General features: G+C 42.4%; 57 protein-coding genes, 1 tRNA gene and 1 other RNA gene (1 of these 59 running past the window's edge). 40 read left to right on the top strand and 19 right to left on the bottom strand.

Annotated features, from left to right (window positions below):
• Positions 1-954: the 5' portion of a glutamyl aminopeptidase gene (pepA, locus tag GMC92_RS10420; RefSeq protein WP_014712788.1), read on the bottom strand. 111 nt of this gene lie to the left of the window's left edge; 954 of the gene's 1065 nt are visible here — the first part of the coding sequence; its start codon is at positions 952-954; its stop codon lies off the left edge, out of view.
• Between the two features lie 142 nt (positions 955-1096).
• Here pepA and GMC92_RS10415 point away from each other — a divergent pair, with 142 nt between their 5' ends.
• The 19 genes from GMC92_RS10415 to GMC92_RS10315 all read left to right on the top strand — a co-directional run bounded on the left by GMC92_RS10415 (position 1097) and on the right by GMC92_RS10315 (position 17331).
• Positions 1097-1387, top strand: coding sequence for a DUF4651 domain-containing protein (locus GMC92_RS10415; protein WP_003004245.1), 291 nt, complete (start codon positions 1097-1099; stop codon positions 1385-1387).
• Positions 1384-1701, top strand: coding sequence for a thioredoxin family protein (locus tag GMC92_RS10410; protein WP_021154296.1), 318 nt, complete (start codon positions 1384-1386; stop codon positions 1699-1701). Before GMC92_RS10415 ends, GMC92_RS10410 begins: the two co-directional genes overlap by 4 nt.
• Positions 1702-1710: 9 nt before the next feature.
• Complete coding sequence (ytpR, locus tag GMC92_RS10405; protein ID WP_070664753.1) at positions 1711-2337, top strand: YtpR family tRNA-binding protein; 627 nt, start codon at positions 1711-1713, stop codon at positions 2335-2337.
• A gap of 101 nt (positions 2338-2438) precedes the next feature.
• Entirely contained in the window at positions 2439-2834 is a 396-nt protein-coding gene (locus GMC92_RS10400) for a single-stranded DNA-binding protein (protein ID WP_003004675.1), read from the top strand.
• 184 nt (positions 2835-3018) lie between these two features.
• Positions 3019-4002 (top strand): substrate-binding domain-containing protein, encoded by a 984-nt coding sequence (locus GMC92_RS10395; protein ID WP_070664755.1) that lies wholly within the window; start codon positions 3019-3021, stop codon positions 4000-4002.
• On the top strand, positions 4002-5318 hold the full coding sequence (locus GMC92_RS10390) for a sensor histidine kinase (RefSeq protein WP_024054945.1): 1317 nt from the start codon (positions 4002-4004) through the stop codon (positions 5316-5318). Before GMC92_RS10395 ends, GMC92_RS10390 begins: the two co-directional genes overlap by 1 nt.
• A 5-nt stretch (positions 5319-5323) precedes the next feature.
• Positions 5324-6007 carry a response regulator transcription factor gene (locus GMC92_RS10385; RefSeq protein ID WP_070664840.1) on the top strand — a complete coding sequence of 228 codons (684 nt, stop codon included), beginning with the start codon at positions 5324-5326 and terminating at the stop codon, positions 6005-6007.
• Entirely contained in the window at positions 6004-7302 is a 1299-nt protein-coding gene (locus tag GMC92_RS10380) for an ABC transporter substrate-binding protein (protein ID WP_155200312.1), read from the top strand. Before GMC92_RS10385 ends, GMC92_RS10380 begins: the two co-directional genes overlap by 4 nt.
• Positions 7303-7442: 140 nt before the next feature.
• Positions 7443-7880, top strand: coding sequence for a PTS sugar transporter subunit IIA (locus GMC92_RS10375; protein WP_024054947.1), 438 nt, complete (start codon positions 7443-7445; stop codon positions 7878-7880).
• Positions 7881-7894: 14 nt separating this feature from the next.
• A complete protein-coding gene (locus tag GMC92_RS10370) occupies positions 7895-8389 on the top strand; it encodes a PTS sugar transporter subunit IIB (protein WP_000261775.1) in 495 nt (164 codons plus the stop codon).
• Positions 8390-8445: 56 nt separating this feature from the next.
• Positions 8446-9288 (top strand): PTS mannose/fructose/sorbose/N-acetylgalactosamine transporter subunit IIC, encoded by an 843-nt coding sequence (locus GMC92_RS10365; protein WP_003004789.1) that lies wholly within the window; start codon positions 8446-8448, stop codon positions 9286-9288.
• Positions 9272-10126 carry a PTS system mannose/fructose/sorbose family transporter subunit IID gene (locus tag GMC92_RS10360; protein ID WP_037585172.1) on the top strand — a complete coding sequence of 285 codons (855 nt, stop codon included), beginning with the start codon at positions 9272-9274 and terminating at the stop codon, positions 10124-10126. Before GMC92_RS10365 ends, GMC92_RS10360 begins: the two co-directional genes overlap by 17 nt.
• Positions 10127-10227: 101 nt before the next feature.
• On the top strand, positions 10228-10521 hold the full coding sequence (locus GMC92_RS10355) for a hypothetical protein (protein WP_003004348.1): 294 nt from the start codon (positions 10228-10230) through the stop codon (positions 10519-10521).
• Between the two features lie 129 nt (positions 10522-10650).
• Positions 10651-10932, top strand: a complete 282-nt coding sequence (gene groES / locus GMC92_RS10350; RefSeq protein ID WP_024055367.1) for a co-chaperone GroES — start codon at positions 10651-10653, stop codon at positions 10930-10932.
• Positions 10933-10953: 21 nt separating this feature from the next.
• Entirely contained in the window at positions 10954-12579 is a 1626-nt protein-coding gene (gene groL / locus GMC92_RS10345; protein ID WP_070590330.1) for a chaperonin GroEL, read from the top strand.
• A 1026-nt stretch (positions 12580-13605) separates the two neighbouring features.
• Positions 13606-14340, top strand: a complete 735-nt coding sequence (locus GMC92_RS10335; RefSeq protein ID WP_155200311.1) for a response regulator transcription factor — start codon at positions 13606-13608, stop codon at positions 14338-14340.
• Between the two features lie 30 nt (positions 14341-14370).
• The gene (locus tag GMC92_RS10330) at positions 14371-15657 is read left to right on the top strand and encodes a sensor histidine kinase (protein ID WP_241672902.1); all 1287 of its coding nucleotides are present in this window, start codon (positions 14371-14373) and stop codon (positions 15655-15657) included.
• A 289-nt stretch (positions 15658-15946) separates the two neighbouring features.
• The gene (locus GMC92_RS10320; RefSeq protein ID WP_155200309.1) at positions 15947-16627 is read left to right on the top strand and encodes an ABC transporter ATP-binding protein; all 681 of its coding nucleotides are present in this window, start codon (positions 15947-15949) and stop codon (positions 16625-16627) included.
• Positions 16624-17331, top strand: coding sequence for a hypothetical protein (locus GMC92_RS10315; protein ID WP_003010655.1), 708 nt, complete (start codon positions 16624-16626; stop codon positions 17329-17331). Before GMC92_RS10320 ends, GMC92_RS10315 begins: the two co-directional genes overlap by 4 nt.
• 197 nt (positions 17332-17528) lie before the next feature.
• On the opposite strand, the gene GMC92_RS10305 is transcribed toward GMC92_RS10315, so the two are convergent.
• The 12 genes from GMC92_RS10305 to GMC92_RS10250 all read right to left on the bottom strand — a co-directional run bounded on the left by GMC92_RS10305 (position 17529) and on the right by GMC92_RS10250 (position 28433).
• Positions 17529-18059, bottom strand: a complete 531-nt coding sequence (locus tag GMC92_RS10305) for a hypothetical protein (RefSeq protein ID WP_155200308.1) — start codon at positions 18057-18059, stop codon at positions 17529-17531.
• Between the two features lie 430 nt (positions 18060-18489).
• Positions 18490-19182: an ABC transporter permease gene (locus GMC92_RS10300; protein ID WP_003009836.1), complete on the bottom strand. Its 693-nt coding sequence runs from the start codon at positions 19180-19182 to the stop codon at positions 18490-18492.
• Between the two features lies 1 nt (position 19183).
• On the bottom strand, positions 19184-20011 hold the full coding sequence (locus GMC92_RS10295) for an ABC transporter ATP-binding protein (protein WP_003009839.1): 828 nt from the start codon (positions 20009-20011) through the stop codon (positions 19184-19186).
• 646 nt (positions 20012-20657) lie between these two features.
• On the bottom strand, positions 20658-21803 hold the full coding sequence (locus tag GMC92_RS10290) for a low temperature requirement protein A (protein ID WP_049526125.1): 1146 nt from the start codon (positions 21801-21803) through the stop codon (positions 20658-20660).
• A gap of 163 nt (positions 21804-21966) precedes the next feature.
• Positions 21967-22809, bottom strand: coding sequence for an aldo/keto reductase (locus GMC92_RS10285; RefSeq protein ID WP_070465251.1), 843 nt, complete (start codon positions 22807-22809; stop codon positions 21967-21969).
• 503 nt (positions 22810-23312) lie between these two features.
• Complete coding sequence (locus GMC92_RS10280) at positions 23313-23828, bottom strand: DUF308 domain-containing protein (protein ID WP_070464525.1); 516 nt, start codon at positions 23826-23828, stop codon at positions 23313-23315.
• A gap of 218 nt (positions 23829-24046) precedes the next feature.
• Positions 24047-24463, bottom strand: a complete 417-nt coding sequence (locus GMC92_RS10275) for a helix-turn-helix domain-containing protein (RefSeq protein ID WP_225305933.1) — start codon at positions 24461-24463, stop codon at positions 24047-24049.
• A gap of 518 nt (positions 24464-24981) precedes the next feature.
• Entirely contained in the window at positions 24982-25992 is a 1011-nt protein-coding gene (locus GMC92_RS10270; protein ID WP_031576934.1) for a YeiH family protein, read from the bottom strand.
• A 322-nt stretch (positions 25993-26314) separates the two neighbouring features.
• Positions 26315-26728, bottom strand: coding sequence for a helix-turn-helix domain-containing protein (locus GMC92_RS10265; protein WP_081103087.1), 414 nt, complete (start codon positions 26726-26728; stop codon positions 26315-26317).
• A 96-nt stretch (positions 26729-26824) separates the two neighbouring features.
• Positions 26825-26897: transfer RNA gene (locus GMC92_RS10260), tRNA-Lys, on the bottom strand.
• 5 nt (positions 26898-26902) lie between these two features.
• A non-coding RNA gene (gene ssrS / locus GMC92_RS10255) (6S RNA) lies at positions 26903-27095 on the bottom strand.
• A 66-nt stretch (positions 27096-27161) separates the two neighbouring features.
• Entirely contained in the window at positions 27162-28433 is a 1272-nt protein-coding gene (locus tag GMC92_RS10250; protein ID WP_155200307.1) for a replication-associated recombination protein A, read from the bottom strand.
• 114 nt (positions 28434-28547) lie between these two features.
• Here GMC92_RS10250 and GMC92_RS10245 point away from each other — a divergent pair, with 114 nt between their 5' ends.
• The 8 genes from GMC92_RS10245 to dtd all read left to right on the top strand — a co-directional run bounded on the left by GMC92_RS10245 (position 28548) and on the right by dtd (position 35576).
• The gene (locus tag GMC92_RS10245) at positions 28548-29018 is read left to right on the top strand and encodes a DUF3013 family protein (protein ID WP_003009881.1); all 471 of its coding nucleotides are present in this window, start codon (positions 28548-28550) and stop codon (positions 29016-29018) included.
• A 53-nt stretch (positions 29019-29071) separates the two neighbouring features.
• The gene (locus GMC92_RS10240; protein ID WP_155200306.1) at positions 29072-29614 is read left to right on the top strand and encodes a hypothetical protein; all 543 of its coding nucleotides are present in this window, start codon (positions 29072-29074) and stop codon (positions 29612-29614) included.
• A gap of 49 nt (positions 29615-29663) precedes the next feature.
• Complete coding sequence (locus GMC92_RS10235) at positions 29664-30098, top strand: NUDIX hydrolase (protein ID WP_155200305.1); 435 nt, start codon at positions 29664-29666, stop codon at positions 30096-30098.
• Positions 30099-30139: 41 nt separating this feature from the next.
• On the top strand, positions 30140-30568 hold the full coding sequence (locus GMC92_RS10230) for a GNAT family N-acetyltransferase (protein WP_338324061.1): 429 nt from the start codon (positions 30140-30142) through the stop codon (positions 30566-30568).
• Between the two features lie 137 nt (positions 30569-30705).
• Complete coding sequence (prmA, locus tag GMC92_RS10225; RefSeq protein WP_125826758.1) at positions 30706-31656, top strand: 50S ribosomal protein L11 methyltransferase; 951 nt, start codon at positions 30706-30708, stop codon at positions 31654-31656.
• A 1-nt stretch (position 31657) separates the two neighbouring features.
• Positions 31658-32401, top strand: a complete 744-nt coding sequence (locus tag GMC92_RS10220) for a 16S rRNA (uracil(1498)-N(3))-methyltransferase (protein WP_070845857.1) — start codon at positions 31658-31660, stop codon at positions 32399-32401.
• A 162-nt stretch (positions 32402-32563) separates the two neighbouring features.
• Positions 32564-34783: a RelA/SpoT family protein gene (locus GMC92_RS10215; RefSeq protein WP_070465231.1), complete on the top strand. Its 2220-nt coding sequence runs from the start codon at positions 32564-32566 to the stop codon at positions 34781-34783.
• 349 nt (positions 34784-35132) lie between these two features.
• Positions 35133-35576, top strand: coding sequence for a D-aminoacyl-tRNA deacylase (dtd, locus tag GMC92_RS10210; RefSeq protein ID WP_003004672.1), 444 nt, complete (start codon positions 35133-35135; stop codon positions 35574-35576).
• Positions 35577-35597: 21 nt separating this feature from the next.
• Here dtd and GMC92_RS10205 read toward each other — a convergent pair whose 3' ends face one another.
• Positions 35598-36251 (bottom strand): metal-dependent transcriptional regulator, encoded by a 654-nt coding sequence (locus tag GMC92_RS10205; protein ID WP_155168078.1) that lies wholly within the window; start codon positions 36249-36251, stop codon positions 35598-35600.
• A 124-nt stretch (positions 36252-36375) separates the two neighbouring features.
• Between GMC92_RS10205 and GMC92_RS10200 the strand changes: the two genes are divergently transcribed.
• Positions 36376-37401, top strand: coding sequence for a DUF3114 domain-containing protein (locus GMC92_RS10200; protein WP_061455732.1), 1026 nt, complete (start codon positions 36376-36378; stop codon positions 37399-37401).
• Positions 37402-37435: 34 nt separating this feature from the next.
• On the opposite strand, the gene tpx is transcribed toward GMC92_RS10200, so the two are convergent.
• From tpx to GMC92_RS10180, 4 genes are all read right to left on the bottom strand, one after another.
• A complete protein-coding gene (gene tpx / locus GMC92_RS10195) occupies positions 37436-37930 on the bottom strand; it encodes a thiol peroxidase (RefSeq protein WP_061455731.1) in 495 nt (164 codons plus the stop codon).
• A gap of 87 nt (positions 37931-38017) precedes the next feature.
• On the bottom strand, positions 38018-38947 hold the full coding sequence (fimA, locus tag GMC92_RS10190; protein ID WP_061455730.1) for a metal ABC transporter substrate-binding lipoprotein/fibrin-binding adhesin FimA: 930 nt from the start codon (positions 38945-38947) through the stop codon (positions 38018-38020).
• Positions 38948-38958: 11 nt separating this feature from the next.
• Positions 38959-39801 (bottom strand): metal ABC transporter permease, encoded by an 843-nt coding sequence (locus GMC92_RS10185; protein WP_003004302.1) that lies wholly within the window; start codon positions 39799-39801, stop codon positions 38959-38961.
• Entirely contained in the window at positions 39798-40520 is a 723-nt protein-coding gene (locus GMC92_RS10180) for a metal ABC transporter ATP-binding protein (protein ID WP_049473923.1), read from the bottom strand. Before GMC92_RS10180 ends, GMC92_RS10185 begins: the two co-directional genes overlap by 4 nt.
• Before the next feature lie 192 nt (positions 40521-40712).
• Here GMC92_RS10180 and GMC92_RS10175 point away from each other — a divergent pair, with 192 nt between their 5' ends.
• The gene (locus tag GMC92_RS10175) at positions 40713-42608 is read left to right on the top strand and encodes a M13 family metallopeptidase (RefSeq protein WP_155200304.1); all 1896 of its coding nucleotides are present in this window, start codon (positions 40713-40715) and stop codon (positions 42606-42608) included.
• Positions 42609-43129: 521 nt separating this feature from the next.
• Positions 43130-44221: a glycerol dehydrogenase gene (locus GMC92_RS10170; RefSeq protein ID WP_061591484.1), complete on the top strand. Its 1092-nt coding sequence runs from the start codon at positions 43130-43132 to the stop codon at positions 44219-44221.
• Between the two features lie 58 nt (positions 44222-44279).
• Here GMC92_RS10170 and GMC92_RS10165 read toward each other — a convergent pair whose 3' ends face one another.
• Positions 44280-45602 carry a DUF1958 domain-containing protein gene (locus GMC92_RS10165; RefSeq protein ID WP_061455726.1) on the bottom strand — a complete coding sequence of 441 codons (1323 nt, stop codon included), beginning with the start codon at positions 45600-45602 and terminating at the stop codon, positions 44280-44282.
• Positions 45603-45746: 144 nt separating this feature from the next.
• Here GMC92_RS10165 and GMC92_RS10160 point away from each other — a divergent pair, with 144 nt between their 5' ends.
• The 10 genes from GMC92_RS10160 to GMC92_RS10110 all read left to right on the top strand — a co-directional run bounded on the left by GMC92_RS10160 (position 45747) and on the right by GMC92_RS10110 (position 57570).
• Entirely contained in the window at positions 45747-47726 is a 1980-nt protein-coding gene (locus tag GMC92_RS10160) for a peptide ABC transporter substrate-binding protein (protein WP_061455725.1), read from the top strand.
• Positions 47727-47849: 123 nt separating this feature from the next.
• Positions 47850-50351 (top strand): leucine--tRNA ligase, encoded by a 2502-nt coding sequence (gene leuS / locus GMC92_RS10155; RefSeq protein WP_155200303.1) that lies wholly within the window; start codon positions 47850-47852, stop codon positions 50349-50351.
• 182 nt (positions 50352-50533) lie between these two features.
• Positions 50534-50989, top strand: a complete 456-nt coding sequence (locus GMC92_RS10150; RefSeq protein ID WP_061591274.1) for a MarR family transcriptional regulator — start codon at positions 50534-50536, stop codon at positions 50987-50989.
• Between the two features lie 57 nt (positions 50990-51046).
• Positions 51047-52279 (top strand): acyl-CoA thioesterase/BAAT N-terminal domain-containing protein, encoded by a 1233-nt coding sequence (locus tag GMC92_RS10765; protein ID WP_061591275.1) that lies wholly within the window; start codon positions 51047-51049, stop codon positions 52277-52279.
• A 141-nt stretch (positions 52280-52420) separates the two neighbouring features.
• Complete coding sequence (locus GMC92_RS10135; protein WP_061591276.1) at positions 52421-52834, top strand: YjdF family protein; 414 nt, start codon at positions 52421-52423, stop codon at positions 52832-52834.
• A 306-nt stretch (positions 52835-53140) separates the two neighbouring features.
• Entirely contained in the window at positions 53141-53590 is a 450-nt protein-coding gene (locus GMC92_RS10130) for a MarR family winged helix-turn-helix transcriptional regulator (RefSeq protein ID WP_070674725.1), read from the top strand.
• An 18-nt stretch (positions 53591-53608) separates the two neighbouring features.
• Positions 53609-54463, top strand: a complete 855-nt coding sequence (locus tag GMC92_RS10125) for an SDR family oxidoreductase (protein WP_155200302.1) — start codon at positions 53609-53611, stop codon at positions 54461-54463.
• On the top strand, positions 54456-55184 hold the full coding sequence (locus GMC92_RS10120) for an ABC transporter ATP-binding protein (protein ID WP_049491030.1): 729 nt from the start codon (positions 54456-54458) through the stop codon (positions 55182-55184). Before GMC92_RS10125 ends, GMC92_RS10120 begins: the two co-directional genes overlap by 8 nt.
• Positions 55177-56697, top strand: coding sequence for an ABC transporter permease/substrate-binding protein (locus tag GMC92_RS10115; protein ID WP_155200301.1), 1521 nt, complete (start codon positions 55177-55179; stop codon positions 56695-56697). The genes GMC92_RS10120 and GMC92_RS10115 overlap by 8 nt, the downstream gene beginning before the upstream one ends.
• A 177-nt stretch (positions 56698-56874) precedes the next feature.
• Positions 56875-57570 (top strand): gamma-glutamyl-gamma-aminobutyrate hydrolase family protein, encoded by a 696-nt coding sequence (locus GMC92_RS10110; RefSeq protein ID WP_155200300.1) that lies wholly within the window; start codon positions 56875-56877, stop codon positions 57568-57570.
• The last annotated feature ends 101 nt before the right edge of the window (positions 57571-57671 follow it).

Here is a 57671-nt window from a genome sequence, read left to right as displayed (position 1 = left end):
GTGGATGTAACGTGCACAGACACCAATAGTGGTTGATGGGACTCCGCCGTTCTTCAAGTGTGCTGCACCTGCATCGGTACCACCTTTGGCACAATAGTATTGGAATTTGATGCCCGCTTCTTCAGCCGTAGTGAGCAAGAAATCCTTCATATTTGGTAGCATGATGTGACCTGGATCATAGAAGCGAAGCAGTGTTCCTTCCCCAATCGCTCCTTGGTCTCCAAAGACATCGGCTGCTGGCGAACAGTCTACAGCAAGGAAGATTTCAGGATCAAATTTAGTGGTTGAAGTGTGGGCTCCACGAAGTCCCACTTCTTCTTGAACGTTGGCCCCTACATAGAGTTCATTGTTTAAGGCTTGTCCGGAAAGGCTCTTGGCCAATTCGCTGACCATCAAGACGCCGTAGCGGTTATCCCATGCTTTAGAGATGACGTTTTTACCATTAGCAGTAAGAATCGCAGAGCTATCTGGGACCAAGGTATCTCCAGGACGGACTCCATAGCTTTCAGCTTCGGCTTTAGAGCTAAAGCCTGCATCAAAGACGATGTCGCTAATGGCAGGTACGGTTGGTCCACCTGTTCCACGTGTCAAATGAGGAGGAACAGATCCTGAAATAGCAGGGTATTCACGTCCGTCACGTGTAAAGAGTTTGAAGCGTTGGCTGCTGACGACCATCGGGTTCCAACCTCCGATTGGGACAACACGGAAAGTTCCGTCAGCTTTGATCTCGCTGATCATAAAACCAACTTCGTCCATGTGGGCAGCCACTAAGATACGAGGAGCATCGGCTGCCGTTGAGTGTTTGACCCCAAAGATCCCACCGAGACCATCTGTCACGATTTCGTCCACATGAGGGGTCAATTGTTGGCGCAAATAATCCCGTACAGGAGCTTCATGACCTGAGATAGCAGGGATTTCAGTTACTTCTTTGATTTTAGAAAATAAATCAGTCATAGGTTACCTTCTTTCTGATGCTATTTTATCACTTTTTCTACAAGGATGGTAGCGTTATTATGGAAATCAGACTCTAAAATCGGAGGGAGAGATCCAGCTTAGACCGTTGTCCCTCTGCTTATTTTGTGTTACAATAGGCACTATGAAAGCTAAAAAAATTATTTTGTCTAGTCTGGCTGTAGCAAGTGCAGGAGCTCTTGCGGCCGGTGTCTATAAAATTGCCAAAGATCAAAAGCGTCTCCGTACCCAAGAAGAGTTGGTAGCAGAAGTACGGGAGCAAATGGAAGCCATGGGGACGATTGCGACTCTGTATGTGGAACTCTACGAGTCTAGTGAAGAGCGCTTAGTAGGTGGTGTCATTTTTGAAGATGAGCGTCATTACCGCTTTGTCTATGAGGACGGTCTCTTGCATTATGAAGAGGAAAAACTATGATTACACCAAATTCTCTAGAAGAAATTGCTTCTTATGTAGAGCAAGATGGCAAGAAGGTGTTTGTCTTTTCAGCAGATTGGTGTGGGGATTGCCGTTACCTCAAACCTTTTTTGCCGGAGATTGAAGCTGAAAATCCCGAATTTACCTTTATCTTGATTGACCGAGATGCCTATATGGATCTGGCGAAAGTCTGGGATGTTTATGGAATCCCTAGTTTGGTGGTTCTGGAAAAGGATAAGGAAATCGGTCGGTTTGTCAATCGGGATCGGAAAACCAAAGCGCAGATTACAGCATTCTTAGCAGGATTAAAATAGGAGAAAATCATGATTGTAACATACAACAAAGAACAAGTCGGCGATGTCTTGATGTTGACCCTGAAAAATAGTGGGGAAGCAAAGCTAGCGGTGGAGAGAAAAGGAAAGGTGGCTCGCGTTTACCGTGAGGACAAGCAAGAAACCGTTGCCTGGAATATTTTTGACGCCTCATCTTTCTTCGCCATCGAAGGCAAGGGCCAAGTCTTTTTGACAGATGAGCAAGTGGATCGTTTGAACCAAGAATTGGAAAGAGAAGGTTTTTCAGAACGCTTGGTCAATGATCGGGAACCAAAATTTGTGGTGGGAGAAATCCTTGAAATGGTGGCCCATCCAGATAGTGACCACTTGAATATCTGCCAAGTAGCAGTTGGGGCAGATAAGACGGTTCAGATCGTAGCAGGGGCTCCAAATGCGCGTGTAGGCCTCAAGACCATTGTTGCTCTTCCAGGTGCCATGATGCCGGATGGCAGCTTGATTTTCCCAGGAGCTCTTCGTGGAGAAAAAAGCTATGGCATGATGTGCAGTCCTCGCGAATTGCACTTGCCAAATGCTCCTCAAAAACGAGGCATTATTGAATTGGATGACGCAGAAGTAGCAGGAACACCATTTGATCCTGCTCGTCACTGGCACGAATAAAGAGAAGAATCTAGGATGTTTTGGATCCTAGATTTTTTTGATTTTGGTTTGTCACCTCCATTTTTTGAAATTTTTTCGAATAAATAGATAGGAGGTAAATGATGTATAATAAAGTTATTTTAATCGGTCGCCTAGTAGCGGCCCCAGAATTGCATAAAACCAGCACAGACAAATCCGTTGCCCGAGTGACCGTTGCGGTCAATCGTCGCTACAAGGACCAAAACGGGGAGCGCGAGACTGATTTTGTCAATGTCGTTGTCTGGGGGAAATTGGCTGAAACCATGGCTAGTTATGCCAGTAAAGGGAGCCTGATCTCTTTGGATGGAGAGATTCGGACGCGCCGCTACGAGAAAAATGGGGTCATGCAGTATGTGACAGAGGTCCTCTGCCAAAGTTTTCAGTTGCTAGAGAGCCGCGCTCAGCGAGCGATGCGTGAAAATGGTGGAACGGGAGATTTAGCCGATATCATCTTAGAAGAGGAAGATCTTCCCTTTTAGGATCAAAAAAGCTGGTTCGTTTATAGACCAGCTTTTTTGATATTTGCTAGGGATTTCATTCGGGAACGACTCATTTAAAAATAAATCCAAAATATGCATCTGTACAATAAAAGCCAGCACTTTTCTTGAAAAAGTAGTAAAATAAAGTAATATATATTCAAAATTTTCAGAAAAGGAACGGAGTTTGAAAGGAAAAGAAGATAGAAATGAACGGTTGAAATGGTTGATAAAACGGGTTTTACTGGTGATTCCGGTGGCCTGCATCCTCTTGTGGATCTATGCCGTTTGTCAAACCAGTAGCATCAAGGATCAGACCAAGATCGGTGTCACCTATATGACCATGAACAATGAGTTCTATAAAAGTATTCATTCGGAAATTAGTCGAATTGCTGATGAGAGAGGGGCTCTTGTATCTGTTCGAGATCCGGAATTGGATGAAAAAAGGCAGAGCCAGCAGATCGATGATTTTTGCGCCCAAAAAGTAAATGTGATTGTGATTAATCCGGTCAAAGGGGATAGTCAGCCCATTTTAAGGGCTCTTAAAAAAGCTAGAAAACAAGGAATTAAGATCATTGCAGTTGATACCCAGCTCAAGCATTTTAAGCCGGATGCCAGCATTGTCTCCGACAACTACCAAGCAGGAGTCTTGATTGCGAAAGAGCTGATGAAACGCTCTTCAAATGCTCGGATCCTTCTCTTGGAGCACAAGGGGACTGTTTCGGCAGATACGCGGATTCAGGGATTTAAGGATACTATCAAAGGACATGGGTCATATGAGATTATCTCGGAACTAGAAACCAAGGGTCAGACGGAGATCGCTATGCCCGCTGTCCGTAAGTTCTTGCAGTCAGGGGGGAATGTCGATACTCTAGTCTCCTTGAATGACCGTTCAGCTATAGGAGCTTTAGCAGCGATCAAGGAGCAAGGGATCACCCATCCCATTGCGATCTATGGGATTGATGGCTCACCAGATATGAAAGCCTTGCTACACTCGACAGATGATGTCGTAGGAACCGTTGCCCAGTCTCCTTTGAAGATGGGAGACCGCGTGATGGAGGTCATCCAAGATATGGCTGATGGGAAGAGCTACAAAAAAGAAATAACCATTCCGGTTCAGATGATGACAAAGGAAAACATCGATCACTTTGATGTGAATGGGTGGCAGTAATGAGAAAATTTAGAGGTGTGAGATACAGTTTGGCCATTCTGATGGTCGTGAATTTTATCGCTGTGATGCTCAACAGTATCATCTATCTTCAAGCAACCAATTATATCATTGCTCAACGACAAGCTTCCCTATTAGTAGAACGCTTAGAGCGCATTCCTTTTGCGCCCTCTACAACTTTTTGGTTGTCTGCACTCTTATTTGCTGGGATTGCCTTGATTTCCATGAGTCGTTATCGGTCTCAAACGAGTCGATGGTCCATTTTTGATAAGTGGAATATTCTGGAGATCCTCCTGATGTTGCTCTTGATGTGGGTCCAAAATGTAGCTTATAACGGGCTTATTCTCTTGGTTTTTGCGGATATCTTCTATGGTTCCAAAGAGTTGAATACCAAGCGAGACCGCAAGTATTGGTTTGCGTTTATCCTAGTGAGTTTTTTGATGCTTCTTGTGACCAATTCAGACGTCTTTTCGCTTTTCTTTCCGATACCTTCTCTGGATGTCTATATTCATTTTTATCCTGCCTCCATTCGGATTCTGGCCTTTTTCTTGAAGAATTCCCTCTATGCTTTGAATATGGTGCTCTTCATTATTTCGCTTTTGTTCTATATTATGAATGTTCTTGCGGAAAACCACGAAGTGGAAGAAGAGCTGGCCATGGTTTCGAAGGTCAATACGGAATTGAACAACTATATGGCCTTGTCTGAGAAGATTGCAGAAGATCGGGAGCGTAAACGGATTGCTCGGGAGATTCACGATACCTTGGGACACGCGCTAACAGGGATCTCGGCAGGTTTAGATGCTGTTGGGGTCTTGATTGATATCGATCCCAATCGGGCAAAAGAGCAGGTAAAAAGTGTATCAGAAGTTGTCCGGGAAGGGATCCAGGATGTGAGGGGCTCTCTCAACCGCCTCCGTCCAGGTGCCCTTGAGGGACGAACCCTCAAAGATGCATTAGAAAAGATGATCCGCGAGTACCAGACGCTTTCCAACTTGCAGGTTGATTTACACTATGAATGGGTCGATGTTGATATGGACGTCATGATTGAAGATACGATCTTTCGTGTGATCCAAGAGTCTATGACCAATGCGGTTCGCCACGGTCATGCCAGTCGATTGAGCCTTCATTTTTTTGAGGATGAAGAAGATTACCTGATCGAGTTGCAGGACAATGGGGTTGGGTTTGAAACCTTGACCTATGGCTATGGGCTCAAGCAGATGATGGAGCGCATTTCCATCCTAGGAGGACAGCTTCAATTTGAAAGTCGCGATGGATTTTTCACGCGCGTCAGTTTACCGAAATATAAAGAAGGGAGATAGAGATGGTGATAAAAGTAATGGTGGCAGATGACCAGGCCTTGATTCGAGAATCTCTGAAAATTATTTTGTCAGCCCACCCCGATATCGAAGTGGTGGCCACAGTGGAAGATGGGAATCATGTCTTGTCGAGCATTCCACAGACACATCCTGACCTGATCTTAATGGATATTCGGATGCCAGGCATGGATGGGGTTTTGGCGACAAAAGAAGTCAAAGAGCACTATCCGGATATCAAAATTATTATTTTAACGACCTTTGATGATGATGAATTTATCTATAGTGCGCTCAAGTATGGTGCTTCAGGTTATCTTTTAAAGGGAGCCTCGACAGAGGAACTCTATGAAGCGATTAAGGTGGTGCATCAAGGCGGAGCCATGATCAACCCGAATATCGCTAGTAAAGTCTTTCAAATTTTCTCACAAATGGCCAAAACCAACTTCTCTATTGCTGTAGATGAGGACAATGTCAAGGATTTGAGCACGACGGAATGGCGCATTATTCAAGAAGTCGGCTATGGGGAGTCCAATAAAGAAATTGCGGCCAAACTTTTCTTGTCAGAAGGAACCGTGCGCAATTACTTATCAACGATTTTGGCGAAATTAAACCTACGAGATCGAACGCAATTAGCGATCTGGTCAGTCCAAACAGGAGTGACGAGACGTGATTTTTCTAAAGGAAATACAGAATGAAATTGAAGCGAAAGCATCTTTGTTGGGGGATCGGCCTCCTTGTTGTGCTCTGTGTGAGCGCGGGTTTTTATTGGTGGAAACAGCAACCGACCGTACTCCATATCGGCGTTTATGCAGGTTCTAGCTGGGATGTGCCGACCAGTCAACGTTCCCATGCCTTGGATCGTGCGATTCAAAAATTTGAAAAATCCCATCCCCACGTTCGTGTAGAGTATGAAAATGGGATTCCGCAGTCGGATTATTCTGACTGGCTCTCCGAAAAGATTGTCTCAGGAAAGACGCCAGATGTGTTTATGGTCTCTGAGCAAGATCTTTCCTTATTAGCAGCGCGGGGCGTATTAGAAAAGTTAAACGGCTATATGGATCGAAAAGATCAAGCTGCCTTTTATCCCGTTGCCTTTGAATCGGGTGTCTATCAGGGGCAAACCTATGCCTTACCTTATGAAAGCAATCCGATTTTGATGTGTGTCAATAAAGATCTCTTGGATAAAGAAGGTATCGCGGTTCCCAAAGAAGGCTGGACCCTTGAAGAGTTCTATACGATTTGCAAGAAACTAACCAAAGATACCAATGGGGATGGGCAATTGGATCAATTTGGGAGCACAGAATACACCTGGAAAGAAGCCTTGGCGGCAAATGGAGGTCATCTCTTCCAAGGTGGCATGCTCAAGCTGACAGCTCCAGAAGTGAAAGAGTCTTTGACTTTTCTGCAAAAATTGAAAGATCTAAATAAAAATTACAAGGTGAGCTCTAAAGATTTTGACCAGGGGAAAGTCGCCTTTTATCCCATGACCTTGGCCCAATATCGGACCTATAAACCGTATCCCTACCACGTTTCTAAATATTCAAACTTCACCTGGACCTGTATCCCGATGCCGGCTAAGTCAAAAACGACTAAGGCAACCTTGGTCACGACGACTTCTTTTGCTATGTCAGCCCGAAGTTCTCATTCCAAGTTGGCTTGGGAATTAATGCAACTCTTAACAGAGGATCCCGAAATTCAACAAACCCTCTTTGCCCAATCCCAGGGGATCTCTGTCATGCCACAGGTAGTCAAGAGTCGCTCTAGTAAAGACCTCTTGCAGGTAGATGATTTTGGGACGGATTCCTTGACCAATCAGACCTTGAACCGCATCATGGAACAAGCTGTTGAAAGTAGTCCTAAAAATGTCTCAAAAGAGGTGTTAGAAAAGTTAGATTACTTGATTGGCAATGCCTTGCGCGATCAAGATGTTGAGAACCGCTTGCCTCAAATTCAGAGGGAGATTGAAAGTAGTCTACAGGTAGGAGTTTAGAGTAAAATAAGATGGCATTTTGTCAAGTGACAGATGTCATTTTTTTATTGCTAAATGTCATATTAGGAATGTGACATTTGACAATGTAAAAACGCTTTCAAATAATCTACAATAGAGTCAAATAAAGGAGGCGTAGAAAAATGAAATACCTCGTTTTGGTCAGTCATGGCGGACTGGCAGAAGGTCTAAAAACATCACTAGCCATGTTTGCTGGTGACAAGTTGGATCAGGTCATCGCAGTTGGACTCAAAGAAGGAAAATCGGTCGATGACTTCGCAGTTGATTTCAGAGAGAGCATTTCAGGATTGACAGCTGATGATTCTGTTTTGGTCTTGGCAGATATCGTAGGTGGTAGTCCATTAACCACTGCAGCCACGGTTCTAGAAGAAGCTGGAAAGCTCGATGGAGCCTTGATCCTTGGTGGGATGAACCTCACCATGGCCTTGACGGCAGTTGTGATGAAGGATGTGTTGGAGGGAGACGATTTGTCAGCCACCATCTTATCAGAAGCACGATCTGCACTACAGCCTTTTGAAATTTCAGCCGCTGGTGCTGAAGAAGATGATGACGATATTTAATAGGGAGGTACCTTATGGTAGTAACATTTGTACGGATTGATGACCGCATGATTCACGGTCAAACAGTCACACGCTGGGCAAAGGAAAAACCATGTGATGGTTTGATTGCCGTAAATGATGCAGCAGCATCAAACAAGGTTTTGATCCAAGCTTACAAAGGCGCATCAGACAAGAAAACCTTTGTATGGACAAAGGAAGCTTTTAAAGAAAAATCAGCAAAAGTAACAGAATCAGATAGTCGTTACTTCTTGATTACCAAAAATCCAATCGATATGAAGGAAATTTTGGTCGACCAAGGGTTTGTCCCAGGTGATGTTAAAGAAATCATTGTTGGCCCTGCAAATGATCGTCCTGGAGCTGTAAAATTGGGAAATAACCAATCCATCACTCAGGAAGAAGCAGAAGCCTTCCAAGCCATTCAAGCAGCAGGCTACAAGGTGAAATTCCAATTGTTGCCAGATGTTTCCATCGGGTATTGGGATGATTTCAAATCAAAATTTGGTTTTTAAAACTAACAGTCTGATCTGTTAGGTAAATAAATTTACAAACAAAAGGAGCGTTTGTTATGACAATTTCATGGATTCAAGCAATCTTGCTTGGTATTTTCGCCAGCTTGTCTTCAATGCCTGGTATGGGAGGTTCCAGTATCGGGAACTATACACTCGGTCGTCCTTTGATCGGTGGGTTGATTTCAGGTTTAATTCTTGGAGATGTGACAACCGGTATTATGGTCGGGGTTGCCCTTCAAGTCGTTTATATCGCCTTGGTAACACCTGGTGGTACCGTATCTGCCGATGTGCGTGCCATCTCTTACATCGGTGTTCCTCTTGCTATCTTGTTTGTGCATGCTAATAACATCACAGATGAAGCAGGAATCGCCGCAGCTGCAGCTCCAATCGGTGCAGCCGTTGGGACAATTGGTACAGTTCTTTTCTACGGTACCGCTACTATGAACTTGGTTTGGCAACACATTGGTTGGAAAGCCGTTGAAGAAGGAAACTTCAAAAAACTCTACGCAGTTGACTGGGTTTACCCTTGGATCTCTCACTTCCTCTTCTCTTTCCTTCCAACAATGATTATCACCAAATACGGTGAAAACATGGTTGATTTGATGAAACAATACCTTCCTATGGATGGTTACTGGATGAAAGCCCTCTTTACAGTCGGTGCTCTTCTCCCATGTGTCGGTATTGCCATCTTGTTGAAACAAATTGTTACAGAAGCAACTGACTTCATTCCATTCTTTGTTGGATTTACCTTGGCAAAATCTCTCGGATTGAACTTGGTATCCAGTGCCGTTGTTTCATTAATCTTTGCAGTAATCTACTATGAACTTGAAGTGATCAAATCGATGAAAGCTGCTCCAGCCGGAGTGGTGGACCAAGACGATGATGAGGAGGATATTTAAAATGGCTGATAGAAAGAAAATTTCAAAGAAAACATTAGCAAAAGCATTCCATCATTGGTATTATGGTCATTTGACTTGTTTCTCTCAAGAACATATGCAAACCTTCGGGTACTTGACTTCTATGCTTCCAATCGTAGAAGAAATGTATGACACAAAAGAAGAACAAAAGGATGCTATGCAAACCTATACGGCCTTCTTCAACACTGAACCACAACTTGGATCTCTTGTTGTAGGGATCACAGCTGGTTTGGAAGAAGCGCGTGCAAACGGAGATGCAGTAGATGGCGAAACCATCAACGGTATGCGTGCCGGTTTGATGGGACCAATCGCTGGTATTGGTGACTCATTGGTCGTTGGTACCTTGATTCCAGTTCTCTTAGGGATTGCCCTTGGTCTTTCTAAAGGTGGTAACGTCGCTGGTGCTCTCTTCTACATCGTCGTATGGAACCTCTTAGTCTACTTTGGTATGCGCTTTGCCTTCTTCAAAGGTTACCAATTAGGGGATAAAGCCGTTGAATTCCTTGTAGGACCAAAAGGACAAGCTCTTCGTAAAGCGATCAGCGTTGTCGGTGGTATGGTTATCGGTGCCGTAGCAGCTACTTGGGTATCTGTTACAACAGCCCTTCAATTCAAGAATTCTGAAGGAAAAGTCTTCTTGAACATCCAAGAAAAGATCGATGGTGTTTATCCAGGTCTCTTGACAGCAGCCTTCATCACTCTTTGCTGGTGGTTGATGTCTAAGAAAAAAATTTCACCAAACAAAGTCATGTTACTTCTCGTTGTAGTGGCTTTGATCGGTGTTGCCCTTGGTATCTTTGACCCACATCTTAAATACTAAGGTCAAGAAAAAACGAATTTGCTAGTAGGAGTTTTTGAGAATGAAGTGAATGGACCTCCTTTATTTGCACTTCATTCTCAATTTTTATCAGGAGGAATCCCATGGTTACAAAACAAGAACTTGTCAATGGATATGAAACAGAAATCAAGTACCAACGCCACATGCTTGAAAACCTTGGTCGTTGGTTCAGCTTACTCTTTATCATTGCCAGTATTGGTGTGGTATTGATCTATCTCTTTCACAAAAGTTTCCTCCCACTCTTGATCCTCGGGATTTTACTAGCCTTGGTTGGAATTTTAGGCATGATTGTTTTTGGATATGGCATCTACCGCGGTCGGATCAATCTTCAAAAAGTGATCGATGATTTCAATCAAAAATTGACAATTTTAAATTGATATTTTAGAAACATCTCATTTATTTTTGAGGTGTTTTTTTCTTGACTATTTCTGACCAAGTGATACAATAGAAACATAAGTTAGCACTTGTGTATAGAGAGTGCTAAAAACACGTATGGAGGAATGAACATGTTAAAACCATTAGGAGACCGTGTGGTCTTAAAAGTAGAAGAAAAAGAACAGACTGTTGGAGGTTTTGTCCTCGCAGGTGCGAGCAAGGCCGATACAAAAACAGCTGAAGTGGTTGCCGTTGGTGAAGGTGTGCGTACCCTAAGTGGTGAACTCATCGCTCCAGCTGTAAAAGCAGGAGACCACGTTTTGGTTGAAAGCCATGCAGGAATTGAAGTGAAAGATGGGGAAGAAACCTACACCATCGTTGGAACAGCAAACATTCTTGCAATTGTAGAGTAAGAGAAGAAAGAGGTAAGAGAAATGGCAAAAGATATTAAATTTTCATCTGATGCACGTTCTGCAATGGTCCGTGGTGTCGATGTCTTAGCAGATACAGTGAAAGTTACGTTGGGCCCTAAAGGGCGCAATGTGGTTCTTGAAAAATCATTTGGTTCACCCTTGATCACAAATGATGGGGTGACCATCGCAAAAGAAATTGAATTGGAAGACCATTTTGAAAATATGGGTGCTAAATTGGTGTCAGAAGTGGCTTCTAAGACCAATGATATCGCAGGTGACGGTACAACGACCGCAACGGTCTTGACTCAAGCTATCGTCCGTGAAGGGATCAAAAACGTCACTGCAGGTGCTAACCCAATTGGCATCCGCCGTGGGATCGAGACCGCTGTTGCAACAGCAGTAGAAGCTTTGAAAAACAATGCGATTCCAGTATCGAGCAAGGAAGCGATTGCTCAAGTAGCTGCTGTGTCTTCTCGTTCTGAAAAAGTCGGTGAGTACATCTCTGAAGCCATGGAAAAAGTTGGCAAAGATGGGGTCATCACCATTGAAGAGTCTCGTGGAATGGAAACCGAGCTTGAAGTGGTTGAAGGCATGCAGTTTGACCGTGGTTACCTCTCACAATACATGGTCACTGATAATGAAAAAATGGTGGCAGATCTTGAAAATCCATACATTTTGATCACTGACAAAAAGATCTCAAACATCCAAGAAATCTTGCCATTGTTGGAAAGCATTCTTCAAAGCAACCGTCCACTCTTGATCATCGCAGATGATGTAGATGGCGAAGCTCTTCCAACACTTGTCTTGAACAAGATCCGCGGTACCTTTAATGTCGTAGCTGTTAAGGCACCAGGATTTGGTGATCGCCGCAAAGCCATGCTAGAAGATATCGCTATCTTGACAGGTGGAACTGTTATCACAGAAGATCTCGGTCTTGAATTGAAAGATGCAACCATTGAAGCCCTTGGTCAAGCAGCTAAAGTTTCAGTCGATAAAGACAGTACTGTCATTGTCGAAGGTTCTGGTAACCCAGAAGCGATCGCTAACCGTGTTGCGGTCATCAAGTCACAAATCGAAACCACAACCTCTGAATTTGACCGTGAAAAATTACAAGAACGTTTGGCTAAATTGTCTGGTGGCGTTGCCGTAATCAAGGTTGGTGCTGCAACAGAAACAGAATTGAAAGAAATGAAACTCCGTATCGAAGATGCCCTTAATGCGACTCGCGCAGCCGTTGAAGAAGGGATCGTTGCCGGAGGTGGTACAGCTCTTGTCAATGTCATCTCTGCAGTCGCAGCCCTTGAATTAGAAGGGGATGAAGCAACAGGACGCAATATCGTTCTTCGTGCTTTGGAAGAACCCGTGCGCCAAATTGCCCACAATGCCGGTTACGAAGGATCTATTGTGATTGATCGCTTGAAAAATGCCGAAGTCGGAACAGGTTTCAATGCTGCAACAGGTGAATGGGTGAATATGATTGATGCAGGAATCATCGACCCAGTGAAGGTGAGCCGTTCAGCCCTTCAAAACGCCGCTTCCGTAGCGAGTCTGATCTTGACGACCGAAGCAGTCGTAGCCAACAAACCAGAACCAGCAGCCCCAGCAGGACCAGGAATGGATCCAAGCATGATGGGGGGGATGATGTAACCTGATACCAATGATTGGTGCTAAAGCACCGAATCATTGGACGGTAGCCGCTATGTTGCGGCCTACCTAATCATCTTACTAGCTCAAAGGGAGGAAAATATCGTTCCTCCCTTTTCACGTCGTAACCCCTTGGTTAATTTATCAGGTGCATTTATTGTTATGGCAAGCACCATGGTGCCTTGCCGAAGTGTCTTACTAGCTCAAAGGGAGGAAAGTATCGTTCCTCCCTTTTTCGCGTCGTAACCGCTACAAATGATTGAGGCTATACCTCTCATCGTTGGATAGTAGCCACTATGTTGCGGTCTGGCTAATCGTCTTACTAGCTCAAAGAGAGTGGGACAGAAATCGGTAATTCGTTAGAATTCGATTTCGTTGTCCCACCTCCGCACAGTTGAGTAGGGCTGTAAAAGCTGATGAAATCAGCGTAGTAGAGCCCACTCAACCACTGCGTCTTGCTCGACAATCCAAAAATAATTGAGAGGCTAGGACTTTTGTCCCAGCCTCTTTTTATCGTGCTTTGGGATTTTCATTTGTTATGGAATAATATTTTTATTTTAAATTTTGTAACAGAAATGATAAATACTAATTAAAGAGGACTTGCGTAGATGCTTGGGAATCAAGCATTTGCGGTGTTTTCAGGCAGAGGGATATTTGCCAACAAATTGCAATACAAATTAACTGATTTTGTAATAATTCTAGTGTATACTAGTAAGAGTAGATCACAGGTCTACATTGTTGCAAGGGGAGAACTTCCCACATACATGTCTATTGACAATAAAACTTGATCGTAATATCGCTGTTAGTAAAATGAGAGTTTGAACATAGCATAGATTTTATCGACCTTTTTCATATTAAAAAATATTTTTCAAATTCCCCTTGCGCAAGCTCTTCCGGATTCCTCCGGGAGAGTTTTTTTGTTAAGGAGAAAAGGTAGAAGGGCTATTAAGTCTCTTTTGAAAGAGTGGCTCAGCAGGCATCATTTATGGTAAAATAGAACATATTCGTAGAGGGGAAGGAGTGAGGACTTTGTTGAAGATTTTTGTGTTAGAAGATGAATGGATCCAACAATCGCGTATCGAAGCGGTCTTGCAGGATCTCATCCGTCAAAAATCCTTGCAATGCAAAGCGCCAGAAGTGTTTGGGAAGTCAAGCCAGTTGCTGGATGCTATCACAGAGAGAGGCGCCCATCACCTATTCTTTTTAGATATCGAGATTAAAGGTGAGGAGAAAAAAGGTCTGGAGATCGCAAAAGAGATTCGTAAGAAAGACCCCCATGCGACCATTGTCTTTGTCACCACTCACTCTGAATTCATGCCCATTACCTTTCAGTACAAAGTAGCTGCCTTGGATTTTATCGATAAAACGCTGAGTGAGGAAGAGTTCAAAGAGAGAATCAGCTCAGCCATCGACTATACCTTGGAGCAAGCTGGGACCACGATTGCGCAAGATGCCTTTACGTTTGAGAGTGCGATGGCGCGTGTACAAGTTCCTTTTAATAAGATTTTGTATGTTGAAACGTCTCCAGCCATTCACAAGGTCATTTTACACACCCAGGAAGAGCGCTTGGAATTTTACGCTAGTATTGCCGATATCGAAAAAGCAGATCCCCGCTTGTATCGGTGCCACCGCTCCTTTGTGGTGAATCCGCAAAATATTACGAAGATTGATAAAGAAGCCAAGAAAGCTTTTTTTGAAAATGGAGACAATTGCTTGATCTCACGGACCAAGTATAGAGGCTTACTGGAAGCTTTGAAAAAATAGAGGGAGAAAGAATTGCTGTTAGATATTCTAATGTCTTACCTAAAGTTCTTCGTCAGCATGCTGATCTATCGTCATATCAGTAGACAAGAGTTCACCTTGCGCTGGCTCTTTTTGTGCCCCTTCTTCTTTGCAATTATCTTTACCCTTGTGCCACCGGTAGGCTTTTTTGGCTATTTCTTAGTATTTATTGCCTATAGTTTCTATCGAAATCGTAACATACGACACCTTTTGAATATTTTTTACGGGCTCTACCCGGTTGTCATGGAGAGTCTCATTGGGCGCCTCCTAGCCTTTTATGTCTTTCCGATGCTCGGGATTGTACTTGTTCATGAGGCATCTGTCAGCTGGTATGATGCTCTACTTGAATTGTTGGTCTTTCCTGTTTATATAGGAATCACTAAATTGTTAAAACTAGATTTTACAGATTTGAAAGTAGGGTTTCAACGGCAGTATTTTAATCGTTTCTTACTCCCAATGAATCTTTCCATGTTTGTGTATTTGCTCAGTGTTGTAGGTCTGGTGGTTTTTGAGGATGCTATTCCTCATGCAGATGCTTTACGGGAACAGTTAAATAGTATTTATCTGATTTTGTTTTTTGTGATGCTCTTGTATTTCAATGCAGTGTCCAAAGAACGATTGAAACAAGAGATTCTAGAGCAAAAAGATAGGCAACTGCAGGAGTTAGCCACCTATAGCCAACACGTCGAAATGCTCTATGGGGAGATTCGTGCCTTTCGTCATGATTACCTGAATATTTTAACCAGTCTCAAGTTAAGTATTGAGCATGAAGATCTCAATGCGATCAGGGAAGTCTATGAGAATGTTCTTCGAGAGAGTGGCCAACAATTTTACGATAGCAAGTTTGATATTGCCAAACTCAGTCACATTGAAAATCCAGCTGTAAAAAGTGTTCTGTCCGCAAAATTATTGGAGGCTCAAAACAAAGGGATTGGGATCTCTGTCGAGATCGATGAACCTGTTCGAGATTTATTCATCGAGGTTTTAGATTTCATCACCTTCTTATCCATCCTTTGTGACAATGCTATCGAAGCGAGTCTTGAATCAGAGGACCCCCAGCTGACTCTTGCCATGCTCCAGGAGACGAACTCCCTTATTTTAATAGTTGAAAATAGTACAAAAGCTGAAAAAATAGATCTGGCGAGAATTTTTGAAAAAGACTACTCGAGTAAAGGAGAGGGCCGCGGTCTTGGATTGTACAAGATCCAACAATTACTGGAAAAGTATCCCAAAACGACAGTGTCTACCAAGAGTTCAAACTACCGATTTACCCAAAGCCTGACCTTTTGGAAGGAATAATGGAAGAGAGAGTGGGACAGAAATCGGTCATTCGTTAGAATTCGATTTCGTCGTCCCACCTCCGCACAGTTGAGTAGGGCTGTAAAAGCTGATGAAATCAGCGTAGTAGAGCCCACTCAACCACTGCGTCTTGCTCGACAATCCAAAAATAATTGAGAGGCTAGGACTTTTGTCCCAGCCTCTTTTTTGACCATTCACGACGATTTTCTGACCGATTCTGACAGAGAGCCACAAAGCCTGCCTCTTTGAAGTATACTGTACACAAGATCAATAAGAAAAGAGGGATCGTATGTTTCAGGTCGCATCTATTACAAAATCATTTAAGGAGAAGACAGTATTAAAAGGGGTGTCTTTTTCGATAGAAGAAGGAGACAAAATTGCCTTGCTAGGAAATAATGGGGCAGGTAAAAGCACCCTGTTCAATATTATCGCTGGACAGCTCCAGGCCGATTCGGGGACGATAAAGACTTCGCTTGATTTTCAAAGAGAAATTGGGATGATGCCTCAGGGGGATCTGCTCATCGAGGATCTAACCCTTGCTGAATTCGTCGAATTAAAAAGCCGGATGAATCAGCTGAAGCAGGCTGATATCAATGGACTCTTAGAGATGGTCGAATTGAGAGAATCAAGAGAGCAGATGGTGGGCAGTCTTTCCGGTGGTCAAAAGAGACGCTTGTCCTTGTTGGTAACTATTTTGAATCATCCAAAGTTGATTTTTTTAGATGAGCCAACGACTGGCATGGACTTGGAAGCAGTGGATAATTTTTGGAAATTACTGGAGCAGCAAGAGTTTACATCTGTTGTGGTGACCCATGATTTTAACCAAATCGATGCCTTTTTTACAAAAGTCCTGATTTTAAAAGATGGTCGAATTGCTGCCACAAAGTCTGTCGAGGACATTCACCAGGATGGTCAAACCATTGAGCAGTATTTCCGAGAAGAGATGAATAAAGGAGGGGAACAAGCATGAAAAAGATTCAATTAAAACAAGTTTTACGAAATAAGCGCTTTGTATTATTCACCATTATTTTACCCATAGGCTGGTATATCTTCTTTGATCAGCTTCAAAAAGGGGTTTCGCCAAGTATTTTATTAGGCATTGCCGTATTTATCGGGGTCATTGGCAATAGCCTTGCAACCTTTAGTAAGCGGATCGCCTCAGATATCGGGTTTTATTCTTTTGAATCCCATTTTACAAGCTATAGTGTCAAGAACTATTTATGGGATCAATCGATCGTACAACTGATTTTGAACAGCTTGATCTTTTTAGCAGTACTAGTAGTTGCTGTTCTAGGTTTTCGCTTTCCAGTGACGACTAGCCTGTTGGTACAATTTTTCCTCTTATCCTTGATGGGGATCTACTTTAGCGTGATTGGCTTTGTCCTTGGGGTAAGAGTAGATGCCAAGACGATTGATACCATTGGCTTTCCTATCATTATTTTGGCCGCTATGACCATTATTCCCTTTGATACGCTTGGTGCAAGTGGAGGATTTATGGACTTAGTTGGCAAGCTACAACGGGCTTTCCCAGGTTATTATTATACAAAGCTGATCCAAGATTTGACCGAGAAACAAACGGTCGATGCCACTCAATTAGCGCTCTTTGTTGCCGTATTTGGATTGAATTTGCTATTTTTCTATCTGCTCGTACCCAAAGGAAAAATGGGGAACTAAGAGCAGTTAAAAAGAGGTTGGGACAAAAGTCCTAGCCTCTCAATTGTTTTTGGATTGTCGAGCAAGACGCAGTGGTTGAGTGGGCTCTACTACGCTGATTTCATCAGCTTTTACAGCCCTACTCAACTGTGCGGAGGTGGGACGACGAAATCGAATTCTAACGAATTACCGATTTCTGTCCCACTCTCTTTTCTTTGCTATAAAACGGTTATTCGGTATTCGTCCGTCAAGTACTTGGAAAGATCTTGCCAATCTTCTTCCTTAAATTTACAAAGATTGACGAAGAGTTTTACGGTATGGTGCTCTGTGTTAATGATGACATTCGATTTTGAGAGATTTTCTAGTGCTGTATTGTCCCTCAGTTGAAATTCGATGAAATAACTCTTACTATTTTGGTGATCGGGGTCACTAACATCGACCTCTTTATAAGCTACACTTACCAAATCTTCCTTGGGAATAAAGATATCTTTTGTCAGAATCACTCCCTGATAAGCATGGATCCCATCAGAAGTCAGTTCAAAGGCGATCTGACGATTAGTCAGCCTTTTGATCCCAGCAATGGTTGCATAGACCGCAATTAACAATAAAAGGATCTGAATGAGAGTGATAAAAGTGATTTTTGGAAAACCCTCAAAACCTAGGACCGATAAAAAAGCTAAGTGGACAAAGATCGCACAGGCAAAAGCCAAAAAGCCATATCCGACATATTTTGAATAATAGATTTTCATTTTGGACTCCTTACATTTAAGATGTAACGAAAACTTGGAATTTCAAGTACCCTTATCATAGCGGATTCAGGCAAGAACTGTCAAATGTTTGCTAGGGTTCAAAGGTGCTTTTTTATTTTAAATGGAATAACAATGATGCAGGATGTTCTAACTTCGTACGCTACATTATAGTGTATAAAAATATGAGCCAAATACTTTTGAGACAAGCAAAAAAGCCTTGTAAACCAAGGCTTTTACTGTTGAAGTTTGATGTCCCCTGCATGGATTTGGAAAGAATTTTCATACTGATAGTAATTAAAAATATTGAAATATAAGTGATTTTAGGGAAATACTTTTAGGTATTTTCAATGTCATGATTTAAAAATGGGGCAAAAGTGTGGCAAAAATTATTTTATCAGTAACCTAGGCCCGATAAATTGCTTACATCATCTCAATGTTTCTTATTCCAGACGAATCCCGTATATACAAGTGCGGACATTAACATGATCCAAAGTAACAATGTTAAAATTTGTATATTATAAAGATTGAAGGCAGAGATATCATTAAAATATTGATTATGCGCTCCTAATAGAGAAAAATCTGTTAATAATTTAGCAAATTTATTTATGCTCGAAAACATAGGGAGAGTCATAATGACAAGATAGAATATTAGACTCACGGCAGAGGCTTGTGTTTGATTTTTACAGAACAAAGCTATAGCAAAGTTGACCAATATAAAACAAAGTATCGTAAGGAAGGTTACTACTGAATATAGAGCAAGATTAGGTATTGAGATACCAAAAGTAATAGGCATCACCCAAACACCTATAATTGAAAATAGAAATGGAAATAAGACTGTAGAAAAAATATACTCTGGAGTTTTGACTCCTGTTAAAATTAACGTTCTTAAATTCTTTTTATCTTTTTCTTCACTGATGATTAGTGTAGTAAAGGTTCCAGCGGTCAGACTATAGATGGTAATAATCGCCATATTCATTAAAAAGATTGAACCACGAACGTCTGGCACAAAGTTTAAAAGTGAGAAGTCGACTATTGGTGTGAATACACATACAAATAGAATGATTTTGTTATGAAGAAGGTATCTATACCGTAACCATAATAAACTAAAAAATCGTTTAAGCATATTATAATTTGTCTCCTGTTAATTGAATAAAGATACTCTCAAGGCTTGTTTCCAGAGTATTAATTGTTTTAGTGTTCTCTCCTAGATATTTATAAGCCTCCTCTTTAGGAACAATAATCTCTCTTCCATCAAAATAGCTTATTTTAACCTTATCAGTCTGGCTGTACTTATCAATAATCTCTCGAGGCGAACCTTGTTCGACGATTTTTCCTTCATGAAGTAAAGCGATTGAATCACATAACTTGGTCGCTTCATCCATGTTATGAGTTGTTAAAAAAATAGTTGCCCCAGAGTTTTTTATTTCAAGTAGTAGTTCATGAACGATTTGAGATAGGGTTGGATCCATTCCAGAAGTTGGTTCATCTAAAAAAATTACTTTTGGTGAATGTAGAATCGCCCGAATTAACAACATTCTTTGTTTCATTCCGGTTGATAACTTCTCTGCTTTATTAAATCGATCATCATATAACTTCAATCGCTTTAATAAATGATCTAGATATGATATTTCTACACTGTGGAATTTAGCAAAAAATAAAAGATTATCATACAGAGACAGTCTATCATAGAAACCTACATTATCACTCATAATTCCCAATTCTAAAAAGTCGTCAGAGGTTAATTGGGCGCAATCCTTTCCTAATATTTTAACCTCTCCTTCATCAGGTGGTAACTGACCAGTTAAAATATTGATTGTCGTAGTTTTGCCAGCACCAGATGGTCCTAAAAAACCAAATATTTCTCCACTATTTATTGAGAAACTAATTTCTTTGAGTGCTGTTTTGTCTTTAAATTTTTTGGTAAGATTTGAAATTAAGATACTTTCGTTCATTTTATATCTTTCTTTTAGAAAATTATTACGTAATTTGTTACCATCACGATAAATTGGAATACGGGAATTTTATTTGTCAGTACATAGGCTTATTCCTAAAGTTTTAAATCTATAATACTAAGATTTAAAAGATAAAGCAAGATATATTCTTTAGTTTGTTAATTTTTGAAATGTGGTTTACTCGCAGATAGTTTTTACACTTATCGTATTAAAATCTCTGAATGAAAGTAAAGATGTATTTTCTAGTTTATACAGAAGAGGTGGTACAAATCCATTTGTCTTAAATAAACAAAAAAGCCTTGAGTGGTTTTCAAGGCTTTTTGTGCATAAAAAAATGCCCCCTGCATGAATTTGTAAGAACTTTTCATATTGAAAATAAACAAAAATGTTGAAATATAGCTGATTTTAGGGAAATACTTTTAGGTATTTTCAATGTCAGGATTTAAAAATGGGGCAAAAGTGGGGCAAAAACGAATGACTCACATTTGGTTTGAAAACCTATAATACCTAATGATTATGCCATACTAGATATATAGTGTTGTTATAAATAAATGTCAGTGCGAGTTCAAATCGGAGGATAAAATGGAAAAACAAATTAATGAAAAAAAAGCCTTGGTTCCCAAAGCTTTTTAATGTTATAAACTCATTAAAATATCCCCCAGTTAGATTTGGAATATTTTTTATTCTGTGTCATATAAAAATAAATAAAATGAATGGCTATAGCTAGAGCTAAAATGGTTGCAATACTCAACACTGTTATAGGATTAGAAGCGAAAAGCAAAGAGAGAATCAAGGCAGCCAGATAGAGTGTCGCTTGAGCACAGTAGTAACTTCTCGGATAGCGAAGATAGTTTTTGTTATAGGGCCCATTTGCTAGGACAGCAGCTTGGAAGAGGCCAATTCCGATATAAAAGAAGCTGATTGCAACGAGAAGATTAGCCTCGGGATTCAGGAGATAACCCATCGAAACTGTCATCAACATAAGCCCGATGAAAATAGGATAGTGACTATAAATTACAAATAATCCCTTTTGACTAGATCCTTCATCAATAGCATGGTCAAATTCGCCAAAATAAAACAAGAACAGGGAAAGCATGATAACGAAATTGAGAACCGAATAAATCGAGAAATTCTCGACTGTAAAGAAGCTAGCTAGCCCAACAACCATCTCTCCAAACGTAATAATCACAAGAAGGGAGACGCGCTCGATTAAATGGGGAAGATTTACCTGGAAATGCTCATCTTTAGTAATCAAGAAAATTGGCACAATAAATGTTAGCAGAATACTAGCAATAAAGATATAGACTCCAACGTAAATAGGAAAAAGAGCTGCCAGATAGACTCCTAAACTTCCTAGACCTGTTAACCATAGAAAACCTTTGATACTTTCCCGATCAGTATTATCGGTTGATTTTCTAAAAAATTCAACCAAATATTGAAAAAATAAGGTAAGGGTCAATGTACCAACAGCCCAACAGGTATAATAGAACCATTGTTGCCAATTGTATCCAATCATATTGGACATAAAGAGCATAAGTCCCATGTTGATAAACATGATTACCATGTTAAATAACGAGTTTGTTCCATAGCGATTGGTATAAATGGTTTGAATCATCCAGGAATTGATGATAACCATGACAGAGATGAAGAAATCAAGTAAAGAATCCCAAGCCACAACACCGCTATGAAGAGGGTGAATTAAAGCAGTTGCTTTTGAAATTGCAAAAACAAACACTAGGTCATAAAATAGTTCTGAAAATTCTACACGTTTATGCTTAATAAGAGTTGTCATATTAATACCTATCTACTTTAGAAATACAATACATTATAACAGAAAATGGTAATGAAAGAAAAGGATATGCTTAAATAATTTCATGTGGCGCGAATTGTCAAAATCTTGACTTCTTTTGTCATTTACTTGAAAAAGCAACCCTGATGGGTTGCTTAAAATCCTATTAAAAATTAACTGTGTCAGGATCATCCTGAGTTTTGATGCCTTGAATCTTATCCAAGACTGCCATATCTTCCTCTGATAAGTCGAAGCCGAAGATATCCAAGTTAGCTTTTATATTTTTAGGTGTCACAGACTTAGGTAGTGGCAAGAAACCTTTTTGAAGGCTCCAACGCAGAGCAACTTGTGCCACAGATTTACCGTTACGTTCAGCCACTGCTTCAACATCTTCATTTGCAAAAATGCTACCTGTACCTAGTGGACTATAGGCTTCAAGAAGGATATCGCGCTCTTGGCAATAGGCAACTAAGTCTTCTTGGTCACAACCTGGAGCCAAGAGGATTTGATTGACATGTGGAACAATTTTAGCTGTTTCAAAAAGAGCTTCTAGGTGATGTTGCATAAAGTTTGACACACCGATAGCACGCACCTTACCTTCTTTGTAGGCTTCTTCCATAGCCTTCCATGCACCCGCATTGCCAGCCTTCCAAGCATCATTCTCACGAAGCGCCTTTGGATTAGGCCAATGGATAAGCAAAAGATCCAAATAATCCACACCAAGTCTTTCGAGAGACTCATCGATAGAAGTCTTAGCCAACTCGTAATCGTGCTTATCATTCCAAAGTTTGGTAGTTAGGAAAATATCCTCACGTGCCAAATCACTATCAGCAATCGCCTTACCTACAGAAACCTCGTTACCGTAAATTTGTGCGGTATCAATATGTGTGTAACCCGCCTTAAGTGCGAAGCTAACGCTGTTATAGGCTTCTTCGCCTTCAGCAATTTGCCAAGTTCCAAAACCAATTTTAGGAATAGCAACCCCATTTGCAAGTGTATATGTTTCCACGATTTTCACCTTTTCTTTTTTTTAATAGTACTATCTTAAAAAAGATAAGGCAAAAATGCAAAGATTTGCTACGGCTATTATTATGAATAGTTCCTTACTTCTTTTTCCGCTGTTCGTAACAGCTTTTGGAGATATTATTACTTGGGAAGAGAATGAATTTGTAAGAACTTTTCATATTGAAAATAAACAAAAATATTGAAATATAGCTGATTTTAGGAAATACTTTTAGGTATTTTCAATGTCAGGATTTAAAAATGGGGCAAAAGTGGGGAAAAACGAATGACTCGCATTTGGTTTGAAAATCTATAATACCTAATGATTATGCTATTCTAGATATATAGTTTTGTTATAAATAAATGTCAGTGCGAGATCAAATTGGAGAATAAAATGGAAAAACAAATTTCTACGTAGAATGGAATGCGAAAAAGTGATAATTAAAGAGACGAAAAAGCTGAGAATATGATTTCCCAGCTTTTTTGAATGCGATAGAAATAGCAACTAGACTATTTACGAAAGGCCTCAATAATGTAGGTGAAGCCAGTAACTAAAAATGAAAAGGCAATGACATAAACGACAAAGACACCTGTAGCCACTGGATTGAACAGAATCACTAGACCTAGTAAAAATTCAAGCAAGGCTACCCACGTGATATTGCTACCCATAATAGGGAAAATCAATCCTAGACGATTGCCTTTAAAGAAAGCAATAATGGCTTCTACAATTAACCAAATTCCTACAATGGTCGGAATGACGACCGGCAGGGTCACAAAGCCATAAGCAACGAGGTAAAGAGCTAAGAGAAGACTAACAAATCCTTGGAAAAGATAAACAGGTGAGCGAAGCTCTTTTGGTGCAGAGAAATAGCCTAAAATAGCTGCTATAGAAGAAACCAGTAAACCAAATGAAATCCACCAGCTGTAAGCAACAAGATTAGCTACTGGGTTTGTAAATAGGAAAAGTCCTAAAAGGACAAAAACAACTCCTGCAAGGAATAGCAGTAAACGATTAGAAAATTTCATTTCAATACCCCCTATATAGTATAGTTTGCTAATAAAACTATTATACTTATTTTTATAGAAAATGTCAATAAAATAAATAAACAATTTGGAAGTTTCAGTCTGACTTACAAAAAGAAAAGGAGTTTTCACTCCTTTTCACAGATTGAAGACAAAGTCCTTATAAAAGTGTCTTCTAAAGATTTTAACTTCAATCTGAAGCGAGGTTATCCTCGCTTTTTCTATTTATCAAACAATTCCTTATTTTCAATTAAGAGTTCTAGTGGAGATTTATCCCTTGCTTCAATAAAACCAGGTTCATATTGGTTATGAAGTGTTCTTTTCTGAGAAGTTGGATCAATATACAACTCATCTCCATCTTCTGTGTATAGTTGGTTGCCTCTTGTTAAGTAAAGTAAATCCTCTAAGTACTGTCCATCAGTTTCTAGAAAATCTTCGATGTATTTGACAGCTTTTAAAATCTCACTTACTTTATCAGAGTATTCATTAGATTCAAGAACACTCTTTTCTAACTCAATCTCTTTACTAGTTCCAAATAGTTGGGTTGGAGTTGCATTAAAATATTCTGCTATCTTATCCAAATTTGCAAAGGTAGGATAGCTTTTTTGTTTTTCGTAATCAGAGATGTCTGGAAAGATTGCTCATAAAAAAATGTGGGGCAAATGATGGGGCAAATCAGTTATAGACAAGCAAAAAAGCCTTATAAATCAAGGCTTTTTCCTGTTGATTTAGATGCCCCCTGCATGGATTTGGAAAGGATTTTCATATTGAGAGTAATTAAAAATATTGAAATATAAGTGATTTTAGGGAAGTACTTTTAGGTATTTCCAATGTCATGATTTAAAAATGGGGCAAAAACGAATGACTCTCATTTGGTTTGAAAACCTATAATATCTAATGATTATGCTATACTAGAAATATAGTGTTGTTATCAATAAATATCAGTGCGAGACTAATCGGAGGATAAAATGGAAAAACAAATTAATGAAAAAATTATCGAAATGGATAGGGAATATCCCTTTTTATTTTGCTTTAAATCAGATTTTTGGATGGAATAGTAGATGATAAGACAAAATATCTTTGAACATACAAAAAGACAAACGCCAAAAATGACGTCTGTCTACGTTCTGAGGTAGCCTTTAGGCTCCCTTTTTTCTTAGAAAATACCGATGAGTAATTGCATGCCAAGACTAGTCAGGATGATAGCAATCCAGCAAAGGGCTCCAAGAAGAATGGATTTTCCACTGGATTTGATCATAGCAACGAGGTTAGTTTTGAGACCAATAGCACTCATAGCCATGATGATGAGGAATTTGGAGAGCTGTTTGAGAGGTGAAAAGAAGCTATTGCTAACACCAAAAGAAGTAAGGACGGTAGTTAGCAGAGAAGCTAGGATGAAGTAGAGAATGAAAACGGGGAAGATTTTTTTAAGCTTTACTCCTTGGTTGTTGTCTTGTTGACGGCTTTGCCAATAGGAGAGGAAGAGAGTAATAGGGATAATAGCTAAGGTACGAGTCAGTTTGACAATGGTTGCAGATTCTAGAGTATTGGTATGATACAGACTATCCCAGGCGCTAGCTGTGGCTGTTACAGAGGAAGTATCGTTGACCGCAGTACCCGCAAAGAGAGCAAAACCTTCGTTGGAGAGATGGAGCCAAGAACCTAGAGTTGGAAAGATAAGAGCTGCCAAGACATTGAAGAAAAAGATAACAGAAATGGCTTGGGCTACTTCTTTTTCCTTGGCGTGAATAACAGGAGCAGTCGCTGCAATGGCAGAACCGCCACAGATAGAAGAGCCTACCCCAATCAAGGTAGCTAGCTTTGTATCCATGTTAAAAAATCGTTGGAAAAAGAAAGCAATAATTAAAGCGATAGAAATAGTCGAAAGGATGACAGGAAGGGAAGATTTTCCAACTGCGAAAACTTGAGAGATATTGAGTCCAAAACCAAGTAAGATAACAGCATACTGAAGCAATTTTTTGGAGCTATAAGTCAAACCAGCATCCAGTTGTTTATAGGGAGTGAGAAAGGGGTAGAGAATCATTCCGATAAAAATGGCGAAAACAGGTGCTCCCACAACAGGCAGAAAGCCTCCTAAAACCCAAGAGATGATAGAAATGATCAGACAGGCTAACAGTCCTGCCCAATTTTTTGATAGAAATGACATAAAAACCTCCGAAAATAAATACCCCTTATTATAATCTTATTTATCAGAAAAGTAAAATAGAAAATAGAAAGTAGGAATAAGGTAGTAAATTAACGGAATTTTGCGGTCAGAGAGCTTTTTGTAATATAATAGATATATGTTCTTTGATCAATAAGGATGCAAATGTGGCATATGTTATTGAAAAAAATGAATTTGATGAGCCTGGACATGTGAAGTAATTATGTGAGATAAGAAAATAAATAAGAGAGTTGAAAATGTACTGATCCCAAAAGTTAGATTTTTTTCTGTCTAACTTTTGGGATCAGTACATATCCTCGCTTTTTTAATCTAATAGGTCCTTATTTTCAATTAAGAGTTCTAGTGGGGATTTATCTCTTGCTACAATAAAACCAGGTTCATATTGGTTATGAAATGTTCTTTTCTGAGAAGTTGGATCAATATACAACTCATCTCCATCTTCTGTGTATAGTTGGTTGCCTCTTGTTAGGTAAAGTAAATCCTCTAAGTATTGTCCATCAGTTTCTAGAAAATGTTCGATGTATTTGACAGCCTTTAAGATCTCACTTACTTTATCAGAGTATTCATTCGATTCAAGAACACTCTTTTCTAATTCAATCTCCTTACTTGTTCCAAAAAGTTGAGTTGGAGTTGCATTAAAATATTCTGCTATCTTATCTAAATTTGCAAAGGTAGGATAGCTTTTTTGTTTTTCGTAGTCAGAGATGTCTGGAAAGATTGCTCATAAAAAAATGTGGGGCAAATGATGGGGCAAATCAGTTATAGACAAACAAAAAAGCCTTGTAAATCAAGGCTTTTTCCTGTTGTATGTAGATGCCCCCTACAGGGCTCGAACCTGTGACCCATAGATTAAGAGTCTACTGCTCTACCAACTGAGCTAAGGAGGCAAATATAAAAAGCTGTATTGGTGCCGATACTTCACGATTTGTATTGAACCCGCGCAATTAAGCAGGTGGGCAACTCGCTCTGACTTAGCTGCTTCCGCGTGAAACGGCCTGCATACTGCCAGAAGTCTTTTGTTTCCCTAATAATACAAAAAATAGTCGGTCAACACTTAAGTGTGAAGTCGTACACCACAGCGTTTCTATATGTATATGATACCACATTTTGAAAATATTTCAAGGAAAAATCTCAATTTTTTGAAACCGATGTCACTTTTTCTTAAATTGATCAATCTTCTCCTTGGTGGCTCCGAGAGCACGCTCGTACTTGCCATTTTCATTGGGAATAAAGTAGGAAGCGTGTTTGAGCTTGTCTGGCAAGTAGTCCTGATTGACCCAGTTGCCAGGGTAGTTGTGAGGGTATTTATAGTTTTGCGCATTTCCCAGTTCCTTGCTTCCAGCATAATGACCATCGCGGAGGTGGCGAGGAATGGGAAGGTTGCCAGATGTCCTTAGATCAGACAGGGCCTTGTCCATGGCAGCGTAGGCTGAGTTGGACTTAGGCGAAAGGGCTAGATCGATGACGATGTTAGCGATGAGAATGCGGGCCTCAGGAAAGCCGATGCGCTCCGCTGCCTGAAGGGCTGTTACGGTATGGATCTGCGCATCTGGATTGGCCAGACCGATATCCTCATAAGCGATGACAGTCAAGCGACGAGCTAGGCTGGGTAGATCTCCGGCTTCGATCAAACGAGCTGCATAGTGGAGACTAGCATCGACATCCGAACCACGGATAGATTTTTGCAGAGCAGAGAGCACGTCGTAGTGGCCGTCTCCATCTTTGTCCATGGTGATGTAGCTGCGCTGGAGACTGTTTTCCATGATCTCTAGCGTAATATGGCGAATTCCTTCTGCATTTTCAGAGGTCGACAGCACCGCCAGATCGAGAGAATTAAAGGCAGAGCGAAGATCTCCATTGGTTGAGGTAGCGATGAAATCCAAAGCGTCCTCATCGAGCACGACTGGAAAATCAAAGCCACGGTCGGGATCGTCCAGCGCCGTTTTTAGAGCTTGCTTGACCTCCTCCGTCGTCAACGGTTCCAGCTCAAAGATTTGTACGCGGCTACGAATAGCGGGTGTGACAGAGAAAAAGGGATTTTCAGTCGTTGCACCGATCATGATGACCAGACCACTTTCGAGCAAAGGCAGGAGAAAATCTTGTTTAGTTTTATCGAGGCGATGGATCTCGTCCAAGAGCAGGACCAAGCCACCAGAAAATTTGGCCTCCTCTGCGATTTCTTGTAGGCGTTTTTTACTGTCAACTGTTGCATTAAAGGTCCGAAAAGCATACTTGGTCGTTCCTGCGATCGCAGAAGCAATACTGGTCTTTCCGATCCCCGGAGGTCCATAGAGAATCATAGAGGACAGACGATTGGCCTCGACCATGCGACGAATGATTTTGCCTTCTCCAACCAGGTGCTGTTGACCGATGACTTGATCGATCGTTCGTGGTCGCATACGGAGTGCGAGATTGTCGGGCATTTCCTTCTCCTTTCTAGCTTTGTCTCCTTTCAAAGAGACGGTTTTTATGGTAAGATTGTAGTAACTATTGTATCATATTCCGCTCTAAGAGTGGGAAATTAGAAAGAGGACGCTATGTCTAAATACGGATTTTTGGATGTTTTAGAAGAGGAGATGGACAAGGTTTTTCCCTTTGATTTTGAGATCAATTGGGATAAGAAAAACCATGCGGTAGAAGTGGCTTTTCTCTTGGAAGCGCAAAACACAGGCGGGGTTGCACTGGTTGATGAAGCCGGTGAAGAGTCTGATGAGGATATTTTCTTTGAAGAAGCCGTGCTCTTCTACAATCCAGCCAAGTCTCATGTGGAAGAAGATGCCTATTTAACGGCGATTCCTTATGAGCCTAAAAAAGGCTTGTCTCGTGAGTTTCTAGCCTATTTTGCGACTTTCCTCCGAGATACAGCTGAGTTGGCCTTGGATGAGCTCATGGATTTCTTAGCAGACGAAGAAGCAGAGAGCTTTGAGATCGTCTGGAACCAAGAAGTTTTTGAAGAAGGCAAAGTTGGCCTAGAAGAAAGCACCTTTTATCCCTATCCGAGATATTAGAAAAGATTCTAAGTGTTTTTTTGAATACTGGATTCAAGGAGAAGGGGAAAACTATGCTAGAAAAAGTCAAACAGTTTTTCAGGAGAAGGTCAGATAAATCTGAGCAATCAGTTTGCATTCTTCCCCGCAATCGCTTTGCGGATTTAGATTTTGAGCGAGTATTGAAGTCAGGAACTCGTTGTTGTGTTGATGAAGATGGGCACTATGTTGAGGATGGTAAAATCACATTATTTGAATTTTCTATAGATTTTGCAGAATTTGAGTTCATAGGTGATTTCAAAATTGAGGAGGAATATCAGTTTAAGCAACTATTAGCTCGTTTAAATAGTATTGATAATGCCATTCAGTCCCATTTGGAAAGCGAGTTGCAACAACCCATCCCTCAGTATGCTAAGGATCTAGGCTATACTCAGAAGAGGTGGGAGAAAACCTTTTACTTCCATCCTTGGATATTAAGTTTTGAGGAAAACCCGCCTAATCTTCGCTATGTTGCAGATTATGTAAATGATGAGTTTACGGTTTATTTTGCTAAAAAACATGGCAGATGGCAAGCATACTGGGATGCAGAGTGCCAAAAAGTAATCGAAGAAAGCTAGCTCGTATTTTCCTAGAGAGTAATTGTTATCATAGAAAAGAGTAAATATCATGGAATTATTGGATAGCAGAATGGATTTCCAAGGTTGCAAGATTGCCTTGATTTGTGGGGATAAGGTCTTGACTATCTTACGTGATGACAAGGACGATATCCCTTGTCCCAACATGTGGGAGTTGCCAGGTGGTGGTCGTGAAGGAAACGAAAGCCCTTTTGAATGCGCAGCGCGTGAAGTTTATGAGGAACTGGGAATTCATTTAGATGAAGACTGTCTGCTTTGGAGCAAGATTTATCCTAGCGTAATCTTTAAAGACAAGCAATCGGTCTTTATGGTTGGTCAGCTAAGACAAGAACAATTTGACAATATTACCTTTGGGGATGAAGGACAGGCCTATAAACTGATGCCTATTGAGGAGTTTTTGAAGTCTAAACAGGCAGTGCCTCAGCTACAGGGGAGATTGAGGGATTATTTGGAGGAGAGTTTATGATAAGACTTGAACGAGCAGGAGAAGAGGATTTATAGGACGTCATTGCGATTCAAAGAGCTAGCTTTAAGGCTGTTTATGAAAAATACCATGATGAATATGACCCTTATCTCGAGGACCGCGAACGAATCAAGTGGAAATTAGTCGAGCGTCCCAATAGCTATTACTACTTTGTGAAAGAAAACGAAGAGAAGATTGGTTTTTTACGAATTCATACCAATGAAGAGTTAACGGAAGCTTGGTTGGGAACAGCAGCGATTTTGCCTCCGTATCAGGAAAAAGGGTATGGTTCTGAAGGATTGCGCTTGCTAGAAGAGGAATTTCCAACCATCACACAGTGGGATCTGTGTACGGTGTTACAGGATGCAGGCATGGTCGCCTTCTACGAGAAGAATGGCTACCATCAAACCCATATCGAGCCTGAAAAAGAAGGTATGGATATGGTCTACATGAAAAAATTGATTGACAAATAGAAAGGACGGTTCGGTTAAATTTCTAAACTGAACCCGCCCTAAACACTATGCCAAAAAGATAAACTTCTCTTAGACACAAGTGTCTTCAGAGAGTTTCCTATTTTGGCTTTGTGTTTTACGGGCTTGGTATCTTAATGATGGAAACATGGCAAGAGTTAAAAGTTACAGTGAAGCGTGAAGGGGAGGAGCTGGTCTCCAACCTCTTGATCGAGTTAGGTGCCCAAGGGGTCGCAATCGAAGACAGCATGGACTATGTGGGGAATGTCGACCGTTTCGGGGAGATTTTTCCTGAGGTCGAGCAGCAAGAAGAAATCGTGGTGACGGCCTACTACCCGGAAACGGTTGATGTAGCAGCGGTTGAAGCGGATTTGCAGGCTCGCTTGGCAGAATTGACCGACTTTATGGATCTGGGTGAGGTCAAGATGGGTACGACTGCCTTGGCTGAGGAAGACTGGGCAGACAACTGGAAGAAATACTATGAACCAGCTCGTATCACTCATGACTTGACCATCGTGCCGTCATGGACGGACTATGAGGTGACAGCGGGAGAAAAGATTATCAAGCTGGATCCTGGTATGGCCTTCGGAACAGGAACCCACCCGACAACCAAGATGAGCCTCTTTGCCTTAGAGCAGGTTCTCCGTGGTGGCGAAACGGTGCTAGATGTAGGAACTGGTTCAGGTGTCCTTTCCATTGCTAGCTCCCTTCTTGGTGCCAAGGAAATCTTTGCCTATGACTTGGATGACGTAGCGGTTCGCGTCGCTCAGGAAAATATTGAACTCAACCCAGGCATGGAAAACATCCATGTAGCCCCAGGCGATTTGCTGAAAGGCGTGGAGATTGAGGCAGATGTCATCGTGGCCAACATCCTGGCGGATATCCTTATCCATCTGACAGATGATGCTTATCGCTTGGTCAAGGATGAAGGTTATCTCATCATGAGTGGCATTATCAAGGACAAGTGGGACATGGTGCGCGAGTCGGCTGAGTCAGCAGGATTCTTCCTTGAAACCCACATGATCCAAGGGGAATGGAATGCCTGCGTCTTCAAGAAGACCAAGGATGTCTCCGGTGTGATTGGAGGCTAGCATGCAGCAGTATTTTGTAAAAGGTTTGGCTAGCTCACCTGTCGCCATTGAGGACAAGGAAACCAGCAAGCACATGTTTCAGGTCATGCGCTTAAAAGAAGATGATGAGGTGACTTTAGTCTTTGATGATGGGATCAAGCGCTTGGCGCGCGTGGTCAATGTAGAAGCCCGTCAGTTGGAGCTGGTTGAGGAATTAGCTGACAATGTGGAACTGCCAGTCCAAGTGACCATCGCATCAGGCTTTCCCAAGGGAGACAAGCTGGAGTTCATCACTCAGAAAGTAACAGAACTGGGTGCTAGCCAAATCTGGGCCTTTCCTGCAGACTGGTCCGTTGCCAAGTGGGACGGCAAGAAGTTGGGTAAAAAGGTCGAAAAACTAGAAAAAATTGCCCTTGGAGCAGCCGAGCAAAGCAAGCGGAATTTGGTCCCAAGCATTACCCTTTTTGAGAAAAAGGCAGACTTTCTGGCTCAGTTAGAACAGTTTGATCGGATCGTGGTGGCTTATGAAGAGTCGGCTAAAGAAGGAGAGGCAGCAGCTTTACTTCAGTCTCTGACCGGATTGGAAGCTGGAAGCAAATTGCTCTTTATCTTTGGGCCAGAGGGAGGCCTCTCCCCTGCAGAAATTGAAAGTTTTACAGTTAAAGGAGCCATTCTTGCAGGACTTGGTCCTCGCATCCTGCGAGCAGAAACAGCGCCACTCTACGCCCTCAGCGCCGTGAGTGTTGTCACAGAATTAATGAACTAACGAAGTGAAGGAATCGCTTCGTTAGTTTTTTTACAAGAATGATGAAAGCAAGGTGGATCCCAGAATGATCTTCGAGAAGTATCCGTATATTAAAGTAGCTTCATTGGTTCCCATCTGCTTCTAAAAGTGTTAAAATAGTATCCAAGAAACTGGAGAAAATACATGCCGAAAGAAGAGAATTTAACAGGGGACCAAGTCGTTGCCCTTACAAAAAAATATTTATCACCTGAAGATGTTGCTTTTGTACAAAAGGCTTTGGTCTATGCGGTTGATTGCCATAATGGGCAATTCCGTCAGTCTGGCGAGCCTTATATCATCCACCCAATTCAAGTAGCAGGGATCCTTGCCAAGCTGAAACTGGATGCTGTGACGGTCGCCTGCGGCTTTTTGCATGATGTCGTGGAAGATACGGATGCGACTTTAGATGATTTAGAGCGCGAATTTGGTCATGATGTGCGCGTGATTGTCGATGGGGTGACCAAGCTCGGGAAGGTCAAGTACAAGTCCCATGAAGAGCAGTTGGCGGAAAACCATCGCAAGATGCTCATGGCCATGTCTCAAGATATCCGCGTGATTTTGGTTAAATTGGCTGACCGCTTGCATAATATGCGTACCCTCAAGCATTTGCGCAAGGATAAGCAAGAGCGCATTTCGCGTGAGACCATGGAGATCTATGCGCCACTCGCCCACCGTCTCGGGATTTCCAGCGTCAAGTGGGAGCTTGAGGATTTGTCCTTCCGTTATCTGAATGAAGTTGAATTCTACAAGATTTCGCATATGATGAAGGAAAAACGTCGCGAGCGAGAAGAGTTGGTCGAAGAGGTTGTCCACAAGATCGAGACCTATGCTGGGGAACGCCATCTGCATGGGAAAATTTATGGTCGACCAAAGCATATCTATTCGATCTATCGCAAAATGCAGGATAAGAAGAAACGCTTCGATGAAATCTATGACTTGATTGCCATCCGCTGCATCCTGGACACTCCAAGTGATGTTTATGCCATGCTGGGCTATATCCATGAGCTCTGGAAGCCAATGCCGGGTCGATTTAAGGACTATATTGCCAACCGGAAGGCCAATGGCTATCAGTCCATCCATACGACTGTATACGGCCCTAAAGGACCGATTGAGTTCCAGATCCGAACCAAGGAAATGCATGAGGTTGCTGAGTACGGGGTTGCGGCTCACTGGGCCTATAAAAAAGGGATCAAGGGTCAAGTTAACAGCAAGGAATCGGCTATTGGGATGAACTGGATTAAGGAGATGATGGAACTCCAAGACCAGTCAGGCGATGCCAAAGAATTTGTTGAAAATGTAAAAGAAGACATCCTGGCAGAAGAGATTTACGTCTTCACACCAGATGGAACCGTGCGCTCGCTTCCGAAAGATTCTGGGCCGATCGATTTTGCCTATGAAATCCACACCAAGGTTGGGGAAAAAGCGATTGGTGCCAAGGTCAACGGCCGGATGGTGCCCCTTAATACCAAACTTCGGACGGGAGACCAGGTGGAGATTATCACCAATGCCAACTCCTTTGGTCCGAGCCGTGACTGGCTGACCCTTGTCAAAACCAGCAAGGCGCGCAACAAGATTCGTCAATTCTTTAAAAATCAAGATAAGGAATTGTCTATTAACCGTGGCCGTGACCTCTTGATGGCCCAATTCCACGAGCATGACTTGGTAGCCAATAAGTTCATGGACAAAAAGCACATGGACAAAGTGCTACAAAAATCAAGCTATAAGACAGAAGAAGCCTTGTTTGCGGCGATTGGTTTTGGAGAGATTGGGGCTATTACCATCTTTAACCGCTTGACGGAGGATGAACGCCGAGAAGAAGAGCGGGCTAAGGCACGCGCAGAAGCAGAAGAGCTAGTCAAAGGTGGCGAGGTCAAGGTTGAAAATAAAAAAGACACCCTCAAGGTCCGTCACGAAGGTGGCGTGGTCATCCAAGGTGCTTCTGGGCTCTTGATTCGGATTGCAAAGTGCTGTAACCCAGTTCCAGGTGATGAAATCGTCGGCTACATTACCAAAGGGCGCGGTGTTGCGATTCATCGTCGAGACTGTATGAACCTACGTGCCCAAGACAACTACGAGCAACGCTTGATTGATGTGGAGTGGGAAGATAACAACACGACCAAGGACTATATCGCTCACATCGATATTTACGGGCTCAACCGTGCAGGCCTTCTGAACGACGTGCTCCAAGTCCTCTCCAATACAGCTAAGATGATCTCAACTGTTAATGCCCAACCAACCAAAGATATGAAATTTGCCAATATACACATTTCCTTTGGGATTCCAAACTTGTCTATGTTGACAACAGTTGTGGATAAGATTAAGAGTGTGCCGGAGGTGTACTCTGTTAAGCGTACCAACGGCTAATTCGGCTGCTCAGAACTCTTTTATTGCTTGGTTAGCTCGTCTCGCCGTACTTAAGTACTGTCTTCGTCTCGCTGCCTTGCACTAAAAGCAACTGAACAGCCTTTACTTTTCAGATAGTGTGCCTGCGTCTCACTGCCTTGTCTGGAGCCGATTTTCTTTGAAGTAAGTAAGAACATGGTCAGAATTCTTTTATTAGTTGGTTAGCTCGCCTTGCTGCCTTGCTCTAAAAGCAACTGAACAGCCGTTGCTTTTCAGCTAGTCTGCCTGCGTCTCACTGCTTTGTCTGAAGTTGATGTTCTTTGAAGGTTAGTAGTGAATGCCCAATAGATTTATAAAATAGGATAGTAAAATGAAATTAGTGATTCAACGGGTTAAGAGTGCCTCAGTTTCCATTGATGGTCAAGTCTACAATGCGATCCAGCAAGGCTTGTTGCTCCTAGTGGGAGTGGGGCCTGAGGATGACCAGAAGGATTTGGATTATGCGGTCCGCAAGGTATCGCAGATGCGGATTTTCTCAGATGAGGAAGATAAGATGAATCTTTCGGTCAAAGATGTCCAAGGGGAAATCTTGTCGATCTCTCAATTTACCCTCTTTGCGGATACCAAAAAAGGCAACCGTCCTGCTTTTACAGGGGCTGCCAAGCCAGATATGGCCAGTCAGTTATATGATGCCTTTAATGATCAATTAGAAAAAGAAGTCCCTGTCAAACGAGGGATCTTTGGGGCCGATATGGCGATTGAATTGATCAATGATGGTCCAGTGACGATTTTGTTAGATACAAAAAATCCATAAGTAAGAAAACATGCAGTCGGTTTAGACTGCATGTTTTTCGATATAGAGTTGTTGGGCGATCACTTGGTTGATAGAAATTTCTTGTCCTTGGATGACTAAGTGATAGAGGCCTGTGTAGTCATCATATCGTTGAAACGCGATAGTATCCCCAATCTGGAGATGGATCTGGTCTAAGAATTTTAACAATTCATAGGTGTCATGGACCCTTTGCAGAATATACAGACCAGGTTGGGTCGCTTCGCTGAGACGGTCTTGGTAGGCTTCGACAAGCCTTTCGCCTTTCTTTGGAATTGTCCCACCGTGAGGGCAGGTCTTAGGAGTTCCAAGCATGTGATCCAGCTGGTCAATGAAATGTTCAGAAACGGTATGCTCGAGAACTTCTGCCTCTTCATGGACTTCTTCAGTTGTATAGTCAAGTTTTTCCAGAAGAAATACTTCGATCAAGCGGTGCTTGCGGTAGAGATCAGAGACCAACTGCGATCCTAGATCCGTTAGTAGATACCCATGGGTCTTATCCTTCACCAAGAGACCCTCTGAGATCATGCGCTTAATCATCTCGGTCACAGCGGGTGGAGAGACCTGCATGCGACTCGCGATTTCCTTGTTGCTAATTTTTTCTACTTCTGTGCCAATTTCATAAATGCACTTGAGGTAATCTTCTTTGTTTGGTGTCATGCTTTCCTCTTTTCTTCGCTCACTTCTAGTATATCAAAAATCTCCTCAAAAACGCTAGTGGAGTAATGAGAATTGTCTCAAGCTCCAAAAGATGGTAGTATAGAAGCATAGAAAGGACGGCACTATGAACAGACGGGAATTAGTGAGATTAGGCTGGAGAGAGAGTAGTTTAGCCTATCTAGAGAAGCACTTGCAGGGATTGAAAGATCCACAAGCCTACCAAGAACAATACCAGTCTGTCTTTTTCTTTGCCAGTCCTCTGTTTCAAAATATGTGGTTTCAAGAGATCAAAGATCTAACGGAAACGGCTGCCCAAGACTTGCTGAGGGGAGTCATGAAAATTCTTCTTATGCCAAGTGACCTGTCCGGAACTTGTGAAGAAACAGCCTTTCTTCTGAGTAGGATGGCTCCAGATTGTCCGCCAGGTTCCGACTTTTGGAAGGCTTTTTCACACGTCGTGCAAATCGCCTTTGAAAAGGATCCCTTAGCAGATCAGTCGGGAGATCAGCTCTTGAAACGCCAGGTTCACCAGTTACGCTACCTACTTTCAAGTTACCAAGCCCAGTGGATTCGGACGCATGAGGCCAGAGCTGGACAGACTGACGAGGAGGCCTTACAAGCTTACCTACAGGAGGCTAGAGCGGTCACGGTGGATGCTTATGCGGCTGCTCGCCTTCACAATAAGGTCTCCCTAGGGCCAGATGGTCACCTTCATTATCCATCAGGGACCTCCCAACAAGTCAATTTCAAGGTCTTGTTAAATTTCCATACGGAGTATATTCTCGATCAAGCCGGGCGTTTTCTCAATGAAGTCGATCCAGTAGAAGTTTCTGAAAATGGCATTGTCAATGGGGCTAGTTTTAACTACGGGCTGGCTAGGGGACGGACCCATAAGGACTTAGATATTGACCCCGTCAAAGCTTGGGATCCAGCCTTTCGCAAGCATGTCCTCTATCAGCAAGATGTTCGCTATCTAGCCCCTAAAAATGATCGCAGTGTCGAAGGCTACTGGAGTCGAAAAGGAGTCTTTGCACAAGGAGGCAAGAGCTACAAGCAACAAGTGGCACAGCGCGTGCGGAGTTTCCTCAGAGGCATCCCTCGCTTACGCTGGCGCGTCCTCCTACAGAATGGACTTCATCGGATTTTATAGCAATGGAAAAGAGGTCGCAGACCTCTTTTTTCATTTATCCAAGCGCATTGACGGCTTCGATTGCAGCGTCGTAATTTGGTTCGCTGTTGATATTGTCTAGGTATTCAACGTAAGTAACCTTGTTATCCGCATCTAAGACCAAGACAGCGCGTGCGAGTAGGTGCCATTCATTGATCAAGAGGCCGTATGCTTTCCCGAAGGAATGGTCGTAGTAGTCTGAGAGCATGATGGCATTGTCGAGCCCTTCAGCAGCGCACCATTTACCTTGAGCAAAAGGAAGGTCGACAGAGACCGTCAAGACGACAGTGTCTTCCATATCCGATAAGGTTTGATTGAAGTGACGTGTTTGCATCGAACAGATACCTGTGTCGATGGATGGGATAATGCTGAGGACTTTTTTCTTGCCAGCAAAATCAGCTAAAGATTTCTTCTCAAGAGCTGGAGTGATCAATGAAAAGTCATGAGCAGTATCGCCAACTTGAAGTTGAGATCCGGTAAAGGTAACAGGGTTTCCTAAAAATGTTGTCATAGCAAAGACTCCTTTTTTCTTTTCATTGTACATCAATGAAGGGGGAAGAGCCACTGATTTGTTTGAGAATCTAATCAGTTTGGAATCTTATTTGTTCAAACCTTCTGCGATCTTGTCTAAGTTCCATTTCATCATGCTGTAGTAGCTATCACCTTTTTCTCCCTCTTTGGCAATGGAATCAGTGAAGATCTTTGCATAGATCGGGATATTGGTATCTTTAGACACAGTTTTCATAGGACGTTCATCGACGCTAGATTCAACAAAGAGGGCAGGCACCTTGGTTTGCCGGAGCTTTTCTACCAGCGTTTTGATTTGGTCAGGTGTGCCTTCTTCTTCCGTATTGATTTCCCAGATATAGGCGGATGGGACGCCGTAGGCTTTGGAGAAGTATTTGAAGCAGCCTTCGCTGGTTACAATCATCTTCTTCTCTTCTGGGATATTGTTGAATTTTTGTTTGGCTTCTTGGTCGAGCTTGCTGAGTTTTTCAGTATAGGCAGCTAGATTTTTTTCGTAGAAGTCCTTGTTTTTGGGATCTTTTGCGATCAATTGTTTGGCAATGTTTTTAGCGTAGAGGATCCCGTTTTCGAGATTGAGCCAAGCGTGAGGGTCTTCTTTTCCAGCTTGGTTTTGGCCTTCCAAGTAGATGACGTCGACTCCGTCGCTAGCTGCGAAATAGTCTTTGTTTTCAACTTTATTGGCATTTTTGACCAATTTAGTAAACCAAGCATTGCCACCGGTTTCGAGGTTGATCCCGTTGTAGAAGATGAGGTCTGCTTGCGAAGTCTTTTTGACATCTTCTGGAAGCGGTTCGTACTCGTGAGGATCTTTGCCGACAGGAACGATACTGTGCAGCTCGATCTTATCCCCAGCTATATTTTTGGTGATATCTGCAAGGATGGAGTTGGTGGTGACCACTTTCAATTTATCAGAAGCTCCAGAAGAAGAGCCTTTGCTACAGGCCAACAGACCAAATAAGAGTGCCACAAAGAGGGCGAGGATAGAAGCGGTTTTTTTCATGTGTTTCTCCTTTAATGAGATGAAAGAGCGTGCTTATTCTTTCTCTGCTTAGGAGCGATAAAGAAGCTGATGAGAAAGAAGACAGCAGAAGTGAGGACAATACAAGACCCGACGGCGATGTTTAAGCTATAGCCAATAAAGAGTCCCAGGATGGATGCAAGAGCACCTAATCCGGATGAAAGGAGCATCATGGACCAGAGACTATTGGTATAGAGATAGGCCGTCGCAGCGGGTGTAATGAGCATGGCGACGATGAGAATGGTTCCGACACTCTGCATAGCAGTGACAGAAACCAAGGTCAAGAGCACCATAAGGAGGTAGTGATAGACCTTGACCCGGACGCCCATGGATTGAGCCAGAACAGGATCAAAAGATGTGAGCAGTAAGGGTCGAAAGAGTAGGACAATCACCAGCAAGACCGCAGCACCAACACCGATGGTTATCCACATATCCCGGTCTTGGACGGCCAAGATATTCCCAAAGAGGATGTGGAAAAGGTCGGTGGAACTTTTAGCGACTCCAATCAGGATGACTCCTAAGGCGAGGAAAGAAGAAAAGGTAATCCCAATTGCAGTGTCGCTCTTGATGATGGAGTTGCTCTTGATATAGGTGATAAGGACGGACGCCAGGAGGCCAAAGACAATAGCGCCAATAAAGAAATTGATGCCTAGGATAAAGGAGAGAGCCACACCAGGAAGAACTGCGTGTGAGATAGCGTCTCCCATGAGAGACATGCCTCTTAAAATAATGAAGCATCCAACGGCTCCAGCGACAATCCCGATGGCGATGGCTGTGATCAGGGCATTCTGTAAGAAGTGGAATTGCTGTAATCCATCGATAAATTCTGTAATCATCCGACGCCACCTCCTATAAAGAGTTCATGCCCATAGGCTGCATGCAGATTTTCTTTGGTAAAGGTTTCCTCTGTTTTCCCAAATGCAATCAGTTTACGATGAAGGAGGAGGACCTGGTCGAAATAAGCTGGGACCTTGCTGAGGTCGTGATGGACGATCAGAATGGTCTTGCCTTCTTGTTTCAAGGTCTGGAGGGTCTGCATGATGATGTCTTCGCTGACAGAGTCAATCCCTGCGAAGGGCTCATCCAAAAAAATGACATCCGCTTCTTGGACCAAGCAGCGGGCGATCAGCACCCGTTGGAATTGCCCTCCTGAAAGCTGGCCGATCTGGCGATCCGCTAGATCAAGAAGATTGACAAGTTTCAAGGCATTTTCCACTTTTTGGAGATCTTCTTTGCTTTTTCTCTTGAAGATAGAAAGGTGGGGATAAAGACCCAGTGAGATGCACTCCCGCACCGTGATGGGGAAGTGGAAATCAATAGCGGATTTCTGTTCGACGTAGGCCACTCGTTGAAGAGCTTGGCCGAGATCTTTTTGATCGAGCAGGACCTTTCCCGCATGAGGGAGAAGTCCTAGCATGGCCTTGATTAGGGTTGATTTTCCAGCCCCATTGGGGCCAAGAATGCCTAGGATGGTTGGACCCTGGATGGTGAGGGAAAGATCCTCCAAGGCCAGTGTTTGCTGGTAAGCAACACTGAGATGTTCAATTTGAATCATGATTTTGCTCCTTTACCATTAATATACATGAATAAAAAAATTAAGTCAAGTTAATTTTTGAAATAATTATACACGAATAAAAAGTTAAGTCAAGTTAATTTTTAAAATAATTCAACTTAAATCTCTTGAAATCATTGAAAAAAGTTCCTATTTTTGATAAGGTTATTAGAAAAGAATGAAAGCGAGAAGATCATGGTACGTTTACAAGATGATTTTTATGATTACGTCAATGGGGAATGGGCTGAGACAGCTGTGATTCCTGATGACAAACCGTCAACTGGTGGTTTTATGGACTTGATCCAAGATATCGAAAACTTGATGTTGGATATCACTGGAAAATGGCAACGGGGAGAAGAGCTGCCTGAAGACAGCATTCTGCAAAACTTCGTCAAATACCACAAAATGGTGGCAGATTTTGATGCGCGAGAAGCAGCCGGTGTCGCTCCAGCTATGCCTTTGATCAATGAAATTAAGGCTCTGTCTTCTTTTGAAGACTATACCAGCAAGTTGGGTACCTATGAACTAGCTGGCAAACCAAATCTCATGCCATTTAGCGTGTCACCAGACTATATGAATGCTCAAATGAATGTCTTGTGGGGAGAAGCGCCGGCTCATATCTTGCCAGATACGACCTACTATGAAGAAGGCAACGAAAAAGGACCAGAATTGCTGGCTATCTGGCGCCAAATGATGGAAAAACTCTTACCTAAATTTGAATTCTCAGAGGCAGAAATCAAAGATATCCTGGATAAGGTCATTGCGTCGGATGCAGAATTGGCCAAATATATCTTGTCAAATGAAGAAAGATCCGAGTACAACAAACTCTACCATCCTTATGAGTGGGCAGATTTCAAGGCCTTGGTTCCAGAATTGCCACTCGATACTTTCTTTACAGAAGTGATCGGACAAACTCCGGATAAAATCATCGTTCCAGAAGAGCGTTTCTGGAAGGAATTCGCACCAACATTCTATTCAGCAGCCAACTGGGAAACTATTCATGCAAGATTGAAACTCGGTGCAGCCGTAGATTGGACTTTATTCTTGACCGAAGAAATCCGTGTCTTGGCTGGTGAATATAGTCGTACGATTGCAGGTGTTCCAGAACCTCGTCCAAAAGAAAAGGCGGCCTTGTCATTAGCAGAAGTACCATATAGCCAAGCGCTTGGACTCTGGTATGCGGGAGAAAAATTTTCACCAGAAGCAAAAGCAGATGTAGAGCATAAAGTAGCGACCATGATTGACGTCTACAAGGAGCGCTTAGAAAAAGCAGACTGGCTCGCTCCTGAAACTCGTGAAAAAGCCATTGTCAAACTCAATGTCATCACACCACATATCGGCTACCCTGAAAAATTACCAGAAACATACGCCAAAAAGATCATCGACGAAAGCAAGACCTTGGTTGAAAATGCTCAAGCCCTTTACGAAATTTCCATTGCCCATACTTGGAGCAAGTGGAACCAACCGGTTGATCGAAGCGAATGGCACATGCCAGCCCACCTGGTCAATGCCTACTATGATCCGCAACAGAACCAAATCGTCTTCCCAGCAGCGATTTTACAAGCACCTTTCTATGACCTTCACCAATCATCATCAGCCAACTACGGCGGAATCGGTGCAGTCATTGCCCATGAAATCTCCCACGCCTTTGACACCAATGGAGCATCCTTTGATGAGCACGGTAGCTTGAAAGACTGGTGGAAGCCAGAAGATTACGAAGCCTTTACCGCTCGGACTCAAAAAGTCATCGATCAGTTTGAAGGACAAGACTCTTACGGTGCCAAGATCAACGGGAAATTGACCGTTTCTGAAAACGTAGCAGACCTCGGTGGTATCGCTGCAGCCCTTGAAGCCGCTAAGAAAGAGGAAGATTTCTCAGCAGAAGAATTCTTCACCAACTTTGCTCGCATCTGGCGCATGAAAGCTCGGACAGAGTACATGCAACTCCTCGCAAGTGTCGATGTCCATGCACCAGGAAAACTTCGCACCAATGTCCAATTACCAAACTTTGACGAATTCTTTGAAACCTTTGATGTCAAAGAAGGCGACGGCATGTGGCGCGCACCAGAGGATCGTGTGATTATTTGGTAAACTAAGATAGGAGAGACGATTCGGTTTACCGAAACTTCCTGCAGAAAAATAGGAAATCAATGCCGCATTCCCTGAATGCCAATTGATTTATCTTTTTTCCAAAGGAAGTAGTCTCGACTTCAGTTAAGCAATTGATTGATTTTCTTGACCATGTGGGCCATGCCCACCAGGCAATCTCTCTTTTTCTCGACGCTTTTAGGGCGAGTTCAATTTCGCGATACTCGTTTCGTTGATCAAAGTAAGTAGTCTCAACTTCAGTTAAGCGATTGATTTTCTTGATCGCTCGTGAAAAAAATAAAAATCCCCAAAGTCAAGTTTCAACCTACTGAAACTAGCTTTGGGGATTTTTGAGTGGATTAGAAATCATAAGAGAAATCAAATAATCAAATAATAATGAAGCGTTTTCAATGGCTGCCTGAACAGATAAATTTAATTGAGTGGAGCCTTGTATAATTCTTTGAATTTCATAGAAATAAATGCTACTATAGGTGTGAACTAAATAAATTTTAAAGGAGCAGACTATGAGAAATTTTGCAAGTCCGTCACGTTACATTCAAGGTGAGAATGCCTTATTTGAAAATGCGCAATCTATTTCAGAATTAGGGAATCACCCTGTTTTGCTATGTGATTCAGTGGTCTATGATATCGTAGGGAAGCGTTTTGAAGAATACCTTGGTCAAAATGGGCTCACGGTTTTGCCAGTCTTCTTCAATGGAGAAGCTTCTGATAACGAAATCAATCGTGTGGTTAGTTTGGCAGAAGAAAATGGCTGTGATTTGGTCATTGGACTTGGTGGAGGAAAGACCATCGATAGTGCGAAAGCTATTGCCGATCTTTTAAAATCACCAGTTGTGATTGCTCCTACCATTGCCTCTACAGATGCTCCCGTTTCCGCTTTGTCAGTTATCTACACGGATGAAGGTGCCTTTGCTCGCTATATTTTCTATTCTAAAAACCCAGAATTGGTCTTGGTGGATAGCAAAGTCATCTCTCAAGCACCAAAACGTTTGCTCGCTTCTGGTATCGCAGATGGATTAGCGACTTGGGTCGAAGCGCGTGCGGTAATGCAAGCCAATGGAAAAACCATGTTGGGTCAACGACAAACCTTAGCGGGTGTCGCCATTGCACAACGTTGTGAAGAAACCTTATTTGCAGACGGTCTTCAAGCCATGGCTGCTTGTGAAGCCAAAGTCGTAACCCCTGCTCTTGAAAACATTATTGAAGCTAATACCCTTCTCAGTGGGATTGGATTTGAAAGTGGGGGATTAGCAGCTGCCCATGCCATCCATAATGGCTTTACTGCCCTTACTGGGGACATCCACCATTTGACTCATGGTGAAAAAGTAGCCTATGGAACCTTGGTTCAATTGTTCTTGGAAAACCGTCCGAAGGAAGAATTGAATAAATACATTCGTTTCTATCAACAAATCGGTATGCCAACCACTCTGAAAGAAATGCATCTTGAAACTGCAAGTTATGAAGATCTTCTCAAGGTTGGCCAACAGGCCACCATCGAAGGAGAAACCATCCATCAAATGCCATTTGAAGTGAAGGCTTCTGATATTGCCCAAGCCATCGTAGCAGTAGATGCCTACGTTCAAGGTTTGGCCTAAGATGGCTTTGTCGACAAACCAAGAACTCCCATACCTTATGGTAATGGGAGTTCTTTTCCTATTTTCTTCTTTTTGGATCGGTTTGTTTAAAGATCAGGTATAAAATTCCGGCAGGCAAGAAGCAGAAGAGCCACATAACATCGAGTCCCTTGCTTTTACTGCTAGAGGTCGTTGCTTTAGACTCACTGACGGCCACTCCCGGTTTAATGCTTGGAGATACCTGTTGCAAGCCGTTTTGGACGACTAGGCGGTTATTTTCTAGTTTTAGCGCTGGCTTCGTTCCCTTCTTAACAGTCGCATAGAAGTCTTGCTTCAGCTGAATGGTCTTCCCGTCGATGGTATGTTCCCCTGCAGAGAGGACTTTTTTATACTGGTAGTCTGCGAACATTTTCTCAGCCAAGGTATTTCCGATCTGATTGCGGTAGCTTTCGGCGATCTCGACATCGTAGTTCCCAACCCCCAAAATGACTTCGATAATCCGCTGTTTACCCCGCTTGGTTGTCGCGGTGTAGTTGTAGTCAGCAGTCGGGCTGGATCCAGTTTTGAGTCCATCTGTTCCTTTAAGGGCGAATTTTCCACCTTCGAGGGAAGTATTGTAGTTATCGTAGCTTTGCTCGTAGGGGGTTCCTTCCATGATGGTAGTGTGAGCTTGCTTGGTGTATTCCAACATTTCTGGCAGGTCGTTTACGATGTGATAAGCCAGAATAGACATGTCCCGCGCTGTAATTTCGTTATTCGCATTGACATCGTAGCGCTGAGGATTGTAGTAGCCCTGAAGGACCGAGATCATTGCCCCATTTGGATTGTGCCATTTGGTATGGCTCATCCCCATTTCTTGTGTGTACTGATTCATTAAGTCCAAAAACTTATCGGGATCATTGTCAGTGACGGCGTTGGCGAGCATAATCACGGCTGCGCTAGAAGAAGGAACAAAGAGCATCTTGATCAATTCAGATACTTTGTAGTCTACACCAGCTACAATAGGTGAGTTACTTAACAGATTGTTTTCCGAGATGGCTTGGTCTGCCTCTGTTGCTGTGACCACGGTATCGTACTTGATCTTGCCTTCCTTAAGGGCCCGAAAGACCACATAGGCACTCATGAGTTTGGCCATGCTTCCGGAGTCCCGGACCGTGTCGATATTGTCTCCGTACAAAATGGCTCCAGTATTGGCGTCGATGACGATGTCAGCTTTAGGCTTGTAAAAATCGTCCAATACCAGTCCAGCATCAGCTGCGATTTTCATGACATCTTCTTGCTGGTAGATGTCATCCGCAAAGGCAGTGGAAATAGGGCCTAATGTCAAGACTCCTACAAGGAGGGACAAGAGGCTGCGTTTAAGTCGTTTGTGTAAATGTCTCCCGTTATTCATAAATTCCATTATATCATACAGGTTAGGGATTAAAACGGAAAAAATTCTAGAAAAAGAAAAAAGAGAAGAATTTCGCAGTAAAAGCGTTTACATTTCCCTGGAAAGTGCTATAATTTAAATTGAATATAACATTTTTACAATGAGGTGAATTATATGAACAAAGGAAAGGTACTCTTAGCTACCAGCGCTCTGCTTTTATCGGCTGGTGTCCTAGTAGCTTGCTCAGGTGGAAAATCTGGAAGCTCCGGCGGACAGACGTATAGCTATGTCTATACCCAGGATCCAGATACGCTCGACTATTCGATTTCCAATAAAAAATCGACTTCCGAGTTTACAGGAAATGCGGTAGATGGATTATTGGAAGTAGACAAGTATGGGAACTTAATCCCATCACTTGCTAAAGACTGGACTGTTTCCAAAGACGGCTTGACCTATACTTATAAACTCCGCAAAGGGGTCAAATGGATGACTTCTGAAGGGGAAGAATATGGAGGAGAGGTTAAGGCCCAAGACTTTGTGACAGGTCTCAAGCACGCGGCAGATAAGAAATCACAAGCGATTTACTTGGTCCAAAAATCTGTCAAAGGCTTGGATGACTATGTTTCAGGGAAAACATCTGATTTCTCAACCGTTGGTGTGAAAGCGATTGATGATTATACCGTTCAATATACCTTGAGCCAACCAGAAAGCTTCTGGAATTCCAAGACTACGATGGGGATCCTGATGCCAGTCAATGAAGAATTCCTGAAATCTAAAGGGGATGACTATGGTCAAGGAACTTCTCCGTCTAGTATCCTTTACTGCGGACCTTATTTGATCAAATCCATTACTTCGAAATCTTCTGCGATATTAGAAAAAAATCCAACCTACTGGGATGCGGAAAATGTCAAGATCAGTAAAGTCAAACTGACCTATTATGATGGTCAAGACTCCGAGTCTCTGATCCGTGGATTTGATAACGGTGACTATACAGTTGCCCGTGTTTTCCCAAATGGTTCTAACTATAAGAGTGTAGAGAAGAAGCATAAGGACGACATCGTCTATACTGACCAAGGTTCCTCAACCTATAACCTTTCCTTCAACATTGACCGTCAGGCCTATGAAATCACAAAGAAGACCACGGATGCTCAAAAGGCCTCTACCAAGAAAGCAATCTTGAACAAGGACTTCCGTCAAGCCATTATGTTTGCCTTCAACCGCAAGGCTTATGTAGCGCAAACTAACGGGGAAGCGGGTGCCAATAAGGTGATCCGTAATACCTTTACGCCACCAAACTTTGTCCAAATCGATGGCAAACAATTTGGTGATGCAGTAGAAAAAGACTTAGAAGCTTATGGGGATGAATGGAAAGGGGTCTCTGTCGCAGATGGAAAAGACACCCTCTACAATCCAAGCAAGGCCAAAGAAGAGTTTGCCAAAGCTAAGGCAGACTTGCAGGCTCAAGGAGTTGAATTCCCAATTCATTTAGACCTTCCAACTTCTTCGACTTATACGGAAGGAATCAAACAAGCCCAATCCTTCAAACAGTCGATTGAATCTACATTGGGAGCAGAAAATATTGTCATCGATCTGAATATGGTTTCTGAGGATGATCTTCAACGAGTGACTTACTTTGCTGAAAATGCTTCCCAACAAGACTGGGATCTAAACAATAACTTGGGCTGGGGACCAGACTATACGGACCCATCTTCTTACATCGACATCACCAGTGGTAAATCTGGTGAAAATGCCAATTCTTACTTTGGATTCGATGCTGGTACGGATAATGCGGCGGCAAAAGCAGCTGGCTTTGATGAGTACAATCAATTAATTGAAGACGCTCAAAAAGAAAACACAGATGTCAACAAGCGTTATGAAAAATATGCTGCGGCTCAAGCTTGGTTGACCGATAGTGCCCTCTTGATTCCGATTCATTCGGATGGAGCTTCTCCAGTCGTTCGTAAGACTGTACCATACTCTGCAGCCTTTGCTTGGACCGGCCACAAGGGTCAAACCTTTAACTATAAGTATTTAGAAGTTCAAGACAAGGTCGTAGCGGCGAAAGACTACGACAAAGCGCGTGAACAATGGAAGAAAGAAAAAGAAGAATCCAATAAAAAAGCGCAAAAAGAACTTGAAAAGCATGTGAAATAGACTTTTCTTAGCGAAAACAGGATGGACAGGTCCCGTATGGGACCTGTCTTTTTCTTTATCTGATCCTTTAAAAATCCCCTAAAAATGGTATAATAGGAGCATCACGAAAATTGGAGAGACGCTATGAGTTTTTACGATCATAAAGAAATCGAGCCTAAGTGGCAAAAATACTGGGCTGACCATCACACTTTTAAGACAGGAACAGATGCTTCAAAACCGAAGTTTTATGCATTGGACATGTTCCCTTACCCATCCGGAGCGGGTCTACACGTAGGACATCCAGAAGGCTACACAGCAACAGATATCCTTAGCCGTTTCAAACGTGCGCAAGGCTACAATGTCCTTCACCCAATGGGATGGGATGCCTTTGGTTTGCCTGCAGAGCAATACGCTATGGATACAGGGAATGACCCAGCGGAATTCACAGCAGAAAACATTGCCAACTTCAAACGCCAAATCAATGCGCTTGGCTTCTCTTACGACTGGGACCGTGAAGTCAATACGACAGATCCGAACTACTACAAGTGGACGCAATGGATTTTCACTAAGCTTTACGAAAAAGGCTTAGCTTATGAAGCGGAAGTGCCAGTAAACTGGGTGGAAGAATTGGGTACAGCTATCGCCAACGAAGAAGTTCTTCCAGATGGAACATCTGAGCGTGGGGGCTATCCAGTTGTTCGCAAACCAATGCGCCAATGGATGCTTAAAATCACGGCCTATGCAGAGCGCTTGCTCAACGATTTGGATGATCTAGATTGGCCAGAGTCTATCAAGGACATGCAACGCAACTGGATTGGTAAATCAACTGGTGCCAATGTCACTTTCAAGGTGAAAGGAACTGACAAGGAATTCACCGTCTTTACGACACGTCCGGATACCCTTTTCGGAGCGACCTTCACTGTTTTGGCGCCTGAGCATGAACTAGTAGATGCCATCACGACACCTGAACAAGCTGAGGCTGTAGCGGACTACAAACACCAAGCCAGCCTCAAGTCAGACTTGGCTCGTACAGACCTTGCTAAGGAAAAAACAGGAGTTTGGACTGGTGCTTATGCTATCAACCCTGTAAACGGCAAAGAAATTTCAATCTGGATTGCCGACTATGTTCTTTCTAGTTACGGAACAGGTGCTGTTATGGCTGTGCCTGCCCATGACCAACGTGACTGGGAATTTGCCAAACAGTTTGGCCTTCCAATCGTAGAAGTGCTGGAAGGTGGAAATGTAGCTGAAGCTGCTTACACAGAAGATGGACTTCACGTCAACTCAGATTTCTTGAACGGCCTCAATAAAGAAGAAGCGATTGCTAAAATCGTGGCTTGGTTGGAAGAAAAAGGCTATGGTCAAGAGAAAGTTACCTACCGTCTCCGTGACTGGCTCTTTAGCCGTCAACGTTACTGGGGTGAACCAATCCCAATCATTCATTGGGAAGACGGCACTTCAACAGCTGTTCCAGAAAGTGACCTCCCACTTGTCTTGCCAGTAACTAAGGACATCCGCCCTTCAGGTACTGGGGAAAGCCCACTAGCTAACTTGACCGACTGGCTGGAAGTGACTCGTGAAGATGGCGTCAAAGGTCGTCGTGAAACCAATACGATGCCACAATGGGCCGGTTCAAGTTGGTACTACCTCCGCTATATCGATCCACACAACACAGAGAAATTGGCTGATGAGGACCTCCTCAAACAATGGCTACCAGTAGATATCTACGTGGGTGGTGCAGAACACGCCGTGCTTCACTTGCTTTACGCTCGTTTCTGGCATAAATTCCTCTATGATATCGGTGTTGTTCCAACCAAAGAACCGTTCCAAAAACTCTTTAACCAAGGAATGATCTTGGGAACCAGCTACCGTGACCACCGTGGGGCTCTTGTAGCGACTGACAAGGTTGAAAAACGTGATGGTTCCTTCTTCCATGTGGAAACAGGAGAAGAATTGGAGCAAGCACCAGCTAAGATGTCTAAATCCCTCAAGAACGTGGTCAACCCAGACGATGTGGTGGAACAATACGGTGCTGATACCCTTCGTGTCTATGAAATGTTCATGGGGCCACTCGATGCTTCTATCGCTTGGTCTGAAGAAGGATTGGAAGGAAGCCGTAAATTCCTTGACCGTGTTTACCGTTTGATCACAAGTAAAGAAATCGTTGCAGAAAACAATGGTGCTCTTGACAAGGTTTATAACGAAACCGTTAAAGCTGTCACAGAGCAAATCGAGTCCATGAAATTCAACACAGCCATTGCCCAGCTCATGGTCTTTGTCAACGCGGCTAACAAGGAAGATAAACTCTATGCGGATTACGCCAAAGGCTTTATCCAATTGATTGCTCCATTTGCCCCTCACTTGGCAGAAGAACTCTGGCAAACAGTGGCAGCAACAGGTGAGTCAATCTCTTACGTAGCTTGGCCAACATGGGACGAAAGCAAATTGGTTGAAGACGAAATCGAAATCGTTGTTCAAATCAAAGGTAAAGTCCGTGCTAAACTCATGGTCGCAAAAGACCTTTCTCGCGAAGAATTGCAAGAAGTCGCTCTGGCTGACGACAAAGTCAAAGCAGAGATTGATGGCAAAGAAATTGTGAAAGTGATTGCGGTACCAAATAAATTGGTTAATATTGTTGTAAAATAACCAATTTATTTGCTGATTTCCAACCTCAAACAGTTTCCCAAACTGTTTGAGCCAACCAAGCTTGTAAATATCGTAACGAAATAAATTTAAAAGTCCTTCAGAGCTAAGTTCTGGAGGATTTTTGACTCTTCTTGACAAGAAAACGATATTTTGTTAATATCATTAACAAAAAGAAGGAAGCTATGAATAAGAAAGAACTGCATAAGTTTAATAATCGTTTTAACAGCTTTATTTTAGACTTTGAACGGTTGAAAAAGGATCAGCATAGGAATAGTATTGATAAATCAATCACTATTAATGAAGTCCATTTGATTGATCTAATAGGTCGGAATCAGCCTGTGAATCTAGTGAAATTATCTGAGTTACTTGAAGTATCAAGGAGCGCTATTACTCAGAGTGTTAGACGTTTAACCAAGAAAGACCTCGTTACTTTTGAATTTGTACAGGATAATGAAAAAAATAAATATCTGATATTATCCAAAAAAGGGGTTGAAGTTTTTAACATCCATAAAGAGCAGCAAGAACATATTGAAAAAGCCATTTTTTCAGTTTTAAGAAACTATAGTGATGAGGACCTTCAAATGGTTATGAAACTGATGGATGATGTTGAACAGGTATGGCGAGAATTACCGTGGTAAAAATCACGGTAATTTTAAAACTACATTGTTAATCACATTAACAAAAAAGAGGAAGATATGAATATACAAATTGAACTGATCTCAGAGTCTGAGTTAGCAGACGAATCTTTTAATATTGTCATCAATGGCTTAAAACCAAGAGAAACATATCGAGTCGAGATGTACCTAACTGATTATTATTGTATCAATGCTCCTATGCTTTTAGCTCATAATGTTTTATGGAAATCAACAGCGACTTTTGTATCAGATAAGAATGGTATTATTGATATTTCACAAACTCCATCTTGTTCTGGCTCTTATGAAGATATTGCAACAATGGGGTTATTCTTTAATGCTAAGCCCTTGACCAATAGGAAAAAGAAACTTCCAAACTCTCTTTCTAAAATTCCCTTATTAGATCACTTTTTTGTGGAAATCAAAATTATACAAGGTAATACTGTCGTCGCAGAGAGAACTTTCACAAGACATTACATGAGTTTGCAAATTAGTCATCAAGATATTTACGGGAAACATTTTCAAGGGAGACTCTTTTATGATCAAAAGGCAATAAAAGCACCAGCATTGATTATTGTGAGCGGTAGTGAAGGAAGGATTGAAAAGGCACAGAATATAGCTCAGCTTCTATCTTCTAGAGGTTATATTTGCCTAGCAGTTGCCTACTTTGGTTTAGAGGGGTTGCCAAAACATTTGGAACGTATTCCTTTAGAGTGCCTTGTGGAAGCAAAGGATTATCTACGTCAGCATCATCAAGTAGATAGTGAAAGAATTGGAATCTATGGACGTTCTAAGGGAGCAGAGTTAGTTTTAGCTGAGGAGAACATTTTTAATGACGTTCAATGTTTGGTACTAAATTCACCCTCTGATGTGGTGTATGAAGGGATAAAAGGGAAATGGAACTCCCATACTTCTTCTTGGACGTATTTGCAAAAGGAACTTACCTATCAAAAGTTTCGACTGAGAGATTATCTGTTTAGCAAACTTTTTAGAAAACCTATCCCTAAAGATCGCTCTGCTAGGATAGACATTAGTAGACTCTCTTCGCCAATCTTATTGCTCGGAAGTACTGTTGATGAAATATGGGATGCCTCGTCAGCAATAGCCAATATTGTCTCACATTATAAAGGCCACCACATTACATTTAAAAAATACCATGAAATAGGTCACATGTTGACAGTGGCTTATCAACCCAATCATCGCTATCGAAAAGATTGGCGTTTATTGATGAAAGAGAGTGAGGATTCTTGGTTGGCTACGATTCATTTTTTTGATAGGCATTTGAAGAAGCAATAACATAAGATTATAAATATGCTATAATAGTCCCAACTAAGATAAAAACACAGTTCTGGTTGGTAGTCCAGACGTAGGCAAGCCTATCAGTAACCTTCCTCCTTGGTTGTCCATTCTTAGGGATAGATTTAAGGAGGTGCTGTCGTGGAAACAATTTCAATTGGATTGACAGTTTATTTTGAAGATGGATTTTGGCATGGTTTGTTCGAACAAGTGTATCGAGAAACTTATCAAGTTTGTCGTGTGACATTTGGTCAGGAGCCAAAAGATGATGAAATTTTAGAGATCTTACAGACTCAGTTTACTCATTTATCTTTTAGTCCAGAAGCTACAGTTAAGCAACATGTAAAAATCAAGAATCCTAAACGATTACAGCGAGCTGTGAAGAAACAAGTAAAGAAGAAAATTTCTTCCAAGTCGAAAGAACTATTGCAGTTGCAGTATGAGGAAAGGAAAAAGATTTCAAAACATCAATCTAGTGTCCAAAAGCAATTGCTCAAACAAGAGAAATTTGAACGCAAACAGCAAAAACGAAGGGAGAAGCGTAAAGGACATTAACCCTTATCTCTCTCATCAAAAAAGCTTCGGTAGGAAGAACCTTACCGAGGCTTTTTAACAAATTTCATTCTGCATGATAGTGAAGAGATGTAAAACTCAGTGTCGTTCAAAAAGGAGTATAAATGTTGCTTTTCTTCCAAGGAAGATGGTGTAAAAGGATTAAAAAATCTGGTATTTTGAAGTTCCTCAAGGATTCTGTGGACATATTCTTAGATTTTTTATTTCGATATCGAAATAGTTGACAGATGTAACGAACGGTGATACAATGACTGTGATATTTCGGTATAGAAATAAAAAGGAGATAAAATGGACAAGATGCAAGGGGGCTACCAAGCTTTACAGATACGCTTGTTGAACGGGCGACTTTTTCAAAAACTCTTGAGCAAGGAACCAGATGCCCAATACCGAAGTGAACAGGGGAAAATTTTAACGATTTTGTGGAAGCAAGAGTTGGGGTGCGCTACTGCGACCGATATCGCTCTTGCGACGGGTCTAGCCAATAATACATTGACCAGCATGGTTAAGAAATTGGAAGAACAAGGCTTGGTTACGATTCAACCTTGTACGCAGGATAAAAGGAAAAAATATATTTCTTTGACAGACCTCGGTTGGGCACAAAAGGAAATTGGGGATCGTGTTAGTAAGGAACTGGGTGAGATTTTCTATCAAGGCTTTTCGGATCAAGAAATCCGAGAATTTGAGGAGTATCAAGAGCGCATTATCTCAAATCTAAAAGCTAAAGAGAATGACATCTAAGGAAAGGAAGTAACAGTTATGATTGGTATTACAGGGGTAACAGGGAAATTAGGTTCTTATGTGGCTAATCTTGTCTATAAGAAGGGAATCGCTTCAGTCCATCTAGCACGAAGCCCAGAGCGTGCAAAGATCAATGCGTCAGCGGAAATTCGTAAAATAGTGTATGCCAATACACCAGAGGTGGTTGAGGCCTTAAAGGGTATTGATATCTTGTTGATGGTTTCTGCTCGGGAAAATCCAGAGCGTGTCAAGGAACACAAGGACTTTTTAGATGCTGCAAAGCTAGCAGGAGTAGAGCATATCGTCTATACCTCCTTTTATGGGGCAGATGAGAAGGCAACTTTCACCTTGTCTCGAGATCATGCCCAGACGGAAGCCTATATCAAGGAGTTAGGGTTCACCTACACTTTTTTGAGAGATAATTTTTACTTGGACTTCCTGATTGATATGGCGCTTGAAAATGGAGAGATTCGTGGTCCGGCAGGCAATGGTCTTGTGTCAGCTGTTGCCCGTAAGGACACATCTAGGGTTGCAGCAGAAATTCTTTTAAATCCTAAGGAATGGGAAAATCAAACCTTGAATCTGACAGGGCCAGAGGATCTTTCCATAGAAGAAATCGTAGCGCTTCTCTCAAAAGAGACCGGTGACGCCATCGCGTATGTGGATGAAACAGTAGAAGAAGCTTATGAGTCACGGAAAAAATGGCCAGCACAAACTTGGGAGTACGATGCCTGGGTCAGCACTTATACAGCGATTAAAGCTGGGGAACAAGCTGGGGTTTCAACAGATATCGAAAAAGTCCTAGGGCATCCGGCAAGTAGCCTATTGGATACTCTTAGAGACAGAAAACTTATTGAGGAAGAATATGATTGAATATAAACATGTAGCCTTGCGCTACACGGATAAGGACATTTTAAAAGATGTCAATCTCCGTATTGAAGATGGTGAATTTATGGTCCTCGTAGGTCCTTCAGGATCTGGAAAGACCACCATGATCAAGATGATTAACCGTCTCTTGGAGCCGACAGATGGCAATATTTATATGGACGGGAAACGCATCAAGGACTATGATGAACGAGAGTTACGTCTGTCTACTGGTTATGTGCTTCAAGCCATTGCTCTCTTTCCTAATTTGACAGTTGCGGAAAATATCGCTCTCATTCCTGAGATGAAGGGCTGGGGCAAGGAGCGAGTGGCTTCCAAAACAGTCGAATTTTTAGAAAAAGTAGGCCTTCCAGCTTCTGATTACGCCGATCGCAAACCCCATGAGCTGTCTGGTGGGGAGCAACAACGGATTGGCATTGTGCGGGCCATCATCGGGGAGCCAAAGATTCTATTGATGGACGAGCCCTTTTCAGCCTTGGATGCCATTTCCCGCAAACAGTTGCAGGCTCTTACCAAAGACTTGCACAAGGAGTTCGGCATGACCACTATCTTTGTTACACACGATACCGATGAAGCCTTGAAATTAGGCGATCGGATTGCGGTGTTACAAGAAGGAGAGATTGTGCAGGTGGCGGATCCTGAGACCATTCTAGCCCAACCAGCCAACGACTTTGTTGCGGATTTATTTGGAGGTGCTCACCATGTCTAAACTATTTGCAACCTTTCAAGAACGCTTTGGAGACTGGCTCACTGCACTAGGGCAACATTTGCAACTGTCATTACTGACCCTGCTCCTTGCTATTTTTCTAGCTGTTCCATTAGCTATTTATTTAAGTACACGCAAGAGAGCCAGCAACTGGGTTTTACAGGTAGCTGGGATCTTCCAGACCATTCCTTCCATGGCCCTTTTGGGGCTCTTCATTCCCATCATGGGAATTGGAACACTTCCGGCCTTGACAGCTCTCGTCATCTATGCCATTTTCCCCATCCTCCAAAATACCATCACCGGTTTGCAGGGGATTGACCCAAGTCTTGAAGAAGCGGGAATCGCCTTTGGGATGACCAAGTGGGAGCGCTTGAAGAAGTTTGAGATTCCCTTGGCCATGCCCGTCATCATGTCTGGGATTCGGACAGCAGCTGTGATGATTATCGGGACGGCTACCCTAGCTGCCTTGATTGGAGCAGGGGGACTCGGTTCCTTTATCCTTCTAGGGATTGACCGCAATAATGCCAGTCTGATTTTAATCGGTGCCCTGTCTTCTGCCTTCTTGGCCATCGCCTTTAACCTTCTTCTCAAATGGATGGAAAAGGCCAAATTGCGGACCATCTTTGCGGCTTTTGCGGTAATGGTTATCGGATTGGGAGCTAGCTATACACCAAGTCTTCTTCCCAAACCGGAAAAAGAAAATCTGGTCATCGCTGGGAAGCTAGGTCCTGAACCGGAAATTCTAGCCAATATGTACAAGATTTTGATCGAAGAAAACACAGACATGACAGTGACTGTTAAACCAAATTTTGGAAAAACCACCTTCCTCTTTGAAGCTCTGAAAAAAGGGGATATTGCTATCTATCCAGAGTTTACAGGGACCGTGACCGAAAGTCTCCTCAAGCCGGCGCCGCAAGTCAGTCATGATCCAGAAGCAGTCTATCAAGCAGCTCGAGATGGGATCAAGAAACAAGACGACCTGGCCTTGCTCAAACCCATGGCTTATCAAAATACCTATGCTGTTGCAGTCCCTAAGAAAATTGCCCAAGAGTATGGTCTCAAGACCATTTCAGATTTGAAAAAGGTGGAAGGACAACTCAAGGCAGGATTTACCTTGGAGTTTAATGACCGAGAGGATGGGAACAAGGGCTTGCAGAAGGTTTACGGACTTCATTTACAAGTCTCCACCATGGAGCCAGCCCTTCGCTACCAGGCGATCCAGTCCGGTGATATCCAGATCACAGATGCTTACTCAACGGATGCCGAGCTGGCTCGCTATGACCTGGTGGTCCTTGAAGATGACAAGCAACTCTTCCCGCCATATCAAGGGGCACCCCTCATGAAAGAAGCTCTTCTTAAGAAACATCCTGAATTGGAAGGGATTCTCAATCAGTTAGCTGGTAAAATCACAGCAGAGCAAATGAGCCAGATGAACTACCAAGTCGGAGTAGAAGGCAAGTCTGCTGCTCAAGTGGCGCGTGACTTTTTGGTAAAAGAAGGGGTTATCAAAAATTAATAAACAATTCTCAAGTCTTCGCACTTGAGGATTTTTTAATAGAAAGCAATTTTAACCCTTTCAGCAAGCTTTTGTTGTAGAGGGGGGGACCTTCTCTTCAAATACTCTCCATTGAGTCTATCCTAAAATTGTGTTACAATAAGCCTTGAAAACGAATGAAAGTATATGGAAACAAGTATGAAAAAAAGACCAGTGATTGGAATTACAGGAAATGAAAGACCCTTCCCGGATGATCCAGACGCGAATATGAGTTATGCGGCGACTGGTTTTGTCGAAGCGGTCAAAGAGGCAGGAGGGATTCCCTTGATCTTGCCAATTGGAGATGCGGCCTTGGCTAAAGACTATATATCGATGATTGATAAGCTCATCATCACCGGTGGACAAAATGTCTTGCCCAAGTTTTACGGAGAAGAAATCACCATCGACAGTGATGACTATCTCTTGAAACGCGATCTCTTTGAGTTGGCCTTGATTGAAGAAGCGCGTGCGGCTAAAAAAGCTATCTTTACCGTCTGCCGTGGGACCCAGCTCTATAATGTCGCTCTAGGGGGAACTCTGCATCAAGACATTGAACACCACTGGCAGGACAATCCAGGTCAGTACACCAGCCAAGAGTTGGTGACCAAGGATCAGACGATCCTGCAAGAGATCTATGGTAAGACCAGTCGCATCAATTCTTTCCATCATCAAAGTATTAAAGACTTGGCAGATGGCTTAGAAGTGATCGCGCGGGATCCTAAAGATGACGTCATAGAAGCCGTTCAGTCCACAGATAAGAGTCGTTTCCTCGGCGTTCAGTGGCACCCGGAACTACGTTTTGACAAGAGTCCAGCAGATCGTAAGCTCTTTGAATATGTCGTGACTCAATTGTAAAGAGGACCAGCCCCCTTAGGAATTTGTACTGACCCCAAAAAGTTAGACAAATAATTTAAGTTAAGGATTTAGTCCTGTATTGTACAGGACTAAGTCCTTTT

The organism is Streptococcus parasanguinis (assembly GCF_009717775.1).
Lineage (GTDB): Bacteria > Bacillota > Bacilli > Lactobacillales > Streptococcaceae > Streptococcus > Streptococcus parasanguinis_AG.
This window is presented reverse-complemented; position numbering and strand designations above follow the sequence as displayed.

What these genes read in the sequence shown, in the direction of transcription:
- GMC92_RS10765 (WP_061591275.1), top strand. Translation starts at nt 51,047, where the DNA reads ATGAATATACAAATTGAACTGATCTCAGAGTCTGAGTTAGCAGACGAA.
- GMC92_RS10320 (WP_155200309.1), top strand. Translation starts at nt 15,947, where the DNA reads ATGTTTCAGGTCGCATCTATTACAAAATCATTTAAGGAGAAGACAGTA.
- GMC92_RS10180 (WP_049473923.1), bottom strand. Translation starts at nt 40,520, where the DNA reads ATGATTCAAATTGAACATCTCAGTGTTGCTTACCAGCAAACACTGGCC.
- groES (WP_024055367.1), top strand. Translation starts at nt 10,651, where the DNA reads ATGTTAAAACCATTAGGAGACCGTGTGGTCTTAAAAGTAGAAGAAAAA.
- fimA (WP_061455730.1), bottom strand. Translation starts at nt 38,947, where the DNA reads ATGAAAAAAACCGCTTCTATCCTCGCCCTCTTTGTGGCACTCTTATTT.
- GMC92_RS10295 (WP_003009839.1), bottom strand. Translation starts at nt 20,011, where the DNA reads ATGAACGAAAGTATCTTAATTTCAAATCTTACCAAAAAATTTAAAGAC.
- dtd (WP_003004672.1), top strand. Translation starts at nt 35,133, where the DNA reads ATGAAATTAGTGATTCAACGGGTTAAGAGTGCCTCAGTTTCCATTGAT.
- GMC92_RS10380 (WP_155200312.1), top strand. Translation starts at nt 6,004, where the DNA reads ATGAAATTGAAGCGAAAGCATCTTTGTTGGGGGATCGGCCTCCTTGTT.
- GMC92_RS10205 (WP_155168078.1), bottom strand. Translation starts at nt 36,251, where the DNA reads ATGACACCAAACAAAGAAGATTACCTCAAGTGCATTTATGAAATTGGC.
- GMC92_RS10160 (WP_061455725.1), top strand. Translation starts at nt 45,747, where the DNA reads ATGAACAAAGGAAAGGTACTCTTAGCTACCAGCGCTCTGCTTTTATCG.
- GMC92_RS10315 (WP_003010655.1), top strand. Translation starts at nt 16,624, where the DNA reads ATGAAAAAGATTCAATTAAAACAAGTTTTACGAAATAAGCGCTTTGTA.
- GMC92_RS10165 (WP_061455726.1), bottom strand. Translation starts at nt 45,602, where the DNA reads ATGGAATTTATGAATAACGGGAGACATTTACACAAACGACTTAAACGC.
- GMC92_RS10240 (WP_155200306.1), top strand. Translation starts at nt 29,072, where the DNA reads ATGCTAGAAAAAGTCAAACAGTTTTTCAGGAGAAGGTCAGATAAATCT.
- GMC92_RS10150 (WP_061591274.1), top strand. Translation starts at nt 50,534, where the DNA reads ATGAATAAGAAAGAACTGCATAAGTTTAATAATCGTTTTAACAGCTTT.
- GMC92_RS10120 (WP_049491030.1), top strand. Translation starts at nt 54,456, where the DNA reads ATGATTGAATATAAACATGTAGCCTTGCGCTACACGGATAAGGACATT.
- GMC92_RS10305 (WP_155200308.1), bottom strand. Translation starts at nt 18,059, where the DNA reads ATGAAAATCTATTATTCAAAATATGTCGGATATGGCTTTTTGGCTTTT.
- GMC92_RS10170 (WP_061591484.1), top strand. Translation starts at nt 43,130, where the DNA reads ATGAGAAATTTTGCAAGTCCGTCACGTTACATTCAAGGTGAGAATGCC.
- GMC92_RS10220 (WP_070845857.1), top strand. Translation starts at nt 31,658, where the DNA reads ATGCAGCAGTATTTTGTAAAAGGTTTGGCTAGCTCACCTGTCGCCATT.
- GMC92_RS10200 (WP_061455732.1), top strand. Translation starts at nt 36,376, where the DNA reads ATGAACAGACGGGAATTAGTGAGATTAGGCTGGAGAGAGAGTAGTTTA.
- GMC92_RS10250 (WP_155200307.1), bottom strand. Translation starts at nt 28,433, where the DNA reads ATGCCCGACAATCTCGCACTCCGTATGCGACCACGAACGATCGATCAA.
- GMC92_RS10415 (WP_003004245.1), top strand. Translation starts at nt 1,097, where the DNA reads ATGAAAGCTAAAAAAATTATTTTGTCTAGTCTGGCTGTAGCAAGTGCA.
- GMC92_RS10215 (WP_070465231.1), top strand. Translation starts at nt 32,564, where the DNA reads ATGCCGAAAGAAGAGAATTTAACAGGGGACCAAGTCGTTGCCCTTACA.
- GMC92_RS10410 (WP_021154296.1), top strand. Translation starts at nt 1,384, where the DNA reads ATGATTACACCAAATTCTCTAGAAGAAATTGCTTCTTATGTAGAGCAA.
- prmA (WP_125826758.1), top strand. Translation starts at nt 30,706, where the DNA reads ATGGAAACATGGCAAGAGTTAAAAGTTACAGTGAAGCGTGAAGGGGAG.
- GMC92_RS10130 (WP_070674725.1), top strand. Translation starts at nt 53,141, where the DNA reads ATGGACAAGATGCAAGGGGGCTACCAAGCTTTACAGATACGCTTGTTG.
- GMC92_RS10115 (WP_155200301.1), top strand. Translation starts at nt 55,177, where the DNA reads ATGTCTAAACTATTTGCAACCTTTCAAGAACGCTTTGGAGACTGGCTC.
- GMC92_RS10235 (WP_155200305.1), top strand. Translation starts at nt 29,664, where the DNA reads ATGGAATTATTGGATAGCAGAATGGATTTCCAAGGTTGCAAGATTGCC.
- GMC92_RS10290 (WP_049526125.1), bottom strand. Translation starts at nt 21,803, where the DNA reads ATGACAACTCTTATTAAGCATAAACGTGTAGAATTTTCAGAACTATTT.
- GMC92_RS10175 (WP_155200304.1), top strand. Translation starts at nt 40,713, where the DNA reads ATGGTACGTTTACAAGATGATTTTTATGATTACGTCAATGGGGAATGG.
- GMC92_RS10330 (WP_241672902.1), top strand. Translation starts at nt 14,371, where the DNA reads ATGTCTTACCTAAAGTTCTTCGTCAGCATGCTGATCTATCGTCATATC.
- GMC92_RS10270 (WP_031576934.1), bottom strand. Translation starts at nt 25,992, where the DNA reads ATGTCATTTCTATCAAAAAATTGGGCAGGACTGTTAGCCTGTCTGATC.
- GMC92_RS10355 (WP_003004348.1), top strand. Translation starts at nt 10,228, where the DNA reads ATGGTTACAAAACAAGAACTTGTCAATGGATATGAAACAGAAATCAAG.
- GMC92_RS10360 (WP_037585172.1), top strand. Translation starts at nt 9,272, where the DNA reads ATGAGGAGGATATTTAAAATGGCTGATAGAAAGAAAATTTCAAAGAAA.
- ytpR (WP_070664753.1), top strand. Translation starts at nt 1,711, where the DNA reads ATGATTGTAACATACAACAAAGAACAAGTCGGCGATGTCTTGATGTTG.
- tpx (WP_061455731.1), bottom strand. Translation starts at nt 37,930, where the DNA reads ATGACAACATTTTTAGGAAACCCTGTTACCTTTACCGGATCTCAACTT.
- GMC92_RS10375 (WP_024054947.1), top strand. Translation starts at nt 7,443, where the DNA reads ATGAAATACCTCGTTTTGGTCAGTCATGGCGGACTGGCAGAAGGTCTA.
- GMC92_RS10370 (WP_000261775.1), top strand. Translation starts at nt 7,895, where the DNA reads ATGGTAGTAACATTTGTACGGATTGATGACCGCATGATTCACGGTCAA.
- groL (WP_070590330.1), top strand. Translation starts at nt 10,954, where the DNA reads ATGGCAAAAGATATTAAATTTTCATCTGATGCACGTTCTGCAATGGTC.
- GMC92_RS10400 (WP_003004675.1), top strand. Translation starts at nt 2,439, where the DNA reads ATGTATAATAAAGTTATTTTAATCGGTCGCCTAGTAGCGGCCCCAGAA.
- GMC92_RS10110 (WP_155200300.1), top strand. Translation starts at nt 56,875, where the DNA reads ATGAAAAAAAGACCAGTGATTGGAATTACAGGAAATGAAAGACCCTTC.
- leuS (WP_155200303.1), top strand. Translation starts at nt 47,850, where the DNA reads ATGAGTTTTTACGATCATAAAGAAATCGAGCCTAAGTGGCAAAAATAC.
- GMC92_RS10280 (WP_070464525.1), bottom strand. Translation starts at nt 23,828, where the DNA reads ATGAAATTTTCTAATCGTTTACTGCTATTCCTTGCAGGAGTTGTTTTT.
- GMC92_RS10390 (WP_024054945.1), top strand. Translation starts at nt 4,002, where the DNA reads ATGAGAAAATTTAGAGGTGTGAGATACAGTTTGGCCATTCTGATGGTC.
- GMC92_RS10300 (WP_003009836.1), bottom strand. Translation starts at nt 19,182, where the DNA reads ATGCTTAAACGATTTTTTAGTTTATTATGGTTACGGTATAGATACCTT.
- GMC92_RS10185 (WP_003004302.1), bottom strand. Translation starts at nt 39,801, where the DNA reads ATGATTACAGAATTTATCGATGGATTACAGCAATTCCACTTCTTACAG.
- GMC92_RS10245 (WP_003009881.1), top strand. Translation starts at nt 28,548, where the DNA reads ATGTCTAAATACGGATTTTTGGATGTTTTAGAAGAGGAGATGGACAAG.
- GMC92_RS10365 (WP_003004789.1), top strand. Translation starts at nt 8,446, where the DNA reads ATGACAATTTCATGGATTCAAGCAATCTTGCTTGGTATTTTCGCCAGC.
- GMC92_RS10125 (WP_155200302.1), top strand. Translation starts at nt 53,609, where the DNA reads ATGATTGGTATTACAGGGGTAACAGGGAAATTAGGTTCTTATGTGGCT.